This is a genomic window from Cupriavidus sp. Met-2 (assembly GCF_049843575.1).
GTDB classification, from domain to species: Bacteria; Pseudomonadota; Gammaproteobacteria; order Burkholderiales; family Burkholderiaceae; genus Cupriavidus; species Cupriavidus metallidurans.
In genome coordinates this window covers 114,515-171,167 of the sequence record NZ_JBBHZL010000007.1, presented here as the reverse complement: position 1 = coordinate 171,167, position 56,653 = coordinate 114,515, and the positions used below count along the sequence as shown (strand labels likewise).

Sequence of the window (56,653 nt, the reverse complement as noted above, 5' to 3'; positions counted from 1 at the left end):
CACTGGCTCGATTCCGTGAGGGATGGATGCGGTACCGCCCGGATGCAAGCCAGAATGTAAGGCGCGTGCGTCAAGCTGCATGCACCCATGGCGCAAGTTTCATGGCGGCCATGCATCGGCTGTATAGCCGCAGCCGCCCTGCGGAATTGCTGCCTTGAGTTGCCTTGAGTTGCCTTCTGCCGCCGCGCCTAGTCGCCTGCGATTCGCTGCGCTGCAGCGATAAAGCGCTGCACATGGCGATCGTCGGTGTCCTGCTGCGTGGCCAGGGCGATGCCGATACGTGCCGCCGGGCGTGGGCTGGACAGGCGCAGAAAGCGCACGCGCCGATTCGTGTAACGCGCCGCCACGCCAGGCACCAGCGCGACGCCCAATCCGCTTTCCACCAGACTGACGATGGTCTGCACCTGCACCGCTTCCTGCGCGATGCGCGGCACAAAACCGGCCTGCTGGCACAGCAGCATCGCCACGGCCTGCAGGTTCGGCACATCGGCACGGGGATGCATGATGAAGGGCTCGTCGGCCAGTGCCTTCAACGCGATGCTCTCCTGCTCGGCAAAGCGCCCGTCGGCCGGCACGGCCGCCACGAACGCGTCGGACTCGAGCGGGGTCAACGTGTAAGGGCCGCTGTTGAGGATGGGAAAGCGTACGAGTCCGGCGTCGAGCTGGCCGTGTTCGATGCGGTCCAGAATCGCGGCCGACGTGGATTCGTGAAGGATCAGGTCGATGCCAGGGTGTGCCGAGCGGAAGGCCGGGATGAGACGGGGAAGCAACGCATAGGTGGCGGAGCCGACAAAACCGATACGCAGCGCGCCGCGTTCCCCAAGCGCCGCAGACACCGCTGCGGCCCGCGCCTGGCCGGCATGGAACAGGGCCCGGCGCGCATCGTTGAGCGCCGCTTCGCCCGCCTGGGTGAGCCGCACGCCGCGCGTGGTGCGTACAAACAGCGGCGTGCCCAGTGATTCCTCCAGCTTGCGGATCGAAATCGACAACGGGGGTTGCGCCATGTGCAGGCGCTCGGCGGCGCGGTGGAAGTTGCCGGTTTCGGCCAGCACGACGAATTGCTGGAGCTGACGTAGATCCATAATGATATCCAGTGAATATCGGTTGCTAAAAATCTAATATTAGACGCAATGGGGCTGGCTGCCTTAATCTTGGCCGATCAATACATCGAATCAATACAACAGGAGACACGGTATGCTGCCTCTGTCCGGCATCCGCGTGGTGGATCTGTCGACCGTGGTGATGGGTCCTTACGCCAGCCAGTGGTTGGCCGATCTTGGCGCGGAAGTCATCAAGGTGGAGACACCCGAAGGTGACTCCACGCGCCGAACCGGCCCGGCGACCGAAGACGGCATGTCCGCGATCTTCCTGGGCGTGAACCGCAGCAAGAAGAGCGTGGTGCTGAACCTGAAGCGCCCGGAGGCGCAGGCGGCGCTGCACCGGCTGCTGGCGTCAGCCGATGTCTTCGTCCACAGCATGCGGCCGCAGAAGCTGGCGAAGCTGGACCTCGATCCTGCCAGCGTCATGGCGCGTCATCCGCAACTAATCTTCGTGAGCCTGCTCGGTTTCGCCGAGGACGGCCCGTACGGTGGCCGTCCCGCGTATGACGACATCATCCAGGGCCTGTGCGGCAATGCGGCGCTGATGGCCGCGCAGACCGGCACCGTGCGTTACTTCCCGACCATCTCGGCAGACAAGACCAGTGGTCTGGTGGCCGCGCTGTCGATCTCGGCCGCGATTGCGGGCCGTGAGCGGCAAGGCGGAAAGGGCTCGATGGTCGAAGTGCCGATGTTCGAATCGATGGTTGCCTTCAATATGGTCGAGCATCTGTACGGGCAGCACTTCGAACCGCCGCGTGGGCCGTCCGGCTATCCGCGCGTGCTGGCGCCGCTGCGCCGGCCATACCAGACCGCGGACGGCTACGTCTGCATGATGCCGTACACCGATGCGCACTGGCGCGACTTCTTCCAGGCGTCGGGGCGCGAGGACCTGGTTGCCGATGCGCGTTTCACCGATATCGCCGCCCGCACGCGCCATATCGAAACGCTCTATGAAATCACTGGCGAACTCGTGCGCGCGCGCAGCACCGCGGACTGGCTGGCTATCTGCGAGCGGCTGCAGATTCCGGTGGCCCGCGTGAACGACCTTCACGAACTCGTTGACGATCCGCACCTGCGCGCGACCGGCTTCTTCGACCAGATCGAAGATCCGTCGATGGGCACGCTGCGCTTTCCCGGCGCGCCAGTGCGCTTCGATGGCGAACGCGCGCGCGCGGCCGTGCCGCCCAGGCTTGGCGAGCATACGCGCGAGATCCTTGCCGCCGCCGGACTTGGCGACGACGAGATCGACCGGTTGCAATCGAATCAGTAGGCCTGCATCCATCACCGAATTCCCGAGGAGACACCATGACGACTTCACAACCGCAACGCCTGGGCCAGGGCTTCTACTGGCAGGACATCCGCGAAGGGCAGGTTTTCGAGACCTTCAGCCGTACCGTTACCGAGACTGATCTGGTCAACTTCATCTCGGTCACCGGGATGCTCGAAGCGATCTTTATCGAAGAAGGTTACGAGGCCGGCGCCATCAAGGGACGTCCGGTGCCCGCCGCGCTGACGTACTCGCTGATCGAGGGCTTCATCCTGCAGACGATGATCCAGGGTACCGGGCTGGCGATGCTCGAGCTGACGCAGAAGATCCTCGGTCCGGTGGTGGTGGGCGACACGATCCACGCCAGGATCACCGTGACTGGCATTCGTCCGACGTCGAAGAGCGGCCGCGCCGTGGTGGATTCGTCGATCGAGGTGCTCAACCAGCGTAACGAGCTGGTCATGACGTACACGGCGCGACGCCTGCTGGCGGGCCGCTGATCCGGTGGCGTAGCCGCTTTCGCCGTACTTGCCGTACTTTCTGGAGGAGACAACCATCATGCCGACACAGAGCAAAGAAGCCGGGCATTCCATTCGTTCGATTCTGCTTGCCGGCTGCGCCTTCGCGCTGACGGCTGCTGTCGCGCCGGCCATGGCGGGCGAGTTTCCGGATCATCCGATCCGGCTCGTCGTGCCGTTCCCGCCCGGCGGACCTACCGATCTGGTGTCGCGCGTGATTGCGCGGAAGATGTCCGAGGAGATCGGGCAACAGGTCATCGTCGACAACCGGCCTGGCGCCAACGGCAATATCGCCGGCGAGATGGTGGCCAAGTCGCCGGCCGACGGCTACACGGTGCTGTACAACACGTCGTCGATCGCGTTGAGCCCGGCGCTGTACAAGAAGCTGCCGTATGACGTGAAGCGTGACTTCGCGCCGGTGGCGATGACCGCGATGGTGCCGCTCGTGCTGGAAGTCAACGCGCAGGTGCCGGTGCGCACCGTGCCGGAGTTCGTTGCCTGGCTGAAGGCCAATCCGGGCAAGATGACCTATGGTTCGGCGGGCAACGGCAACGTCACGCATCTGGCGGCGTTCCTGTTCCTGCAGGCCAACGGGCTCGATGCCGCCCACGCGCCGTACAAAGGTAGCGCGCCGGCACTGACCGATCTGGCCAGCGGGCAGGTGCAGTTCATGACCGACACCATCAACTCGTCGCTGCCGTTTATCCGCGACAAGCGGATGCGCGCGCTAGCCGTCACCAGCAGCGCGCGCAGTTCGCAACTCCCGGACGTGCCGACGCTGGCCGAATCCGGCATGCATGGGTTCGAAGTGGGCGCGTGGCAGGGCATGATGGTGCCCGCGAAGACCTCGCCGGAGATCATCAAGAAGCTCAACAGCGCGGCGCTGAAGGCGCTTGCGGCGCCCGATGTGCGTGCCAGCCTGGCGCAGCAGGGCGCGGAGGTGCGGGCGTCGAGCCCGGAGGCCTATGCGAAGTATGTGGCGTCGGAAATCGACCGTTGGCACAAAGTGGTCAAGGACACCGGCGTGACGCTGGATTGAAGAGGCATCAGGCGCTCACCGGGCGCTTACGGAGGTACCGTTTTGAGTTCACTGTTTGGCGCGTTCTCGCTGACATCCCTGCCGCCTGAGGCGTTGGCGTTCCGGCGCGAGGTGAAGGCATTCCTGGCCGAGCATCTGCCGGATCTTCCCGCCGATGTTCGCGCGCGATCGTGGATGGGATTCGACGCCGCGTTCAGCCGCGCGCTTGCGCAGCGTGGGTGGGTCGGCGTCACGCTGCCGGCGCGGTTCGGTGGCGCGGGGCTCGATGCGTTCTCGCGTTTCGTGCTGGTGGAGGAACTGCTTGCCTGCGGCGCGCCGGTTTCCGCGCACTGGATTGCCGATCGCCAGAGTGGCCCGTTGATCCTGCGCTACGGCAGCGATGCGCAACGCGAGTTCTATCTGCCGCGTATCTGCCGGGGCGAGGCCTTCTTCTGCATTGGCATGAGCGAGCCCAATTCGGGGTCCGATCTGGCCAGCGTGGCCACGCGTGCGGTGCCACAGCCAGGTGGCGGCTGGCGCCTGAACGGCCGCAAGATCTGGACGACCAACGCGGATCGCTGCCACTACATGCTCGCGCTGGTGCGAACGTCTGGCGAGGCCGGAGACCGGCAGAAGGGGTTGTCGCAGGTGATTGTCGACCTGTCTCTGCCGGGCGTGACGGTTCGGCCGATTCATGATCTGGCCGGTGATGCCCATTTCTCGGAGGTCAGCTTCGAGGACGTGCTGCTGCCCGCCGATGCGCTGATCGGCAACGAAGGCGCGGGCTGGGAACAGGTCAACGCGGAACTGGCATTCGAGCGCAGCGGCCCCGAGCGGCTGTACTCCAGCGTGGTGTTGCTCGATGCCTGGGTGGCTGCGCTCCGTCGCCTGCCTGCGGTGCGCCGCGATGCAGTCACAATCGGCGGGATCGTCGGCCGGCTGGCCACGCTACGGGCGATGTCCGTGGCCGTGACCGCGCGGCTGGCTGCCGGAGAAAGCCCGTTGGTGGAGGCAGCATTGGTCAAGGATCTCGGCACCGGACTGGAGCAGTCGATCGGCGCGTTGGCCGAAGCGGCGCTGGGCGATGACCCGGAGCTGGCGATGGATGCGGAGCTCTATCGCACCGCTGCCTATGTCAGTCAGATTTCGCCGACCTATTCGCTGCGCGGTGGTACGCGAGAGATCCTCCGGGGCATGATCGCCCGCGGCCTGGGCCTTCGCTAAGAGGCGCTATCAAAAAGATTCTGGCGTCGTTGCGCGGCCTTGGGCAGTCCACTTGTACTGTCTGCGGCCGCGCGTCTAGCCAGAACCGCTTCGCTTCATTTTGATAGCGCCTCTAAGGGACACAGGGATGCAGGGACGCTAGTGATGCTGCGGGACGCTTAAGGGATTAAGGAAGCACCATGTACAACGAATACTCGGAAGCACTGGAAGCGCTACTGCGCGATCACTGCACGCCCGCTGTCGTGCGACAGATCGAGTCCGGCGGCAGTGGCGCGGATCTCTGGCGCTTGCTCGATGAAAGCGGCTTCGCGGACAGCTTGCTGCCGGAAGCCGGGTTGAGCCTGGCGGACGTCGCGCCGATGCTGTTCGTGATGGGCCGGCATGTGCTCCCGGTGCCGTTGGCGCAGACGATGTTTGCGCGTGCCGTGCTGCGGATGGCGGGCGTCGAGGTGCCGGAGGGGCGGGAGGGGTCGATTGCGCTGGCCGATCTCGATGGCGCGCAACGCACGCATGTGCCGTGCGGCGCCACGGCAACGTGGTTTCTGGTGCAGGACGGCGCCCAGGCGGCGCTCGTCCATCGCGAAGCCGCGGCGCTTTCGCCCACTGGCGTGCGGGATGACCTGACACTGTCGCTCGGGGAGATTGGCACGCAACGTTTCCCGCAGCGCTTCCCATTGCCGGCAGGGCTGTTGCGTTCGGTGGGCGCATGCCTGCACGCAGTGCAAATGGCAGGTGCGATGTCGAGCGTGTTCGACTTGACGCTGCAATACGCCAATGACCGGGTGCAGTTCGGTCGCAACATCGGCAAGTTCCAGGCGATCCAGCATCAGATCAGCGTGATGGCGGAGCAGGTGGCGGCGGTGCGCATGGCGGCACAGATCGCTTGCGCGGCCGATGGCTGGCAACCTGACCGGCTGCGCGCGGCCATCGGCAAGTTCAATGCGAGTGATGCAGTGACGGCCGTGACGTCGATCGCTCACGCGGTGCATGGCGCGATTGGTGTGACGGCGGATTACGACCTGCAGCTCTATACGCGCCGGCTGCACGCGTGGCGGCTGGCGGATGGGTCGGAGCGGTACTGGGCGCGCGAACTTGGCGAGGCGACCTGTGAGGCCGATGGCCTGACCGTGGACCTGATACGCGAGTGGAGCGGCGAGGCAGCGTAGTCGCAGGGACGGCCACGGCCCTCTCCACGCGGGAGCGGGCCGTCGTCGATCCTTGGTGTGCGTTACACGATCGTGTCGACCACGCCGCCGTCAACGCGCAGGGCCGCCCCGGTGGTGGCGGACGCCTGTGGCGAGCAGACGTAGACGATCATGTTGGCCACTTCCTCGACACTGGCGGCGCGCTGGATGATCGACGTGCTGCGGTGTGCCTTGACGAACTCGGCCGCCACTTCCTCGGCGCTCTTGCCGGATTTCGCGATTTCATCCTTGAGCATGGCCGTCACGCCTTCGGATAGCGTCGGGCCGGGCAGCACGGCGTTCACCGTGACGCCGGTGCCCGCCATCCGCTTGGCCAGACCGCGCGAGACCGCCAACTGCGCGGTCTTGGTGAAGCCGTAGTGGATCATCTCGACCGGAATGTTGATGCCAGACTCAGACGCGATAAACACGATGCGGCCCCATTTGCGCTCGGCCATGCCTTTGGCATAGGCGCGCGAGAGGCGTACGCCGGACAGCACGTTGACGTCGAAAAAGCGTGTCCAGTCGCTGTCCGGAATATCGAAGAAATCCTTCGGCTCGAAGATGCCGAGGTTGTTGACGAGGATGTCGACAGCCGGGTGGGTCTTGACGAGGGTGTCGCAGACGGCAGCGTCGGTCAGGTCGCCTGCGAATCCGGTGGCCTGGGCGGTGGGATAGGATTTCTTCAGCGACGCCAGCGCGTTATCGACCGAGGCCTGGCTACGGCCGTTGACGATCACGTGGGCGCCGGACTCGGCCAGACCGCGCGCCGTGGCAAAGCCGATGCCGGCGGTGGAACCGGTGACGAGGGCGGTCTTGCCCGACAGATCGATGTTCATGGCGACTCCATTTCGTTGGAAGGTGAGCCCTTGGCCGCTACGGCAGGGCAACCCGTCAAGTGTATGAAGCCGCCGGCGAACTGCAAGCCGGGCCTGTGGAATGCTGCGTTCCGCTCGTGAAAGGGGACGGAAGCCCCCCGGGGCCAGGCGAGCCACCGGCGGGTGACGTGGCCAGCCCTTGTCTGCCGGCTATTCCTTCACCGTCCCGGCCACGTGCAGAATCCGGTTCCGCACCACGGCGATAGCCTGCTTGAGGGCGTAGACATCCTGAAAATAGCGCTGCGGCATCCGTATCTGACTGGCGTGCGCATCGATCTGCTCGATTTCCTCGCGCCACTGCGCAATCTGGTGCCGCGTCGGCCGCTCGCTTTTCCAGATTTCATCTTCCAGCGCCTTGATCTCCCGATACCAGACCACGAGCCGGCCTTTGATCCGCGACTCCGCGAAACGCGGCAGGGCCTGCAACAGGCCCAATAGCAGGGCCATGAAGGGGAGCAGGATCAGCAGCCGTCTTTCGACAAAGCTGGCCAGCCAGAAGGGCAGGTATCGCTGCAGGAAAGGACGCCCCGACTTGAAGAAGCGCGTGCTTTCCTCCGAAACGGGAAATTCATTGGTGTTCAGGTTGGGAAACGTGCCAAGCGGCGTGAAGTAGTCTTCGCCGCCGTGGACGGTCTTGGCGGCTTCCAGCAGTAGATACACCAATGCAGGGTGCATGGTGTCCTTGGATACGAGCAGGGCCTTGGCGGCCAGCAGCGTGACGTCGGCCTGCGGCAGATCGTTGACGATGCTGGTCGAGGCACGCGGGAATACGATCTTGGAGAGCGACGGGAATTTCTGTACCAGCGCATCGGCCTGGGCGAAGCTCATCAGTTTCAGGTCGCTGTTCAATAGCGTCTGCTGCATCTCCGCATCCGGCCTGCCGATGAAGAACGCGGCGTCCAACTGCCCATCCTTGAGGCCCTGGTAGGCCGCGTTGGCGTCCATTTGCAGCAGCGTGGTATTGGAAGCGGTAATGCCGCTATGCGCGAGCAGGATTCGGGAGACCTCGAGTAGCCCGCTGCCCGGAACGCCAATGGAGACTTTCTTCCCTTGCAGTTCGGATAGCCGATCCATCTTGGCAGCGCCGCGATAGAACACCCAGATCGGTTCATAGGCGACGGCGGCAATGGTCTGCAGCCCGTCGGTATCGCTCGGGCTGACCGTGCCCGATTGGATGAACCCCACCTCGTACGCACTATCCGGATTCTTCAGCCGCTCGTAGTTCTCGATCGAACCGGACGAACTGCGAATCTCGAGCTTGATGCCATCGCGTTTCAGGATGGTCGCGTAGCGATCCGCGAAACCTTGATAGATGCCCTTGTCCGCACCGGTCGTGATGATGATCGTATGCTGGATGGCGGGCCGGATGACAGCTACCAGTGACCAGCCCAGTGCGACCAGCAGCAGGATGCCTCCAGCAATAAGGAGGCGCCGGCGGCCCGCCGACATGGGCGGATTCTGGCTGCGGCGAAGCGCCGGATCGCGCCTAGACATTGGTCACCCGATAACAGAAAGAAAGTACTCCCGCTGCAGCAACGCCGAGTATTGCTGATGACATGGCGAGTTTTGTAATTTTTGGATTTTCTACGATACCAGATTGTTGTATCGCGGCTCAAACGACCTCACTCGGCAGCTCGATCAGGGAGCAAGAAAAAAGGCCGCATGAATGCGGCCTTCTCTTCGTGCGATGCCGCTCAGTGGAAGAGCTTCATTGCCTGGGTGATCGTGTTGGATACGCCCCAGACCAGTGGGACCAGCACATACAGCCAGAAGATGGCCAGCAGGCCTTTGCTGGTGGGTTGGGCTTTCACTCGTGAGTTGTCCATGTGCATTTCTCCGTCGGGCGGTCAGTGGGCGGCGCTGGCATTGCCGGCAAGGCTGGATACATCGGCTTCGCTCATGTGGTGCCTGTCGCTGACGCGCGCCACCAGCAGATTGCAGATGAAGCCGACCACGAGCAGGGCCGCCATGATGTGCAGCGTCATCGTGTACGCGTCGGCGCCGGTCACGCCGTGCGCTACCTGGTACTCGCGGATGTAGTTCACGAGCACCGGGCCGGCAATACCCGCAGCGGCCCAGGCCGTCAGCAGGCGACCGTGGATGCCGCCCACGAAGGCGGTGCCGAACATGTCGGCCAGATAAGCCGGGATCGTGGCGAAGCCGCCGCCGTACATCGACATGATCACGCAGTAGGCCAGCACGAACAGCGCGATGTTGCCGCTTGCGCCAAGCTGTGGCACCAGCCAGTACAGGACAGCGCCCAGCGCGAAGAATACGAAGTAGGTGTTCTTGCGGCCGATCCAGTCAGAGGACGAAGCCCAGAAAAAGCGGCCACCCATATTGAACAGCGACAGCAGGCCCACGAAGCCGGCTGCGGCGGCGGCGGTCACGCTGCCCTTGAAGCTCTCCTGAATCATCAGCGACGCCTGACCCAGCACGCCGATGCCGGCCGTCACGTTCAGGAACAGCACCAGCCACAGCAGGTAGAACTGAGACGTCTTCAGAGCCTGGTCGATGTGCACGTGGTTACGCGTGATCATCTTGCTGGCGGTGGTGGGCGGGGTCCAGCCGGCCGGCTTCCAGCCCGGGGCGGGCACGCGGATGGCCAGCGAGCCGATCAGCATCGACACGAAGTAGCCGATGCCCATGACCACGAAAGTCTGGGCCACACCGACCGACGTAGCGCTCTTGAAGGTGTTCATCAGCGCCACGGACAGCGGCGCGGCGATCATCGCGCCGCCGCCGAAGCCCATGATCGCCATGCCGGTGGCCATGCCGCGACGGTCCGGGAACCAGCGAATCAGCGTGGACACGGGCGATACATAGCCCAGGCCCAGTCCGATGCCGCCCAGCACGCCGTAACCGAGATAGAGCAGGGCGATCTGGTGCGTGTAGATACCCAGCGCGGAGACCAGGAACCCGCTGCCAAAGCAGCAGGCGGCGGTGAACATCGTCAGGCGCGGACCCACGCGCTCGAGCCATTTACCGGCGAATGCAGCGGAAATGCCAAGGAAGAAGATCGCCAGCGAGAAAATCCAGCCAAGCGTGGTCAGTTTCCAGTCATCGGGCGCTGACTCGGTAATGCCGATTACCCTCGATAGCGGTACGTTGAATACCGAGAATGCATAGGCCTGGCCGATGCAAAGGTGAACCGCCAGCGCGGCGGGCGGGACCATCCAGCGGGAAAATCCCGGCTTGGCGTAGGTCGCTTCCTTGGAAAAGAACGGGGCCGGGCCATAGGCCGGGCTGCTGCCTTCATTCATCACACTGCTCATCGAGCGTTCTCCAGACGAGGGTCCTGGGCAACCGTTCCGCTTGCAGCATGGCGCGCCGGCGGGTCTGGGTGGCCCAGTCGGTTGACCCGTCACGCCGCGGTCGGATTACCCCCAGATGTGTCGACGCACCGGGCTTTGGACATGGTTATGGCCCGGACTGGTCGACGCTTGCTACCACACTACAAATCGGAAATGAGATTGGGCTGCGGGTAATGGCGCCGCAGCAACTGGCGCGAGCGAGTGCCGGCGGATCCGGCAGTCGGCGTGGCGAGAGACGCGAGGCGTCCCGGCATGAAATGGCTCATTATTTTTCCGTCGGGGGCGAGCAGTCATTGTTCTGACCAACAATGACTACCGTGGAAAATGTTATGTGCGCTGAACCTTAGCTGTGTCGATCGCTGACTTCAATAGGTTTTCGAGGACATATTCCCGCACCAACGGCGCTTTCGACGTGATGCATGAAAATCGTCGGTGCGACACGATATTTACCGTGTGATTTTTGCGACAGCGTTGAATAATGTGTGGACGGCACATGCCATCATAGATGCCCTATTGATAGGACAAATTGTCACGAATGCGTCATGCACGACGCCTACGATCTGTGCCGTGGCGGTTTTCCTCTGCCATGGAAGGACAAGCCGGTCACCAGCAATGGGTGCAAACGGGCGACAAGTGGGTGTCGCACGGACCGGCGAATTGACACGCCGCGGCCGCCCAATGGTCGCGGCATTTTTTTGCGCCCGAGAAGGTCAGTCAAACGTCAGAAGGCTTCGTTGATCTGGAAGTAGGCGCACTTCGTCTGGCGACCGACGCCGACATCGAACCGGACATTGACCCGCGGCTTGAACTCGAAGAGGTAGCCCACGCCGCCATTCGGCAGCCAGTGGGCCGACGTCAGCCCGCCGGGGTTGCCGACGATGGCGCCAGTGGCGAGCTAGAACACCATGCCTTGCCGGCCCACGATGTGCCAGCGGTATTTCACCTCTCCAGCAGTAAGCCGGCACTGCGGTTGATTGTCCAGATCGCGCCGACGGATCTGCTCCAGGCCCCCGTGACCTGCTCGTCCATCTGGTAGTTCAGGAAGGCAGTCTGGCCGCTGCCGCCGCCCGCGGTCCAACCGTGGGCGGCAAGCGGCAGGCAGCCGATTCGTCCGCCGCGTAGTCCCATCGCGTACGCATTCCCTTGGGCCGGTCAAGATGCACGATCTTTACCGAATGCCGCCCTGGATCGAAGTGAATGTTCTCGATAGGCGAGATGAGGAAATCCAGATCCCAATCCGAACCCGACGGCGCAGCGACCATGCACTCAGGCCGCAGCCTGAGGCGCGAAGCGGATTGGCGTTCGCATCGCCGCAGATGGGCGATGGACTAGGGCTGATCGCTGTAGGTCAGCTCGACTGCGCAGGAGTGGTAGCGGTGGCCGGAGTGGCCGAAACCTTCGGCGTGCTGGCCGCGGCCGAGTCGCAGGCCGGGCGGGTGACTTGCTGTCGCTGCCGGGCCTCGGCGCGACCGCGCTCGATCACGGCAAAGTCGGGGCCGGCAATGGCTGACAGCGAAGCAAGGAGGGAGGCTGCGCCACACAGGGCGAGCAGGGCGGACTTCATCAGAAAACTCCGACGGGTGGGAAAAACTATGCCCAGAATGATCCGCTCCTTCCGTCATAGTGTCCAAGACCGGATCGTTATTCGAGCGATAGGCTGGGCCAATAGTTGGCGATGAGGCCAGCTATTGCGCAGAGGGCCAGCCCAGGTACTGCCGCTACTTCTGGTACCTACGACCGGAACATGATTTGTGCGACGACCACAAGGACCATGAAGTACACGAATAGCAGTCCGCAGAGCGAAAACGCTACCGTGCAGAGCGTGTCCATCGCCCGATTGGGGTCTGAGAATCGTTCTTTCAGCCAGTTGTTCATATCAATCTCCAGAAGTCAGACGACGCAAGCGCGCCGAGATGAATCAATGCAAAGCCGATTGCAGACAGTGAGGTAATGCCGAGCGAGGCCAGCAGGACCCTGTTTTGCCCGCGCCGGGGTATTCCCGATGCATATCCGTCCGTGTGGGGTAGAACTGCGCCACACGCGGCGAACAGGCTTGCCAGCACAAGCAGGAGCGTCATGCCGCCGTTCAGATACCCCTGGAATATGGCATTCACCCTCGCACTTGGTGGACAGGGTTCTGCCAGCTCATACAGCGCGGAGGTGCAGAAGCCGATCGCAGCCCAGCAGAGCTGCCCGTTCCTGACAACACTAACTAAGGCCAGCTGGGCGGAGGGGATGGCAAGCGGGAAGGCCTTCATGCAGATCAGCGAGATCATCGGCGCCAGCACAGGCAGGGCGACGGTGACGAGAAACCATCCCACCTTGAACCTCCTTGTCCTCTGATTGGTTTCAGAGAGTCTAAGAAGGCATGCGCGTTACGGCGAGTAAACTTGTGTTTCCAATTTCGCCAAGCGCATTACATTTGTTGTCGCGATGCATCGGCGGCGGTGTTCGCCAACGATGACCGTGGCAAACACCGCCTCGGAGCACCGCGCGGCTCAGCGCATCTTGCCGAGGATGGCCTGCATCTCGGTGGCGTCGAATGCCCGAAGCGTCTGGGTGTGAACGTTGCCAAGCGCGCCGACGCTCAGCCCGAACGCCGTCACCACGGTGTCATCCTGCGCCTCCAGCGTCAGCACGACGTCGTATTTGCCCAGTGTCCAGAACACATCCTTCACTTGCACGCCAAGTTGCGCGCCCAATTCACGCACGGCGGCGGCGCGTTTGGTCGTTTCCTTGACAGTGCGGATGCCCTGATCGGTGAAGCTTGCCAGCACGATGTAGCGGGTCATGGTGAGTCTCCGGCAACAAGTGGATGGGCGCCGTCGGCGCCGTGCCGGGTGTGGGCGTGAACCCCATCCGGCCGGGAGAGCGTGTGGACGGTGGTTCAGGGATTCGGCGCGAGTTCGCGCGGCGCTTCGTCGTTCACCCGAAGACGATGGCGGTGACGACGCTCGCCGGGAAATTCGGCGAAACAGCCTGAGCAATGCCGAAAGCACGCAAATTGCGAACCACCGGCGACCGGATGCGGTTCGTAGTCATTCCGTGCCCATTTCGGCGAATGCGATCCCGTGGTGTGGCGCGAGGTGTTGCAGAAATGAAGCGCCTTCCGCGCCGCAACCCGGCCTGTTGCCATCGCCATGTAACGGATGCGCTGCAACATGGCTGCCATTCTGGGTCAGCCAAGAATGTCTTTCATAAGAATCAAGTAGTAATCTTCCTGCCACATTTCTCATGCATCCTCCAGTCCGTCTCAAACAGGGAGGACACCATAATGAGAAGGATTTCCGTACTCGCGGCAGCCGCCATGTCGGTCGCCCTCGCGGCCTGCGGCGGCGATGACAACAATGGCAACAACGCCGGCACGACGCCGCCGATCGAGCAGCCACAAGGCGGCACCACGCCGACCAAGAACGTCGTATTTTTCCTCGGCGACGGCATGGGCATGACGACGTTGACCGCCGCGCGTATCTACAAGGTGGGCGAGGAAGGCGATCTGACGATCGACACGATGCCGGAAAGCGGCTTCGTCCGTACGTATTCGAACGACGCCCAGGTCACGGACAGCGCCCCGTCGATGGCCGCCTACATGACCGGCGTGAAAATGAACAACGAAGTCATCTCGATGACTCCGGAAACGAGCGCCGTGGACGCCAACGGCAAGGCCTATGTGTCGGGCGCTGACAGCACCTGCCCGGCGACGGGCAACGGCAAGAGCGTGCCGACGCTGCTCGAGCAGATGAAGGCTGCCGGCTACGGCACGGGCGTGGTCACTACCACGCGCATCACGCACGCCACGCCGGCGGCCACCTACGCCCACATCTGCCACCGCGACGGCGAGAACGCCATCGCAGCGCAACTGGTACCGAAGGGCGCCGGCTTCAACGGCGCGCTGACCGATGGCGTCGACGTGATCTTCGGCGGCGGCCGCCAGCACTTCCTGGCCACGACCGCAGGCGGCAAGCGTACCGATGGCCGCGATCTGGTCGGCGAGTTCAAGACGGCCGGCTATAGCTACGCTGCCAGCAAGTCGGACTTCGACAAGATCACGGCCAGCTCTGCCAAGGTGGTGGGTCTGTTCAACGCGAGCCACATGGATTACGACCTCGATCGGGATCCGGCGAAGGAGCCGAGCCTGGCAGAAATGACCGGCAAGGCCATCGACGTGCTGGCTGCCAAGAAGAAGGGCTTCTTCCTGATGGTGGAAGGCGGTCGTATCGACCACGCGCTGCACGAGACCACCGCCCGCAAGGCACTGCAGGACACCGCCGCGTTCGACGACGCGATCAAGGCTGCCATCGACAAGCTCAACGTAATCGACCCGGGCCTGAAGAACACGCTGATCGTCGTCACCGCCGACCATGACCACACCCTGGTCCTGAACGGCTACGCCAAGCGCACGGGCAAGACCAGCGATGCCAACCCCGGCGTGCTGGGTCTGGTCAAGGACTACGTGACTGGCTCTGCCAAGCTCGATTCGACCGGCAACCCGTTCTCGATCATCGGCTTCGGCAATGGCGAGAACCGTCCGGCCACGCGTACCGCGCTGACCGATGTGCAGGTCTTCGACAAGACCTATCACCAGGAAGCGGTGATTCCGATGCCCGCGGGTGGTGAAACCCACGGTGGCACCGATGTGTTCATCGGCGCCATGGGCAACGGGGCCACCAGCTTCACCGGTGTGATGGACAACATCGAGGTGTTCGGCCTGATCAAGAAGGCAATCGGACTCTGAGCCAACCCGCCATCACCGCACAACGGAATATCGACATGAAAATCACTACCCGTATCGGAATGCTGGCGGCCGCGGCGGCCAGCGCTTGCCTGACGATGCCCGCGGCGCAAGCCGCTGGCGAGGCCAAGAACGTCATCTTCTTCCTGGGCGACGGCATGGGCCCCGCCACCGTTACCGCATCGCGTATCTACAAGTACGGCGAGTCGGGCAAGCTGACGATGGAATCGCTGAAGCGCACCGCGCGCATCAAGACGTTCTCCAACGACGCGCAAACCACCGACAGCGCACCGTCGATGGCTGCCTACATGACCGGCGTGAAGATGAACAACGAGGTCATCTCGATGTCTCCGGACACGAAGGCGACCGCGCCGGGCACAGACGTCAACGGCAACAAGACCATCAACAACTGCCTGCCGACCAACGGTACTTCGGTGCCGACGCTGCTGGAACTGGCCAAGGCGCGCGGCAAGGCAACCGGCGCTATCACCACGACCGAGCTGACGCACGCCACGCCGGCCGCCACGTACTCCCACATCTGCCATCGCGATGCGCAGTACGACATCGCCGCGCAAGCGGTGCCGGGTGGCGCGGGTTTCAATACGGCGCTGGGTGACGGTGTCGACGTGCTGATGGGCGGCGGACGCAACCACTGGACGCCGTTTGACGCCACGGCCAACAAGAAGGGTCGTGCCGATGGCCGCAATCTGCTGACGGAGTTTGCCGCCAAGGGCTACGCCGTGGCCGCCACGCGCGACCAGATGATGCAGGCCAGCGGCAACAAGCTGATTGGTCTGTTCAGCACGACGAGCCATCTCGAGTACGAGATCGACCGCGTGGCGGGCAAGGGCGAAGGCGCTACCCAGCCGAGCCTGGCCGACATGACCGCCAAGGCGATCGAGCTGCTGTCGAAGAATGGCAATGGCTACTTCCTGATGGTCGAGGGTGGCCGTATCGACCACGCGCTGCACGGCACCAACGCCAAGCGTGCGCTGGAAGACACCATCGCCTTCGACGACGCCATCAAGCGCGCGCTGTCGATGGTTGATCTGTCGAACACGATCATCGTGGTCACCGCCGACCACGATCACACGATGACGATCAACGGCTACTCGCACCGCGGCAACCCGATCCTGGCCACGGCCACCGACTACAAGACCAAGAAGACCGCCCTGGCGGCCGACGGTCTGCCCTACACGACGCTGGTGTTCGGCAACGGTGGCACCCCGCGCAAGGCTACCCGCGACAACCCGTCGCTGGTGGACACCACCGCCAATGACTATCTGCAGGAAGTTGGCGTGAACCTGGGTTCCCCGGGTGCCGAAACGCACGGTGGCGGCGATGTGATGCTGTTCTCCACCGGCCCCGGCAGCGCGCCGTTGAAGGGCACCCTCGACAACACCAAGGTGTTCGGTGTGGTCAAGTCGGCCCTGGGTCTCTGATCCTCGTCGTACCCGACACGGGCGCTTCGCGTGCCCGTGCCATGACGCACGCCGGTTCGCCGGCGTGCGCTTTCCACTTTCAGCACGGCAATGATCAACATGAAGCAAGCCAGCATGAAACAAGCCGGCGTGAAGCAGGCAATCGGCCAGTTCGTTCTGCTGGCTCTCGGCATATGCGCCTCGTCGACGGCCCTAGCGGCCACGGCTACGGCCACCGATTCGGGTAAGCCGCTCGCGCTGCGCGTGCAGCACGAGCTGTCGGCACTCGGCAAGGATGGCGTGAAGCGTGATGTGTCGTTCGGCGAACGTGTCTATCGCAATGGTGACTCGGTCTGGATCGAGCGCGAAGTGCCGGCGAGCGTGCGCCACGCGCATGACGAGGCAGAACACGCGGCGGGCGACAAGGGACACAAGCACATGGATGTTTCGACGGCAGCGCGCTGGATCGAACGCAAGCCCAACGGCGAACTCAATGTGCGGCTCGTCAGCGACCAGATGCGCAAGACATTCGAGGTGCGCCAGGGTGACTACGGTAATATCGGCTTCGATGGCTCCTGGGCTGCGGCGAGCCATCTGCTCGACCCCGCCTTGCTCAAGACGATGAAGGCTAACGGCCCCGTACGCGACGGCGTGCAGGAATACACGGCCCGCCGCGGCGACGAGCGCGTGACGGTGCAATGGGATGTGGCCGGGCAGTATCCGCGCCTGGTGCAGTCGCTCAACACAAGCGGCACACAGAAGAAGATCACGCGTGTCACGTCGGTCGCGACGCCGGCGAGCGCGCCCTGGTCTCGCACACGCGGCTACGCGCAGGGCGATTATTCCGATCTGCTGGATTGAATCGACGATTGACTCGGTTATCCGCTGACGCGCCGGACAGCGCTGGGCGCTCAGCGGCCCGACGGGGTGCGAATCGACGTGGCGATATCGCGGCTCACCGAGGCGAGGGCGCGGTTATGCGCTGCGATGATCGCGTCGAAGCCATCGCTGGCAACGGCCTCGCGCACCACCGAGCGCCCGGCAATCGCCGGCTGCTTCCCCGGCGGCTGGATGGTCCACAGCGCATCCATCGACACGGCGACGGCCGGCTCCGAATCCAGACTCAGGATATCCACGCAGACACGCCAGGCCGGCATTGCATTCGAACCAGTATCGAAGACAGTCACTTGATCGGACCCCAGCATGGTTCTCAGATCGGCAGCGATGACCTGGGAGATTTCGGACTTGAGCGGCTCGGCCCAGCGTGCGAATTCGTTGACCTTGACTTCATTGGCCGAGACACGTGTCACGATCTGAGGCCGGTCGACCAGATCCGGGATTGTCACCGGCCCGACGACGACACGGATTGGCGTCGCGGTGGAGGCACGTTCCACGGTGTTGTCCGGATCTAGCGTGTAGAACCGCGATTTCGGCGAGCTGCAGCCGGCCAGCAGCCCGATGAGCGCCACGGATGCCACGCTTGCGGTGGCGATCGACCTTGTCATGCGTTTCATGGCTTGTCCTCCGCTTTGCCGCGTATCAGCGCTTCGGGGTGCTGCTCCAGATAGTCGGCAAGCGAGCGGAGCGCGGCGGCCGTACGGGCGAGTTCCTTCATGGCGTCCGCCGTGTTCTGCTGCAGCGCCGAGTCGGGGCCGAGCGCGGTGTTGGCGGAGTCGAGCGTGGAGCGTGCCGATGCCAGCGTGTCGCGTGCTTGCGGCACGAGCTCCGAGTCCAGCCGCGTCAATAGCGAGGTCGCGTTGCGAAGCATGTCCTTGGTGTTCTGACCGATCTGCGCAAAGGGCACGCTGTTCAGTTGCGCGACAACGCGTGTCAGGGACTGCTGCAGCGACTGCAGATCGCCCTGGATGGACGGAAACTCCGGCGGGTTTTCGTTCCAGTTGATCTTGGCCTTGGGTGCGTTGGGGAAGAAATCCAGCGCGATATAAAGCTGCCCGGTCAGAAGGTTACCGTTCCGCAACTGCATTCGGAGCCCTTGGGAGACCAGGAAGTCGCCAAGCTCGCGGGGCGTTTCGGTCACCGGGCCCGCGCCCGCACCGGTGCGGTAACGCGACGTGAACCGTCCTGGGTAGAAGTTTATTTCCACCGGGATGCTGAATTTGCGCGTAACCGGATCGTAGCGCGTGTAGATGCCGGTGACCTCGCCGATCACGATGCCCCGGAACTCGATCGGAGCGCCAACGGCCAGTCCGCGCACCGTGTCCGTGAAATTGACCACGTAGTGATGTACGACGCTGTCCTGGCGCTTGAGTGCGGTGACACGGTCATGGAACAGTGCGAAGGTCGATCCTGCCGCTGCAACGGGTTGGTCCTGCGATTCGTACGGGGTCTCGAAGCCGATGCCACCGATCAGGATCGACACCACGGACTGGGTGTTCACGCGCAAGCCACCCGTATCGAGCGACACGTCAACGCCGCTGGCGTGCCAGAAGCGTGTGCCCTGCTGCACGAACCGGTCGTACGGGGCATTCACGAACACCTTGAGCGTGACGCCACGCCCGTCGGAGTCGAGGTCGAACGCGGTGATCTGTCCCACCTGAAGGCGGCGGAAGTAGACCGGGGAGCCGACATCGAGCGAGCCCACGTCCTCGCTCTTTAGCGTGAACTCGCGGCCCGGCACGTCGCTGGTGAATGCGGGCGGCGTCTCGAGCCCGACAAAGTCGTGGCGCGTCGCCGTCGCCGTGCCGGCATCGGTGGCGATGTACGAACCGGACAGCAGTGTGCCGAGGCCGGAAACGGACCCGCCCGAGATGCGCGGCCGCACCACCCAGAAACGCGTGTTGTCGACAAGCAGGCGTCCGGCGTCCTTGGCGATCTCGGCGGTCACCACCACGCGCTTGCTATCGGGCGAAAGCGCCACCGACTTGACCAAGCCGATGTCGACGTCCTTGAACTTGATCTTGGTCTTGCCGGCCTCCAGGCCCTCGCCGGTCTTGAAGCTGACGGTGATCGTCGGTCCCTGTTCGATCACGGCCTTCACCGCGAGCCAGCCGCCGATCAGCACGGCGATGATCGGCACGAGCCATATGAGCTGCAGGCGCCAGCGCGAGCGCGATGGCGACTTGGCGACGGCCTCGGGGAAGTCCGGGGTATCGGGGTCCTGGCCTGGACTGGTCATGGTTGATGCTCCGCTTCATCCCAGATCAGCCGCGGATCGAATGTCATCGCGGCGAACATGGTCAGTACCACCACCGCGCCGAAGGCGATGGCGGCGGGGCCGGCCTGGATCGTGGCCAGGGCCTTGAATTGCACCAGTGCGACGAGCACGGTGATTACGTAGATATCCAGCATCGACCAGCGGCCGACGAACTCCACCACGCGATAGATCTTCGTGCGGCGCTTCGGCGCGGAGGTGGAATGAAACTGCGTGGAGAAGGCCAGGTAGCCGAGCGCGAGGATCTTGAGCATCGGCACGGCAATGCTGGCAATGAACACCACGATCGCGAGCAGCCACGATCCTGACGTCCACAGGTATGCGACACCACTCAGGATCGTGTCGTTCTCCGCGCCGAACAGCGAGCTCGTGTACATGACGGGCAGCACGTTAGCGGGGATGTACAGCACGACGGCGGAAATCAGCAACGCCCAGGTGCGTGTCAGGCTCGCGGGTTTGCGGCTATGCAGCGTCGCGCCGCATCGCGGGCAGGCCAGCGCATGGTCGCGCGTGTGGGCGCTGGTCAGCAATCCGCAATCGTGGCACGAAAGCAGGCCACAATGCGCCGCCGTGATGGGGCCCGAAACGATTGGCGGTTCCAGGTGCGGGCGTGCGCCGCTGGTTGTGCGCACATCCGAGAATCGGACCCATAGCGAATGCGGGTCGAAGGCGGTATGGGCCCCGACCAGCACGAGCATTAGCGCGCCGAACGACCACAGCGCGACGCCGGGCACGACCGACGCGATGTGCGCGAGCTTGACCAGGGCCACCAGCAGGCCAAGGATCAGCACCTCGGTCATTCCCCAGGACTCGGCCTGATGGCAGAGCCTCAGCACCTGAGGCGCAAACCAGGGCTTGCGGCCCAGACGCAGCGGCAGCAGTACCCACAACATGCCCACCGTCTGCAGTACCGGCATCACGATGGTCGTGATCAGGACCAGGATTGCCAGCGGCCACATGCCGCCGTGAAACAGCACGCGCACTGCGCCAGCGAGTGTCGTTTGCACCAGCGTGCCGCTGACGGAGAGACCGACGATCGGATAGAGATTCGAAATGCCCAGCAGCACCAGCGCGCCGAGCGCGAGGGCCAGCGCCTGCTCCAGGCCGTCAGGGTGGTTGCGGGCAAGTTCGGCGTCGCAGCGGCAGCATCGCAGCGTGCCCTTGATGGGCACGGGCAATGCGCGCTGGAGCAGGTCGCATTCGGGGCAGGCGATCAGATCGGTGCGGGTCATGCGCCACCTCCGTGACGTGTTCGGCCTTGACGATCCTGCTTTGCCTGTTGACATCGCCGGTGCCGGAGTGGCTTCCTGGTCCTTTCCGCTTTGTACAGGCGTCAAGCCACCAGCGGCTCGTGGGAGCCACTGCAGCTAAGCCTATCAATCGACGCCTGGATCGGGTAGGGGACTTTGGTCCAGCATCGCCGGGCTACGCACGGGATATGCCCGGCGTAATCGGCGTAATCGGCGAGAGAAACAGCATGGATCAGCGCCCGGAGCGCTGATCCATCTGCCCCAGCACGTGCCGCGCGTGTCCCGAGCAGTCTTCGTCGTCGGCAAGGTTCTCGATGTCGTGGGCGAGCGCGAGCAGGTCGCGCCGGGTGCCAGCCAGCCGCTGTTCCAACAATTCGATCTCGCCGGCCTTGCGCCGCAATACCTCGATCAGTTTTTCGCGCGGCCAGTCATTGAGACGGGTCGGAAGGATGGCGCGGATTTCGTCGAGCGAGAAGCCGGCGTTCTGGGCCCGCAGGATGATTTCTAGCCGTGTCAGCGTTTCCGGGGCGTACTCACGGTAGCCATTGGCCTGCCGCTGTGCCGGCTGGAGCAGACCGCTTGCCTCGTAGAACCGAATGCGCGAGGCGGCCACGCCGCTCAGGCGTGCCAGTTCTCCAATCTTCATCTGCAGTGTTCCGGGGGACTTGACATTAAAGTTGACTTTAAGCTTAGGGTTACGCAGTCGTCAACGCAATGCGCAAATGCCTGCGAACCCCAGCCATGAAACTGTTCACGCCCCTTACCCTGCCCAACGGCGCAGTCATTCCCAACCGCCTGGCCAAGGCCGCCATGGAAGAGAACATGGCCGATGCGGACCATGCGCCATCTGACGCATTGCTACGCCTCTACGAAGCCTGGGCCGCGGGAGGCGCTGGCCTGATGCTTACGGGCAATGTCATGGTCGATCACCGGGCGATGACCGGACCGAATGGCGTCGTGCTGGAGAACGACGCCCATCTGGATCGCTTCCGGCAATGGGCGCGGATCGCGCGCGCCCACGGCGCCCACGTCTGGATGCAGATCAACCACCCCGGCCGCCAGATGCCCGCCGCGCTGGGGCAGACCACGCTGGCGCCGTCAGCGGTTCCGCTGGAACTGGGCGCGCTGTCCAAGCAGTTTCCTGTTCCCAGGGAGATGACCGCAGCCGACATCGACGATGTGCGCGAACGCTTCGTCCGCAGCGCGCAACTGGCCGAACAGAGCGGCTTCACTGGGGTGCAGATCCACGCGGCCCATGGCTATCTGCTCAGTCAGTTCCTGTCGCCGCTGGCTAACCGGCGACAGGACCAATGGGGTGGCCCGATCGAGAACCGCGCGCGTCTGCTGCTCGACATCGTACGTGCGGTGCGGCAGGCGGTGTCGCCGGCTTTTGTGGTGTCCGTCAAGCTGAACTCGGCCGATTTCCAGCGCGGGGGATTCAGCACCGATGACGCGAAGCGCGTGGTCGAACTGCTCAATCCGCTCGGCGTCGATCTGGTGGAACTGTCGGGCGGCAGCTACGAAGCCCCGGCCATGCAAGGGCAGGCGCGGGATGGGCGCACGCTCGAGCGCGAGGCGTACTTTCTGGCCTTTGCGCGTGATATCGCAGCCATCGCGCAGATGCCGCTGATGGTCACGGGTGGTATCCGCCGCCGCGCCGTGGCCGACCAGGTGGTCGATAGCGGCATTGCGATGGTTGGCATCGCCACCGCGCTGTCCATCGATCCCAATCTGCCGCGCGATTGGTTGGCGGGCAAGAACAACGCGCCCGCGCTCCGCCCGATCACATGGAAGAACAAGGTGCTGGGTTCGCTGGCCAACATGGCCGTGGTCAAGTTCCAGCTCAAGCGGCTTAGCCAAGGACGCGGCACGCATCCACGGGTCTCCCCGCTCAGGGCACTGGTCATGCAGCAAATGGCCAACGCCTGCCAGACAAGGCGTTACAAGCGCTGGATGATGGGGCGGGAGTTGGGCTGAGGGTAAGGGGCTGGCCCACTATCGCCCCTGATTCACGGCTTCGAATCCGGCGACGAGTGCATCGAGCAGATGGCGCACGGCGGGCACCATGCCGCGCCGCGTCGGAAAGATCGCGTGCACGAGCCCACTTGTCGAGGCCAGTTTGGGCAGCAGATGCAGCAGCCGGCCAGACTGCAGATCTTCTTCGATGAATTCCCTCGGCAGCATGGCCACGCCGACGCCGAGCATCGCGGCGATTCTCAGGCTTGCGATATCGTCCGTCGCGAGTCGGGGGCGATGGGCGAAAGCCTGCTCCTTTCCGCCGGCATCGACGAGATTCCAGACGTATCGCTCGTTATTGCTGGCCATGGCAATGGTCGGCCAGTCCTGTAGCGACTCGATCGAGGCCGGCGGGGCGTGCAGCCTTGCCAGTTCCAGACTTGCGACGAGGACGAACGTGGACAAGCCCAGTTGCCGGACCGCGAGGTCGGTGTCCTCCAGCGGCGCAGGCCTGACGCGGATCGCGAAGTCCAGCCCTTCCTCGATGACGTCGACGCGACGATTGGTGGCGTCGACAAGAACCTGCACCTGTGGGTTGTCGCGCACGTAACGGGATATGGTCTCGGCGACGCCCGAGCTGAGAAGCGCAACCGGGCAACTGATCCGCACGGTGCCCTGTGGCTGCGAGCGGGTCTGGTCGACGATCTCCTTGGCGGCCCTGGCTTCGGCCACCACCGCAAGGCAGTGCTGGTGAAAGCGTCGCCCGGTCTCCGTCAACGACAGGCTGCGGCTGGTGCGGTTCAGCAGGCGCACGCCAAGCGCCTCTTCCAGCGCGCGGATGCGCCGGCTCAGTTTCGATGTCTGCTGGCCAAGGCTACGGGCGGCGGCAGTGAAGCTGCCGCGATCCACCACTTCGGCGAACAGCCGAAGGTCATTGAGGTCCGGGATCTGATCCATGTGAGGAGGCGCTTCAGGATGATCAGATCATCCTACTGGTGGCAACGATGCTTTGCAAACTCGGACATTTCGCCGATGTCGTTGCTTGTCTAGCATTCATCCCAACCAGAGATCACGTTAGTTCATGCGGGTCGATGGGTGAGCCGGCCGATTGCGGACGGCCTGACCGAGGGGATGGAAATGCTCGTACACCGGCGTTGGGAATCACTGGATGCAGCCGATCATGGCTGGCTCCGCGCGAAGCACCACTTCCAGGTCGATGCCGCTGGCAACCCCGCGCATCACCCGCTTGGCTCGCTGATTGTCTGGAATGACGACGAGATTGCGGTCGGTGCCGGCTTTCCGCTTCATGGGCACCGCGACATGGAGATCGTCACGTATGTCCGCCAGGGGACGCTCGAACACCGCGACACGCTGGGCTCCATCGGCACGATCCGGGCGGGAGAGGTCCAGGTGATGAGTGCGGGCCGTGGCATTCGTCACGGCGAGTCCAACCGCGGCAGCGAGCCGCTCAGGCTCTATCAGATCTGGCTGCTGCCGCGCGAACGTGGCGGCGACCCGCGATGGGAGACCCGGCCTGTTCCCGAGGCAGGCCGATCCGGACGCTTCGCGGTACTGGCCAGTGGATTCCCCGGCGACGGCGACGCGCTGCCGATCCGTGCGAGTGCTCGACTTCTCGCCGCGACGCTCGGGCCCGGCGATCGCCTCACACATTCATTCGCTCCACACAGCAACGCTTACCTCGTGGTGGCTTCGGGACGTATCGCCGTGGATGGCGAGTTCGTCGGGCTACGCGATGGGGTGGCGATCACGAATGCTGCATCCATCGACGTCGCGGCGCTTGAACACTCTGAACTGGTGATGGTGGAAACCCGTTGAGAGTCACTTGATCCATCCACCTCGAAGCATTTTCGTCTGAAAGGACATGACCATGGAACACAACAAGTACTACCCGCTACTCGGCCGCATCATGCTCGGTGCGCCATTTCTCATGAGCGGTCTCGGAAAACTGGCCGCATATGGCGGCACCGTTGGCTATATTTCCGCAGTCGGCCTGCCTGTGGCACCGCTGGCGTACCTGATCGCGGTGGCGGTCGAGGTGGGCGGCGGCATGATGCTGTTGTCGGGCTATCAGGTGCGTGCGGCGTCGCTAGTGATGGCGGCATTCTGCGTGGCGACAGCCGTTTTCTTCCATCACAACTTCGCCGATCAGAATCAGATGATTCACTTCCTGAAGAACCTGATGATCGCGGGCGGCCTTTTGCAGATCGCCAGCTTTGGCGCGGGCGCATGGAGCCTGGACGCGCGTCTTGCGGGGCCGGCGTCGCACAAGACGGCGTTGCGGGCGAACTGATATCGGCGATTGCTTGGCAAGCATGACGAATTGCCTGCAGGAGGCAACCAATGCAGAACAGTATTCCAACGCTGTTGCGGCGCAATCTTGAAGAGGTCTTCGGCGAAATCGATCCGGCGCGCAGGCGCCGCGCCATCGACGACATCTTCACTGACGACAGCGTGTTCTACGATCCGAACAGCGGTATCCATCGTGGCCGCGACGCGATCGACAGGATTGCAGGTGTTATTAAGGCGTCGCATCCGGACTTCCGGTATCAGCCGATTGCCGAGCCCGAGGTGGCGGGGGACGGCGGGCGCATTCGATGGGTATCGGGGCGTCCTGGCGAAGCGCCTGCCTATGCGGGCACCGACTTCATCGTTACCAGGGACGGCCGCATTGTTGCCGTTTATCTCTTCTTCGACGAACTGCCTTGAGTCGTGGCGCGCCTGCCTCAAAAGGCTGATGCTGCCGAATCCCTCCGGCGTTGCCGGAACCATAGAAACCTCATGAAGGAGTCTGCAAATGTCCAAGGTCCTGGTGCTGTATTACTCCACCTACGGGCACGTGGAAGCCCTGGCGGAGGCGGTCGCTGAAGGCGCTCGCGCCACCGGCGCTACCGTCGACGTCAAGCGGGTACCGGAAACGGTGCCGGCGGCGGTAGCCGAGGCCTCCCACTTCAAGGTCGACCAGAAAGCGCCGGTAGCCACGGTAGAGGATCTGGCTAACTACGACGCCATCGTGGTCGGCACACCAACGCGCTTCGGGCGCATTTCCTCGCAGATGGCGGCGTTTCTCGATCAGGCCGGTGGCCTGTGGATGCGCGGCGTGCTGAACGGCAAGGTCGGTGGCGCTTTCACGTCAACTGCCACTCAGCACGGCGGGCAGGAAGCCACGCTGTTCTCGATCATTGCCAACCTGCTGCACTTCGGCATGACCATCGTCGGTTTGCCGTACAGCCATCAAGGGCAGATGACGCTGGATGAAATCGTCGGCGGGTCGCCGTATGGCGCGACGACCATTGCTGGCGGACAAGGGCAGCGTCAGCCGAGCGCCATCGAACTCGAGGGTGCGCGCCACCAGGGCGAACTGATCGCGAAGACCGCGAACAAGCTGTTCGGCTGAGGATGTGCATCGCTAGCTGAGCGGCCTGCCGGAGGCAGTCGGACAGGGGGCGCCTTGCCGTGCGTCGCTTCCTTTTCGCCCATGGCGGGAAGGAAGCGACATGCGTTCCCGGCGCGCTCGGGTGCTAGAAGTTATGCCGCATGGCCAGCGCGAAGGTCTGTGGATCGGCGCCGGCCTTCACGCCCAGGCCGTTGATGGCGAAGTCATAGAGGGCGTTCCGCTTGTTGTTGATCCGGCTGTAGTAGGTATAGATCGACGTGCGCTTGGAAAGCGGATAGTCGTAGCCAACAGTGATCTGCGTGGCGCCGGTTTCGGGGCCGGCATGGAATGAACCGATTGTCTCGGTCGCATTGCCCGTGCCGTTGCTGGCGAACGTGAAGCCGATCTTCACGCTGCCGGGGCCGAGCTTCTGGACCAGTGAGGTGTAGTAGCTGTTGCGCGTCAGGTCACCGGTGGCCGTGCGATAGTGCAATCGCTCGTACACCAGGGCGATCGTCGTCGTGGGGAACTGGTAGGAGACGCCGACCTTCATGCCATCGTCGTTACGGCCGGCGGTCTGATAGTGCTGATGGATCTCGTAGGCCATCGACACACTGAGCGGGCCGTGTTCGTACGCACCCGCGAACGAGTACAGCGCCGGATTGCGCGGCACGCTGATCTTCTCTTCCGGCAGGCCCCAGGTCATCGCGCCGCTTAACCCGTGCCATTGCGGCGACTGGTAATGCAGGGAGTTCTGCTGGCGCCGGTCGAACGAGTTGGTGTTCTGGACGTTGTCCGTGGTGGCGGCCGCGCCATTGCCCATGATCGACATATAGCCGGCGGTGGTCGGGTAGTAGGGGTCGAGGGTCTTGGTCGAAGTGGTATAGGCCGTATCCCAGTTGCCCATGAATACGGTGCCATACGGGCTGGCCATGCCGAGCCGCGTGTCGCGTGCGGCGATCTGCCCCGCGCCGGTGTCGATCGACAGCGTGCTCTCGACCTGCCAGATGGCCTTGAGCCCATACCCGAGCGCTTCCTCGCCGCGAATACCGAAGACGGACCGGTTGTTGGTCAGCCGCGCAGTGCCGCCCAGGTGGGTGCCGTCGGTCGCGGTGGAGGCTGACGCGTACTCGACGGCCGTATTGAGTCGCCCGTAAATCACAACGGATGACTGGGCGTTGGCCGTGCCGACCAGGCAGGTGGCCGAGGCCGATAGCGCCGCTATCGTCGCCAGGGGGCGCATCCAGTGCCACACGCCAACTCTTGTCATCTCGCGCTCCCCCGTTGGTTTGATTCCTATAGTAGTGAAGCGTCGCACGGACGGGAATCGACGCTGATCGATAGAGGGACCATTAGAAGGGAATCATGGCGCTCGAGAACCAGAAACCTATTCCGACCAGCATGCACGGCGGTGTGCTGTCGTTTGTCGCAGGCTTTGTCGATGTGGTTGGCTTCATCGCCCTGTTCGGGCTGTTCACGGCCCACGTGACCGGCAACTTCATCATGATCGGCGTGGAGTTGACCGGGAACTCGGACGGATTGGCGACCAAGCTGCTGGCACTGCCGGCCTTTGTCGTCGCAGTGGCCGCCACACGTGTGCTCGAGTCGAATTTCGCGAGACGCCAGCGTCCCGTGGTTGCGCTGCTGCTCGCCATCGAATGCTTGTTCCTGCTGCTGTTCATCGGCACCGGGCTTTGGGCGAAGGCTGGCGCTGGCCTGACTGCCAATGCATTGCCGTCCACGCTTGCGGGAATGCTGGCCGTGGTGGCCATGGGTATCCAGAACGCGTTGTCCCGTACCGCGCTGGCCGATCTGGGGCCAACCACCATCATGACTGGCAACACTACCCAGGTCGTGATCGATCTCGTCGATCTGACTTCCGCCAGCCCGGAACAGACCGGGGCGATCGTCACGCGGCTGCGCAAGATGCTGCCAGCCGTAGTGGGGTTTGCCGCCGGCGCGGTGCTCGGCGCGCTTGCCTATCAGGCGGTCAGTTTCTGGTGCGTCTTTCTGCCGGTGCTGCTGCTGGCGGCGGTGTGTCGCCAGCGTTGGCCCGGCAGGGTGGCGCTGGCCTGAATCGAGGTTCGCCTGCCGTCGAAATTTTGCCTTTTTAGTTTGAAATATTTTGGTGTACCATCCGCATACATTAACGTCGTCAACGTATGCAAAAAATGGAAGCCAATAAGTTTCGCCCGCTGGCTGGCGTAAAAGTGCTTGAGTTGTCACAGATTCTGGCCGGCCCCACCTGTGGGCTGATGCTTGGCGATCTCGGGGCCGACGTGGTCAAGATCGAGCGATTTCCCGCCGGGGACGACGCGCGGAAGTACCGCCGGCAGGGCGACAGCGGATTGCCGCCTTCCTTCCTGATTGTCAATCGTGGCAAGCGGTCGCTCGGACTCGACCTGCGCAAGGAAGAGGGCAAGGCGGTGCTCAAGCGGATGGTTGCCCAGGCCGATGTGCTGACTGAGAACTTTCGTCTGGGAGTGATGGAGAAACTGGGCCTTGGCTACGACGTGCTGCGCGAGGTGAATCCGGCCCTGATCTACTGCTCGATCACCGGATACGGACGGACGGGGCCGCTCGCCAGCAAAGGTGGTTTCGACCTGATTCTGCAGGCGTTCTCGGGGCTCATCAGCGTGACAGGAGAGCCCGGCCGCGACCCGGTCAAGCCGGGCATGTCGATCGCCGACGTCAATGCCGGCATCCTGGCCGCATTCGGTATCCTGGCGGCGTACATCAACCGGCTACGCACGGGCGAGGGCTCGCGCGTCGAGACCTCGCTGCTGCAGGCATCGATGCAGCAGCTTTACTGGTACGCGGCGGCCTACTTCTCGACCGGGGCGATTGCGAAGCCGGTCGGCACGGCGCATCCGCTCATCGCGCCTTACCAGGTGTATCAATGCGCTGATGGCGGTATCGCGCTCGGGGGCGCCAATCAGACCAACTGGGAGCGCATCGCCGATGTGCTGGGCCATCCGGAGTGGAAGGCCGATCCGCGTTTCGACAGCGCGGCGGAAAGACTCGCGCGCCGTGCCGAGCTCGAACTGCTGATCACCGATGTCCTGAAGGGCGCGCCGGTGGCGACGTGGGTGGAGCGATTCGATGCCGTGGGGGTGCCTGTCGGCCCGGTTCAGAACGTGGCGCAGGCACTGGAGCATCCGCAGGCGAAGGCAGTCGGGATGGTCGTGGAAGCCCGCAAGCCAGGCGGCGGCATGACGCGCGCGCTGGGGCTACCCGTCCTGTTCGACGGGGGCAACGCCAGTTCGACCGGCCCGGCCCCCGCGCTGGGCGAGCATTCCAGTTCAGTGCTGCGGGAGTTTGGATTTGCCGCGGGAGAGATCGAGGACCTGCTGCGCAACGCCGTGGTCCACGACTGCGCTCATCCGGTCGCGGCGTGATGCGCGTGAGGTGTTTACGGGCGACGTCCGCGGCCGACCGCCGCGCCATCGTCGGGCATCGCCGCGATCATGTCGGCATAGACATTGCCGCCCGCGGAGATGTGCCGGACCATCGCTTCGGCGGCGCCATCCTCGTCGCCAACCTTGATCGCGTCGAGCACGGCCTTGTGCTCGGCCAGCGATGCGCGAACGCGCGCGGGGTGCTCGAAGCGGTAGTCCCGCATGCCACGCATCCGCGCGCGCATGGTGCGGATCTGCTTGGCCAGGATGTCGTTGCGGCTGCCCTCGTAGAGCACGCCATGGAATTCGTCGTTGGCGGCGCGGTAGGCCTCGGCATCTCCCTGCGCGGCCGCGCACGCTTCGTACGCGGTCGCCAGCGCGTCACGCTCCGCCGGCGTCATGCGGCGCGAGGCGAGGCGGGCGGCAAGCGATTCCAGCTGGACCAGGATCTCACTCAGCGCGACGTAGTCGCGCAATGTAATCGACGACACGATCGCGCCCTGGCGCGGCACCAGGGTGACGAGTCCCGCCGAGGCGAGCTGGATCAGAGCCTCGCGCGCGGGCGTGCGGGACACGCCGAAACGGTCGATCAGTTGCTGTTCATCGATCTGGGTGCCGCTCGGCAGGTGCCCGGACAGGATTTCCTGCTCTATCTCGGACCTGATGGTCTCGGTGCGGCTCTTCTTTTCTTCCGACATGCCTGTGTTCATCGCTGTAGATGTGGCGATTCTACGCTGCTGCCGGCGCTTGCTGACCGTCTTCCGGCTCGGAATTCGATCTTTTTCGCCGTTTATGTACACATAACGTCAGCTTGTGCATGCATGGATTTGCTGCGTGAGCGCCCTTATGTCTCTACGCCTTTACACACCTTCATCCCCAAACCTTCCATGACCGACACATCCGGATTGCCCTCGCTCGCCATCGAAGGGCGAGTCGCCACCATCACATTCCAGCGCCCCGACGTCGCCAATCGCCTTGGGCCCGATGACCTTGACGAGATTCATCGCCATATCGAAACGGTGAACGCCAGCGAAGCGCTCGTCCTGCGGATTCGTGGCACTGGCAAGTACTTCTGCAGCGGCTTCGATATCGGCAAGCTCGCGGCGGGTCAGCGTGGCTCGGGCTTTGAAGAACTCGTCAACGCGGTCGAGGACTGCCGGCCCGTCACCATCGCCGCGCTAAACGGTGGTGTCTATGGCGGCGGCACTGATCTCGCTCTCGCGTGCGACTTCCGCGTAGGCGTACCGACAACGGACATGTTCATGCCCGCGGCGCGTCTCGGCCTGCATTTCTACAAGCGTGGCATGGAGCGATACGTGACCAGGCTCGGCCTGGACACGGCCAAGCGGCTCTTCCTGACCGCGGCCCGGCTCCAGTCGGACGAACTGCTGCACTGCGGTTTTCTGACATCGCTGGTCGACGCTGCCGACCTCGACGCGAACGTCGATGCGCTGAGCGAAACGGTCGCCAGCATGGCGCCGCTCGCGGTGCTTGGCATGAAAAAACATCTCAACCGGATTGCGCGGGGCGTGCTCGATGTCGAGGAACTGGCTGTCGACGTTGCACGCGCCGCGCAATCGGCTGACATCAAGGAGGGCGCGCTGGCCTGGAGGGAAAAGCGCAAACCAAGGTTCCAGGGCAACTAGTCCAGGGAGCCGGCTTTCATCAGTAGAACCGAAATGGAGACAGAAGCATGAAGATTGCGAAGGCATCGAGGGTATGCATCGCCGCCGCGTTGCTGGTGCCGATGACGCTGGCGTGGGCGCAGGGTCCTGCCGCGTATCCAACCAAACCGATCCGGCTGATCGTCGGTTTCCCGCCGGGCGGTGGTGCGGACGCTGTGGCGCGCATCGTCGCGGAAAGAATGTCCCGGGACCTGGGGCAGAGCATCATCATCGACAACAAGCCCGGCGCCGGCACGACCATCGCGGCGGAAGCGGCAGCCCGTGCCGAGCCCGATGGCTATACGGTCTTCATGGGTAGCGCGAACCTCTTCGGAGCGGACAAGGTCCTCTACAAGAAGATTCGCTACGACGGGCAGAAGGACTTCACGCCGATCTCGCGCTGGACCATCGCGCCGATGATCCTGGCGGTGAATAACGATATCGGTGTGAAGTCGGTGCAGGAACTGATCGCCAAGGCGAAGCAGAATCCCGGCAAGTACTTCTATGCGTCGTCCGGCAGCGGCGGGGCGCCGCATATGGCTGGCGTCTACTTCAACAAGCTCGGCGGCACGCGGATGGAGCACGTGCCGTTCAAGGGCGGCGCGCCGGCGGTGACGGCCGTGATTGCTGGCGATGCGCAGATGATCTTCGCCACACCGCCGTCGGTGCTGCCGATGGTGGAGACCGGCAAGCTCAAGGCGCTGGCTGTGACGTCGGAGAAGCGGTCGACGTTGCTGCCGAACCTGCCGACGGTGTCGGAGAGTGGCGTCAAGGGCTACGACTTCACGTTCTGGTTTGGGTTGTTTGGCCCGGCCAATCTGCCGCCCGATGTGGTGCGCAAGCTCTTCACCGCAAGCCAGAAGGCATTGAGCGATCCCGAGGTGGTGCAGAAGCTTGCGGTGCAAGGCAATGAGGCGCTGCCTTCTGCGTCGCCGGACGAATTCCGCAAATGGGCGTTGGCGGAAGGGGCCAAGTCCAAGCAATTGATTGAGCAGTCTGGCGCACATCTGGACTAGGCTGGGCGGAGCCGGGCCGCCAGGCCCATGGCCAATGGCGGAAATAGTGACGATTCAGGCGTTTGACTTTTTAAGACGACTGGTCATATTATTTCCGCCATGGCTCGTACTTCAGACAAGACCGACATTCCGAACCGCCTGACCAAGGCGGGTCGCGAACTGTTCTCCCACCACGGCTACAACGCCACCGGCATCCAGCAGATCACCGATCACGCTGGCGTGCCGAAGGGCTCGTTTTACAACCACTTCGAAAGCAAGGAAGCGTTCGCGGCAGCGATCATCGCGGAATACGCCGATTATCTGCACCGGTCATGGGAAGCCATGATGGAGGACGCCCCGCCCGAGCCGATGGCGGCGATCCGCTATGTCTTCACGCGGATGATTGCCTATCACGAATGCTGTCCCACGCAGGCGGGTTGCCTGATCGGCAACTTCGCTGCCGAGATCGCCTTGACGAGCGATACTTGTCGGGCCGTGCTGCAGGACGCCCAGTTCGCCTGGCGCGAACGGCTGGCCGGCATGATCAGCCTCGCCCAGGCGCATGGTGAAATCCGTGCCGATATCGCGTCAGCCGAGCTCTCGGGGCTCGTCTGGGATACGTGGGAGGGCGCCTTGCTACGTATGAAGATTGAACGCTCGGTTGCCCCGCTGCGCCGCAGCGTCGACCTGATGTTCGACCACCTGTTCCAGCCGGCCGCCGCGGCCGGCATCCACCACAGTCCAACCTTGGAGTAAGTCATTTATGGGTGCACAGACCGAAGCATTCCTCACCGAAGCCCTGTTTCAGCCGATCAAGCTGGGCCGTATCGAACTCGCCAACCGCATGGCCATGGCACCGCTCACGCGCAGCCGCGCCGATGACGATCTGGTGCCGACCGAGATGGTGGTCGAGTACTACCGCCAGCGCGCCAGCGTCGGCCTGATCATCGCCGAAGCCACGCAGGTTTCGGAGACTGCCCAGGGCTACACGAACACCCCCGGCGTCTATACGCCCGAGCAGATCGCGGCCTGGAAGACGGTGACCGACGCCGTGCACGCGCAAGGCGGCAAGATTTTCCTGCAGATCTGGCACACGGGTCGCATGTCGCACTCGCATTTCCAGCCGGACAATCAGGCACCGGTGGCGCCTTCGGCCATTGCGGCCAATGCCAAGACGTATATCAACGGCCAGGGCTATGTCGAATGCTCGCTGCCGCGCGCGCTGGAAGCTTCGGAGATTCCGGAGATCGTGAATGACTTCCGCGTCGCCGCGGCCAACGCGATCAAGGCTGGCTTCGATGGCGTCGAAGTGCATGGCGCGCACGGCTATCTGCTCGATGCCTTCCTGCGCGATGGCACGAACAAGCGTACCGACGCCTACGGCGGTAGCATCGAGAACCGCGCCCGCTTCCTGCTTGAAGTCATGGCGGCGGTGACTGCCGAAATCGGTGCCGATCGCGTGGGTGTCCGACTGGCGCCGGTGTCGCCGGTCAACGACGCGGTGGAAAGCAATCCGCAGCCGCTGTTCGAGTACGTCGTGCGTGAGCTGGAAAAACTCCATCCGGTGTACATCCACGTGGTCGAAGGCTACACGGGTGGCCCGCGCGACAATGTGCCGTTCGACTACGAGGCGCTGCACCGCCTGTACTCGGGCGTGTGGATGCTCAATAACGGCTACAGCAAGGAAATGGCCGAGGAAGCGATCCGCGCCGGCCGTGCCGACATGGTCTCGTTCGGCCGCAAGATGATCACCAACCCCGACCTGCCGCGCCGCTTCCGTGAGAACCAGCCGCTGAACAGTCCGTTCGAGGACGCGTCGCTCTACGGCGGTACTGGCCCGCACGGCTACGTCGACTATCCGGCATTGGCCTGATCTTCGGTCTCGCGCGCTCTACGGGCGGGTTTGCATCCGGACCTATGTCCGGATGTCCATAGGTCCTTACGTCCTTAGAGGCGCTATCACAATGAAGCGAAGCGGTTCTGGCTAGGGTGAAGCAGGGGTTTCGGCTCGTATGCGAGCCGCCTGCGGAACGGCATGTGCCTGCGAGCACATGCGCGCCCTGCAAGGGCGCGGCCGCAGACAGTACAAGTGGACCGGCCAAGGCCGCGCAACGACGCCAGAATCATTTTGATAGCGCCTCTTAGGTCCGGAGGGCCGCAAGCTTGACGTAGAGCGTGCTTCTTGAAATCCCCAGCGTTCTGGCGGCCTTTGAAAGGTTGCCGCGCGCATCGTTGATGGCGGCGCGTATCGCCTGCCGCTCCAGATCGTCGAGGCGGCCAGACGCTGCCGACATCGGCATCGGGGCCGGTGCCATCGCGTCTCCGGCCGGTCCGGATTCGACTAGGGAGGACAACATCGACACATCGATGCCATTGTTCTCGCCGAGCGCGAACATCACCTCGAATACGTTCTGCAGTTCACGAATATTCCCGGGCCAGCGATAGCGCACCAGTGTCTGATAGACCGACGGTTCGATCTGCTTCGGCGCGCACCCGTACTTGCGCGCGAGCTTGTGGTTGAGGTGATCGACGATGGACTCGATATCGCCAGGCCGGTCGCGTAGGGCCGGAAGCTGCAGACTGACCGCGCAGAGACGGTGGTACAGATCCTCGCGAAAGCGCCCGGCGGCAATCTCCTTCTGCAGATCGCGGTTGGTCGCGGCGACAAGTCGGACCGATACCTGCCGCTCCCTCGTATCCCCCAGGCGAACCACCACGCCATCCTGCAGCACACGCAATAGATGCGGCTGCATGTCGAGCGGCATCTCGCCGATCTCGTCGAGGAACAGCGTGCCGCCTGCGGCCTGTTCGAATTTTCCCGGATGGCCGCCGCGACGCGCCCCCGTGAAGGCGCCTTCCGCGTAGCCAAAGAGCTCGCTGGCCAGCAATTCGCGCGTCAGGGCGCCGCAATTCACGGCAACGAATGGACCGTCGGGCCGCTTGCCAGACCGATGCAACGCGCGCGCGAACAGCTCCTTGCCCGCGCCGGTCTCACCGACCAGCAGCACGGGCAGATCGAGCGACGCGATACGGCGGGCGCGTGCCTTGGTGGCGGCGAGAATTTCGCTCTCGCCGATGATCTCGGTGAACGCGTCATCCGTTGTCACCGCAGTCGGGGTGGCGGGGAGTGAAATGCTGGTCCGGCCCGGGCGTGCCGCGAGTGGAATCACGAGCATCGTGCCGAGCAGTCCTTCGCGATCCTTGACCGTGTGAAGCCATTCGGGCCGCAGCCAGCCCGGGCGCTGATGTATTTGATCGCCTTCCGGCAGTGTGAGATCGAGCCCTGGTATCGCGTTGCCGGTCTCCAGCGCGAAACATACGCCATGGGCATCCCGCGCCGCCTGCGCGCGGCCGTGGATACGAACGACACGGCCGCGGAAATCGGCAAGGACCACGCAGTCGCTGGCATAGCGCACGAAATCATCGATGGAGCGGGCTAGCAGGCGCTCGTGCATCGCCATGTCGCGCCGCGCCAGTTCGCTCTCGATCTGCCGGGCCGCCGCCACCACCAGACCGAGGGTGTGCCCGTGGAATGACTCCTTCACCCCCGATACATCAACGACGCCAAGCAGGTGACGTCCGAACGGATCGAGTATCGGCGCGGCGGCGCAGGTCCAGCGTTTGACGTCCCAGCAGAAATGCTCGCTGGCATGGATCTGCACCGGCGCGACGGTGGCGATTGCGGTGCCGATGGCATTGGTGCCGATCACTTCCTCGCTCCAGCATCCGCCCATGGCAAGGTTGACTTCCTCGCCGACGCTGCGCACGCGGGTCGAGCCATTGAGCTGAAGGATGGTGCCGTCGGTGTCGCTGAGCATGATCAGCGTGCCGCATTCGCGCAAGATGTCGCGCAGGCCTTCGAGCGCCGGACCCGCTGCGTCGCAGAGGTCGCGGTTTTGCGTGCGCAGTTGTCGAAGGCGATCGTCGGCGGCGCCCGGCGCCGAATGCAGGGTCGGGTCGACAGCTTCGGAACGACACCGCTGCCAGGAAGCGAGGACAACTCTGCGCACACCGTCCCCTTCATGTGGATGATGGGGATGGTCCCGCAGGAAGCGTTCCCAGGCCGAGGCCACGACAGGTTCGTCGCTGATGCGGGGGACCAGAGTGCCGTAGTGGGTGAACGGCATGGGACGATCACTCTCAGTTGATTCCGGCAACCGTAGCCCCACGCTTTTCGCAAGTCAACAATTCTCTTTGCAATCAAGGGTTTGTGCTGTGCAGCAGGGGCGCGAAAGTGTCCGGATTCCGGACACTTTCGCGTAGGCGTCCGGAAACTGCACAGCTTCGGGCGATGTTTGCCCCATGCCCGAACCCCCAAGTCGGCGCCGGCAAGGCATTGATTTCAATCACATGTGATCGGCTCCTGCAGGTGCCAATGCCGCCTGGCATGTCCCTTGCCATGAAGGGTGTGTGGGAACTCCCACGACGATGACACCAATGACAGGAGACAACATGCAACCCCACTCCACCGTACAGGTGATGGGCATCGATGCAGGCGGCACGATGACCGATACATTCTTCGTGCGCTCGGACGGCCGGTTCGTGGTCGGCAAGGCGCAGAGCAACCCCGGCGACGAATCGCTGGCCATCTACAACTCGTCGGAGGATGCGCTGGCGCACTGGGAGCGCACCGTGGACGACGTCTACCCGGAACTACTGACCTGCGTGTACTCCGGCACGGCCATGCTCAACCGCATTCTTATGCGCAAGGGCCTGGACGTCGGCCTTATCTGCAATCGCGGCTTCGAGCAGATCCATTCGATGGGGCGCGCGCTGCAGAGCTATCTGGGCTACGCGCTGGAGGACCGCATTCACCTGAACACGCATCGCTACGACGAACCGCTGGTGCCTGTCTCGCGCACGCGTGGCGTGACCGAGCGCACCGATGTGCAGGGCAAGGTCGTCATTCCGCTGCGGGAGGAAGAAGTCCGGCAGGCCACGCGGGAACTGGTGGAGGCCAAGTCGCAGGCGATCGTCATCTGCCTGCTGCAATCCCACAAGAACGAGTCCAGCGAACAACGTGCGCGCGACATCGTGCAGGATGAACTGGCGAAGCTGAAGGTCGATGTCCCGGTGTTTGCGTCGGTGGACTATTACCCGTCGCGCAAGGAAAGCCACCGGATGAACACCACCATCCTGGAGGCCTACGGCGCGGAGCCCTCGCGGCAGACGCTGAAGAAGGTCAGCGACCGCTTCAAGAAACACGGTGCCAAGTTCGATCTGCGTGTGATGGCCACCCATGGCGGCACGATCAGCTGGAAGGCGAAGGAGCTGGCGCGGACGATCGTGTCGGGGCCGATTGGTGGCGTGATCGGATCAAAGCTCCTGGGCGAGGCGTTGGGCGACGAGAACATCGCATGCTCGGACATCGGCGGCACCAGCTTCGACGTAGCGTTGATCACCAAGGGCAACTTCGCGATCAAGTCGGATCCCGACATGGCGCGCCTGGTGCTGTCGCTGCCGCTGGTGGCGATGGACTCCGTGGGCGCGGGCGCTGGCAGCTTCGTGCGGCTGGACCCGTACAGCAAGTCGATCAAGCTCGGGCCCGACAGCGCCGGCTACCGCGTGGGTACCTGCTGGCCGGAGAGCGGGCTGGATACGGTCACCGTTTCCGACTGCCACGTGGTGCTCGGCTATCTGAACCCGGAGAACTTTCTTGGCGGTGCGATCAAGCTCGATGTGGCACGCGCCCGCCAGCACATCAAGGCACAGATCGCGGACCCGCTCGGGCTGTCGGTCGAGGACGCGGCGGCGGGGGTCATCGAATTGCTGGACCTTACGCTGTCGGAGTACCTGCGCGCCAACATCAGCGCCAAGGGCTACAACCCGGCCGAGTTCACGTGCTTTTCTTACGGCGGCGCGGGCCCCGTGCATACCTACGGATACACCGGCGGCGTCGGTTTCAAGGACGTGGTGGTGCCGGCCTGGGCTGCCGGCTTCTCGGCCTTCGGCTGCGCCTGCGCGGACTTCGAGTATCGCTACGACAAATCGGTGGATCTCGGTGTCGCGCAGTTCGCGCCGGACGGCAGCAAGGAGACCGCGTGCCGGATCCTGCAGGAGGCGTGGTCGGAACTGGCCGTCAAGGTGATTGAGGAGTTCCGGGCCAATGGCTTCGATGCCAGGGACGTCGTGTTGATCCCGGGCTACAAGATGCAGTACATGGGGCAGCTCAATGATCTTGAGATCGTCTCGCCGGTAGCCACTGCGTCGTCCGCCGAGGACTGGGACCGCATCGTCGACGCGTTCGAGAACACCTACGGCCGCGTCTACGCCAGTTCGGCACGCTCGCCGGAACTGGGCTTCTCGATCACGGGGGCCATCCTGCGCGGCATGGTGGTCACGCAGAAGCCCGTGCTGCCAGAGGACCCGGACGCCGGTCCAACACCGCCCAGGGAGGCCTACCTGGGCGTACGGCCTTTCTACCGCCACAAGACATGGATGGATGCCGCGCTCTGGAAGATGGAGTCGCTCAAGGCCGGCAACCACATCGTGGGTCCAGCCATCATCGAATCCGACGCCACCACGTTCGTGGTGCCGGGCGGCTTCGAAACCACGATCGACAAGCACCGCCTGTTCCATCTCAAGGAAGTCAAATAAGGAGACACATCATGAACATGATGAGCAACAAGGAAGTCGGGTTCGCCGATCTGTTGAAGAACGGCCAGACCCTCAAGGAATTTCGCGACGACATCCTCGCCCGCACCCAGGAATCGGGCCACTACAACGGCCTTACCAGCCTGGACTTCCGGGACAGCGACCCGATCGGCTATGAGAAGCTGTTCTCCAAGCTGCGGGGTGGACTGGTCCATGCGCGTGAAACCGCCAAGAAGATTGCCGCCAGCCCGATCGTCGAGCAGGAGGGCGAGCTCTGCTTCACGCTGTATAACGCGGTCGGGGACTGCGTGCTGACCTCCACCGGTATCATCATCCACGTAGGAACGATGGGTGCGGCGATCAAGTACATGATCGAGAACAACTGGGAGGCCAACCCCGGCATCTATCCCGGCGACATGTTCACGAACAACGACTGCTCCATCGGCAACGTGCACCCGTGCGACATCGCCACGATCGTGCCGATCTTCTGGGAAGGCAGGCTGATCGGCTGGGTGGGCGGCGTGACCCATGTCATCGACACGGGCTCCGTAACGCCGGGCTCCATGTCCACGGGCCAGACGCAACGATTCGGCGACGGCTACATGATCACGTGCCGCAAGACGGGCGCGAACGATGTGCCGTTCCGCGACTGGCTGCATGAGTCGCAGCGCTCGGTACGCACGCCGAAGTACTGGATTCTCGACGAACGGACCCGCATCGCCGGCTGCCACATGATTCGCGAGCTGGTGGAGGAGGTGATCCGCGCCGACGGTATCGAGGCCTACGAGAAGTTCGCCTACGAAGTCATCGAGGAAGGCCGCCGCGGGCTCCAGAGCCGCATCAAGGCCATGACGCTGCCTGGCAAGTACCGCAAGGTCTCATTCGTCGACGTGCCGTACAAGCATCCGGACGTGCAGGTCTCCAACGCCTTTGCCAAGCTCGACTCCATCATGCATTCGCCGGTGGAAATGACGATCCGCCCCGACGGCAAGTGGCGCCTGGATTTCGAAGGCGCGAGCCGCTGGGGTTGGCACACGTTCAATGCGCACCAGGTGGCCTTCACCTCGGGCATCTGGGTGATGATGTGTCAGACCCTGGTGCCGACCCAGCGTATCAACGACGGCGCCTACTTCGCCACCGAGTTCCGGCTACCCAAGGGAACATGGTGCAATCCCGATGACCGGCGCACCGGCCATGCGTATGCCTGGCATTTCCTGGTGTCCGGCTGGGCGGCGCTGTGGCGTGGTCTCTCTCAGTCGTACTTCAGCCGTGGCTATCTGGAGGAAGTGAACGCGGGCAACGCCAATACTTCCAACTGGTTGCAGGGTGGCGGCATCAACCAGGATGGCGAGATTCACGCGGTCAACAGCTTCGAGGCCAGCTCTTGTGGCACAGGCGCGTGCGCGGTCAAGGACGGTCTCAATCACGCCGCTGCCATCTGGAACCCCGAAGGCGACATGGGCGACATCGAGATTTGGGAGATGGCCGAGCCATTGCTCTACCTGGGCCGGAACGTCAAGGCCAACTCCGGCGGCTACGGCAAATATCGCGGCGGTTGCGGCTTCGAGACCCTGCGAATGGTCTGGAACGCCCAGGACTGGACGATGTTCTTCATGGGCAACGGCTTCATGAACAGCGACTGGGGCATGATGGGTGGCTATCCATCGGCCACCGGGTATCGCTTCGAAGCGCACCGCACCGGGCTGGAACAGCGTATTGCCAGTGGCGATTCACTGCCGCTGGGCGGCGACATCGACCCGGCCAATCCGGACTACGAGCGCCATATCGACGCCACCGCCGAGGTCAAGCGCGACAAGCAGTGCATCACGACCGAGGACTGCTACGCCAACCACGATCTTTACCTGAACTACCTGCGCGGCGGCCCGGGCTTCGGCGATCCGCTCGATCGGGACCCGAAGGCGATCGAGGCGGACCTCAACCAGAAGTTCTTGCTGCCTGAGTATGCGCAGAAGGTCTATGGCGCGGTGTTCGCTCAGGACGCCAGGGGCGTGTTCGCGGTGGATGCCGCAAAGACCAAGAAGCGTCGCGCGGAGATCCGCAAGGAGCGCCTGGCGCGCGCGGTGCCGACGCGCGAGTGGATGAAGGAGGAGCGCGAACGCATCCTCAACAAGCACGCATCGGTCCAGGTGCAGCATATGTTCGCCACGAGCTTTGCCTTGTCGGAGAAGTTCACGCAGAGCTTCAAGGACTTCTGGAACCTGCCCGAGGCATGGCACGTGAGAGAGGAAGAACTGGGTGTGCCGTGCTATGGCGCCAAGCACCGTATGGACTTGTCGCTGATGCCGGACGTCACCACCGTTGTCCAGGTCGAAGAGTAACCACCGCACTCAGGAGTCGAACCATGTCTGTCTATACCAACGAACAAGTCGACCACCTCGTCGAGGGGAAGCTCGACTGGGAAACCACGTTCCGCATGCTGTCGATGCCCAAGGACGAAGGCCGCTTCGAGCAGTACCTGGCCGCCTTGCAGGCGAAGGTGAGTTTCCCGGACCGCATCGTGCTGCCGCTCGGCCCGCACATGTATATCGTGCAATCGGCCGCCAGCAAGAAGTGGGTGGTCAAGTGCGACTGCGGCCACGAGTTCTGCGACTACCGCGAGAACTGGAAGCTCCATGCCTCCATCTATGTGCGTGATACCGAGGAGGCCATGGCCGAGGTCTATCCGACGCTGATGGCGCCTGATACCAGTTGGCAGGTGTATCGCGAGTACTACTGTCCGTCTTGCGGCGCGATGCATGACGTGGAGGCGCCCACACCGTGGTATCCGGTGATCCACGACTTCGAGCCGGATATCGAGGCGTTCTACAAGGAGTGGGTGCACTTGCCGGTGCCCGAGCGGGCACCAGACTGACCGGGTAGGGCGGGTTTGCCGGACGGTGCGAAGCGGCGGGTGGTGCAGCCCGCCCGCTCCGTCCGGCGGTCCTGCACGAGCAGAGATACGCCGGCGACCGGCAGCATCGTCCACGACGCTGCCGCCTAGCCGCCTAGCCGCCTAGCCGCCTAATCCGCCTGGCCGGGCAGCGGCGTCACGGCAGTCGAGGGGACTACGCCAACCTTACTGCGCGTCGAGCTGGCGGCGCGCGCGGCGCGAATAGTAGGCGAAAGTCGCTTCGAATCGCTTCTGCGTGCTGACCCAGCGTTGCGCCTCGCGACCGAGTTCGGGCGGGATCGGCTGGATCTCCCCGGCGGCCATCGCCAGCAGTTGCAGGCGAGCGGCGCGCTCGAACATCACGCCCAGCACACAGGCTTCTTCCACCGACGCGCCCGCCACCAGCAGGCCGTGGTGCGACAGCAGAATCGCCTTCTTGTCGCCCAGGGCGCCCGCGATGAGTTCGCCCTCTTCATTGCCGACTGGAATGCCCGGCCATTTTTCCAGGAACGCGGTCTGGTCGTACAGCACGCACGTGTCCATGTGCGAGATCGTCAGCGGCACTTCCAGCATGGCAAGCGCGGAAGCGTGCGGCGCGTGAGAGTGAACGATGCAATTCAAATCGGGACGCGCGCGATAGAGCCATGAATGGAAGCGATTGGCGGGGTTTGGCATCCCGTTTCCGGAAATCACCTCAAGATCTTCGTTGACGAGGAGGAGGTTGTCCGCCGTGATTTCGTCGAAGCCAAGACCCAGGCGTTGCGTGTAGTACGTGCCCGGTTGTTCCGCCCGCGCCGTGATCTGGCCGGAGAGCACCGAATCGTGCCCGAACGTGAACAGGATCCGGCAGGTCTCGGCGACAGCTTCGCGCAGCGGCATCCTGTCCGCGCGGAGTTCGGTCTGCATTTTTTCGAGCGAAGACGCGACGATTTCGCTCTTGCTCAACTGCATGGTATTGGCCATGTTGTGTCCTTCAGGGATGTGCTGGAGTCGGGGTAGGAGGTGGCTTTACTTGTTGCCTGCGCCAAGGAGGGCAGACCATCGCTGATTCTCGTCGCTGATCAGCTTGCGGAATTGTTCGGGTGATGACGCGGCGGGCTCGGTCCCTTGCGCAATAAGCGTTGCCTTGAACTTCGGATCGGCGGCCACCTTCGCCACGGCGGCATTGAGTTTCTTCACGATGGCCGGATCAAGTCCCGCGGGTCCGATCAGGCCGGCAACGGAGCCGGATACCAGTGATGGAAAGCCAAGCTCTGCTGTGGAGGGTACCTGCGGCGCGGTGGAAAGCCGGTGCGGGCTTGCCACGGCCAGCGCGCGGAGCTTGCCGGACGTCACGAACGGCATCACCTGGGGCGTGGCTTCAAACGTCATGTTGACCTGGCCCGATACAACGTTGGTGACGGATTCCGCGCCGCTCTTGAATGGCACATGCAGGAACTCGACCTTCGCCACGTCCTGGAAAATGCGCATTCCCTGATAGGGCGCGCTCCCCACGCCGGCGGTGCCGACGCTGATGGCATCGGGCTTGCGCTGAGCGAGCTTGATCAGTGCGGGCAGTGTGTGAGCCGGAACATCCGCGCCAACCACGACAAGGAATGGCGTAGACCCCACGAGCGAGATGTAGGTGAAATCCTTCGCGCTATCGAAGTTGACCTTGACGTCCGTATGCGGATTGACGGCCAGCACGCCAACGGTGGCAAACATCAGCGTGTAGCCATCGGGGCGCGCGCGCCGCACGAAGTCGGCCGCGATGTTGCCGCCGGCGCCGGGCCGATTCTCTACCACCACCGACTGGCCAAGCTGCTCGGAGAGCGCCTTGCCCGTCGCTCGCGCGATAAGGTCGGTAATGCCACCGGCGCCAAACGGCACGACCAGGGTGATTGGCTTGTCGGGGTATCCGGTGGCATGGGCGGTGAACGGGATGCTCAGCAGCGTGGCCGCAGCCAGGCTGGCCATGGACGACAGGCTACGGCGGCGATGGGGACGGGTAGGGCGGGTGGGGCTCACTTGCATTCTCCTTCAGGGGGCGTATTGGAAACAAGTGTGTCTAGCATGACACCAAAGTGTCCTTGGTGCAACCGAGTTGCCGGGTGGGTCCATCGGGCCGTAAAATCGCGGACCGATGGATGCGCCGGTTCAGGCGCGCACAAACCTCGATTCCGGGATGAGCAAAAAGCAAAAAGTGGAACCCGTGGCGGCCGAGCCGAGCATTGCCGAGCGGCTGGCCGAGCTGCGCAAACTCAACGGCCTGACGCTCGAAGAACTGGCGCAACGCGCGTCACTGACCAAGAGCTATCTGTCCAAGCTGGAGCGGGGACTGTCGTCGCCGACCATTGGCACTGTGCTCAAGCTGGCCGATGCGCTGGGCGTGACGGTGGATCAGCTCATCACGCGGTCGTCGCGTGCCAACGAGATTCTTCACATCCGGGCGGCGGACCGGATTCCCTTCAGCCCGTCCACGGAGCGCCTTGGCTATACCTACGAGGCCATTGCGACCGAACGGCCCGACAAGGCGATGCAGCCCTTCATCATGGTGCCGCCGTTCACGCTCGAGGAAGACCAGCCCATGGCGAGCCATGCGGGAGAGGAACTGATCTTCGTCGTCTCGGGCGAAATGGAAGTCCTGTTCGACGACCGTACCGTGCGCATGAGCGCTGGCGATTCGCTGTATTTCAACGCTTCCATTCCGCACCGGTCACGTTCGCTGGGGCGGATTCAGGCACAGGCCCTGGTGGTCGTCAGCGATCGCAAGAAGGCGTGACGCGAGGGCGAACTCTCGCGGAGGCGGATTTTCGCTCCAGGCAACAACGGATCGCGTAGTTCGGCAATTCACTTGCCGCGCCGGACCTCTGGCCCTATGATTTCATGACACACTGTGTCATATAGGAAATTTTAAAGGCATGGAGGAAACCGTGAGTCAGACTTCAGACCGAAGCGTCGGAGCCACTGCGCCGTCGTGGCGTGGTGTTGTCCGCTTTCTTCACAAAACGCCAAGGGCTTTCCTGCCGATGCTGCCCTTTCCGGAGATCACCCTCGTCGCTGGCAAGGGCATCGAAGGGGATCGCTACATGATCGGCAACGAGGCGGGGTTCTACTCTCACAAGCCCGAAGAGGGCCGGCAGGTCACGCTGTTCGAACTGGAAACGCTCGAGGCGCTGGCCCGGGATGCCAAGGTCGTGTTGCATCCCGAGGAACACCGCCGGAACGTCACGGTAGAGGGCGTGCCCCTCAATCACCTCGTGGGGCGCCGGTTCTGGCTTGGCGAGACGTTGCTGGAGGCCACTCGCCTGTCCACACCGTGTCGTCACCTGGAGGAAATCCTCGGCAAGGCTGTCTTCGATCCGCTTGTTCATCGCTCGGGTCTCAACTGCAAGATACTCAGCGGCGGCGTGGTGCGTATCGGCGATGTAGTGAGGCCAGCCTGATGGCGGCCCGGCCCATCAAGACCGTTTCGGTGGTGGTGTCCGCCATCGACGAGCCACTGCCCGGCGTCAAGCGGTTCGTCCTCAGCGACCAGGACCACTGGCCGTTGCCGCCTTTCACCCCCGGCGCGCATATCGACCTGCATCTCGGAGGCGGCCTGGTGCGCACGTACTCGCTGTGCAACGAACCTTCGGACAGGAACCGGTATGTCATCGCCGTGAAGCACGAGGTGGCGGGGCGAGGGGGATCGGCCTTCGTGCACGAGCGGCTCGATGTCGGGGCGTCGATCGGGGTGTCGCTGCCCAGAGGTGGCATCCGCACCACGGACACGGGGATGAACGTCTTCATCGCAGGCGGGATAGGTGTGACGCCGTTTATCTCGACGATCCGCGATCTCGAACTGCGGGGCCAGACGAACTACGTGCTGCACTGGTCCAGCGCGGGGGTGCCATCGCTCGTCGACATGCTGGGCGATGCCATCGCGGCGGGCAGGGTCCGGCTTTACGACACACGCGTCGAATCCGCGCCCGATATGGATGCGATTCTGAATGCGTGCGGTGAGAATGCCAAAGCCTACTGCTGCGGTCCGATGAGGATGCTTGACGCCTTCGGGCGGATCGTCGAAGGCTGGCCGGACGCCCGCAAGCACATCGAGCGCTTCACGCCGCCCAAGCCTGTGGAAGATACCGACGCGGCGCCTTATACCGTGGTGCTGGCAAGGAGCGGGAAGGAGGCGATCGTCGAGCCACATGTCGGGCTGGTCGGAACGCTGGAGGCACTTGGGGCGGACGTGTCCGTGTCTTGCGGAGGCGGCGTTTGTGGCGCGTGCAGGACGACCTGGCTGGAAGGGCCGCCGATCCATCGGGACCGCGTTCTGTCGCCGGAAGAGCGCGCCCAGGACGTCATGGTCTGTGTGGCCGGATGCTCTGGCTCACGATTGGTGCTGGATCTGTAGGGGCTGCCGCTTCGCCCCTTGGCCTGGTTTCGGTTTTCGCCGGATCCCACTCAGACCTGTGTCGTGATAGCATTTGTCCTATGACAATGCTGCGACGGGAGCTGCATGTCCGCTCACCGCTGATATCCCGATATGCGCCGAGGCCCAGGCCATGCACACAGATCCCCCTGATTCCGTACATCCGACGCAGCCGCTCCACGACCTGCACAACCGCTGGCCACAGGCCGAGTCCGTGGAGGACTTCCGTCACAACCTCGCGGCCGTTCATGCGCGCATCGCGGCGGCCTGTCACCGCGTTGGCCGCGATCCTGCCGGTGTGCGGCTGTTGCCCGTCAGCAAGACCAAGCCGGAGGCGAGCATTCGTCTGGCCCATGCGGCCGGTTGTCGTCTGCTCGGCGAAAACAAGCCGCAGGAGGCCTACCGAAAGTGGGAGGCACTGGCGGATCTGGAGGACCTGCAGTGGTCGGTGATTGGCCACCTGCAAACCAACAAGGCCAAGCTCGCGGCGCGTTTCGCCACCGAATTCCAGGCGCTGGACAGCCTGCGCGTGGCCGAGGCACTGGACCGCCGTCTGCAGATCGAGGGCAGGGCGCTCGATGTGTTCGTGCAGGTCAACACGTCCGGCGAGGCGAGCAAATTTGGTCTGCATCCCGATGAGGTGCCGGGCTTCCTGCGCGCGCTGCCTGCATTCTCCGGCTTGCGCGTGCGCGGGCTCATGACGCTGGCGCTGCTGTCGGCGGAAGCCGAGCGGGTACGCCAGTGCTTCGTGCTGCTGCGCGAGCTTCGCGAGCGGCTACGGCAGGATGCGCCCGTCGGCATCGGGCTCGATGAGCTTTCGATGGGTATGTCCGGGGATTTCGAGATTGCCATCGAGCAAGGCGCCACGGTCGTGCGCGTCGGTCAGGCGATCTTTGGCGCCAGATCAACGCCCGATAGCTTTTACTGGCCAGAGGCGGAAGGGGGTGACTCTACATTGAGCGCTGCTCACTCCGGCCGTCAAGGCGAACGTTGATGGGACACGCTGCATTGCATCGCAAGGAAATGAGCCATGTTTGGTGAGACAGATACCGGGGACGCGCTGCGCCCCATCTTCATGGACGTTGTGTCCGTACAGTCGCAGGTGGTCTATGGCCATGTTGGTAACAACGTGGCCTTGCCAACGTTGCGCGCGCATGGCCTGAACGTGGCCGCCGTGCCGACGGTCATGTTCAGCAACACCCCTCACTACCCGACGCTGCACGGTGGAGCGCTACCCATCGACTGGTTCGGGGGATACCTGAGCGACCTGTCGGCCCGTGGCGCGCTCCAGCGCCTGAAAGCCATCCTGGTCGGCTATCTCGGCAATCCGGAGCAGGTGGCCGTGCTATCCCGCTGGATCAATCAGGTGCTGGCCGAGCACCCGGATGTGCAGGTGATCGTCGACCCGGTGATCGGTGACCATGACACCGGGATCTATGTCGCGGATGGCATGGTCGAGGCCGTGCGTGAGCTGCTTCTGCCGCTGGCACATGGACTCACGCCGAACGATTTCGAACTCGGGCATCTGAGTGGCCGTTCCGCCGACAGCGTCAACAGCATCGAGCAGGTCGCCGCCGCCGCGCGCAGCCTGCTGACCGATCGCGTGCAATGGATGGTGGTCACCAGCGCGGCCCCCGGCACATGGGGACACGACGACATGAAACTGCTCATCGTCACCCGGGACGATGCGCAGGTGCTGAGCCATCCCCGCATCGCGGTTTCGCCCAAGGGCACCGGAGACCTGTTCAGCGCGAAGTTGACCGCGCGGCTATTGGAAGGAATGTCGCTGGCCGAGGCCGCTGCAAGCGCCAGCGACCACGTGGTGACCGCTCTGGAAGCCACCCGTCGCGCGCAAAGCCTGGAGCTTCAATTGCCATCGAACCCCTGTATCACGCATCGAGAGTGATCCGATGAAAACCTATCGACTCAACATCTGGCGCCATGACAGGCTGCTGGGTCATTTCGATTCCGGCACGCCGTGGGCCGCCGAGGCCGTCAAGGACGTTGCGGGCCGCCTGGGTGCCGCGGATGGCTATCGACTCGAGTTGCTTGTGGCAACGGATGAGCGTCGTGTGTTGGAAAGCGGCCCCGGTGGCGTGCGGGTGCTCGGCATCGAGCCGCTGTTCGTCAAGATCTCCCTGGACGAGCACATCCAGGGCTGAAATCGGTCAGGTGCGTGGGGCGGTTGTGGGGCGATTGAGGGGCGATTGCGGGGTGATTCAGCCTCGGCTGGCAATTGCCTGACCCAGCCGCACTGGCTGTCCGACCTGCCAGTCAGGATGGTATTGCCATGCCGATCCCGGCATCAGCAGCACAATCGTCGAGCCGAGCTGGAAGTGCCCCATCTCCACACCCTGAAGCAGATCCTTCAGTTGAGGTGCGGAAGCGCCGTCGGCGTAGTGCCACTCCGAGACTTGCCCGGATCGCTTGGGCTCCACCAGGCCATGCCAGACCGTGGCGATGCGCCCGACGATGGCAGCACCCACGAGCACCAGCGCAAAGACGCCGTGCTGCGGATGCTCGAACCAGCAAACCAGACGCTCATTGATGGCGAGCAGTCCGTCGATGCCTTCAACGATATCGGGCCTGACGGAGTACAGCTTGCCGGGCACATGACGCATGCCCAGCAGGCGCCCCTCGCACGGCATGTGAATCCGGTGGTAGTTACGGGGGCTCAGGTACACCGTGGAAAAGCACCCGCCCTCCAGCTGTTTCGCGAGGGCGGCATCCCCCAGCAACGCGGTGGCGCTATAGGCATGTTGCTTGGCATGGATCATCTGGCCAGCTTCGACGCGCCCAATCTGGCTGATCGTGCCGTCCACCGGGCTGGTCCAGTCTGCTGCGGCGATCGGGCGCGCGCCGGGGCGCAGCGCGCGGATAAAGAACGCGTTGAACGTCGGATAGGTGGCGAGGTCGCTGACCAATGCCTCATCGAGGTCGATCTTGTGCCGGCGCACGAACGTGCGGATCAGGTACTGGGCGAGCCAGGGCTGGCGGCAATCCGCCAGTTGACCTGCGATACGGGTCAGCAGGTGTAGCGGGGCGAGGCGTTGCAGCAGGACCGAAAAGGACATGGAGGCGGGCGTTGGGGCGACCCGGTGCAATGCATCGGGCCGCTGATTGTTTCATGGGGCAGAATTCTAATGTGGAACGATCCCGTTTGTACCGTTTCTGCCCGGTATCGTCGCGAGGTATCGTTGTTACGGCAGGGAATCACTGTATTGCCTCCGTGGCGGCGGCGATCTACCCAAGGCTGCGCCTGATGTCCTGCGCCAGCCGTTCGCATTGTGCCGGTTCGATGGCGGAAATCGTGATGCGCAGGCCCCGCACGCCATCCTGCACGGAGAAAACGCTCCCTTGCCGGACCAGCCAGCCTTGCCGGGCCAGTGCCAGGGCGATGGCCTGATCGTCGCACTGCAAGGGCACCCAGAGGTTGAAGCCATCGCCCTGCGCCATGTGCCCGATGCCCTGAGCATCCAGCGCCTGCTCCATCGCCTGCCGGCGTCGGGCGTAGTCGTTCCGGGCCTTGTCGATCAGCCTGATGGTCTCGGGGCGGGTGACGGTGACCTCGACGATGTCCTGCAGAAGGTGGCTGACCCAGCTTGTTCCGGGCGCCAGGCACAAGCGTAGCTGCCGGGATGTGGCCACATCGCTGGCAACCGCGGCGACCCGAAGATCGGGGCCCAGTGCCTTGGTGAAGGACCGCACCACGGCCCAGCGATAGGTGCTGCGCGGTATCACTGGGTGATAGGCGGCGCCAGAGAGCAGGGCGAAATGGTCGTCCACGATCACCGGCACATTGGGATGCTTTGCCAGTAATCGCGAGATTGCCCGCGCCCGCTTCTCGCTCAGGCAGCAGCCCGTCGGGTTGTGCGCGCGCGGCGTCAGGATGACAGCCTGAGCCCCCTTGGCAAGGGCGTTTGCCAGACCTTCTGCCTGAATGCCTTCCGCATCCACGGGCACGCCGATCGGCTGCAGTCCGATGGCGCGCAGCATGTTGATGCTGCTCAGGAAGCAGGGATTTTCGACCGCTACCTTGTCCCCAGCCACCAGATACGCGTTGAGCAGCCGCTCGATGGCATCGACGGCGCCATGCGCCAGATTGACTTCGAAAGGCGCGGGGCAGTCGGGCTCGAACCATTTCCGCGCATACGCTTCCAGCCCGGCATTGACAGTGGGTTCGCCATAGAGCCGCGGCTTGTAGGGGCGGCTCTGCAGAGCGCCCGAGATATCCGGCAGCCACTCGATATTCGGATTGCCGCTGGCAAGATCGGTCAGGGGGCTGCCCGCCAGCGTGCCTTCCTGCTCACCCGGCTCGTACTGGTCGCGGATGATCGTGCCAAGCCGCCCCTGCGTCACGGCAATGCCCGCCATGGCGAGGCGCTTGTAGGCCGCGGCCACCGTGTTCCGATTGATGCCCAGTTCCAGGGCCAGGTCGCGTACGGGGGGAAGAGACGTTCCGGGGAGCAGTTGCCGGGACTGCGTCAGGGTGCGTACACAGTCGAAGATCTCCGCGGCGGTCTTGCCGTGTATTTTCATTGGGTGCCAGGACAGTCGATGTGTGCGGGAAAGCCAGGATTCATCCAGTCCGATCTGGCCCGATCTTGCCCGAGGGCGTCATTCTGACATGCCCGGACATTTGGCAGGTATGCCAATCCAGCGATTGGCATAGGGCAAAAAACGGTGATGCAGCGGAATCGGGGATACCGGATTGAAGTGGGCTTCGAGCCGCATTCGCGGCGGTGGCTCCCCGGGGGCGCGCCGCGCCGGTGCTCCACGCCGATCGGCCGTTGGAGCCGCCAAAGGAACTTGCCGCCCTCCACCGGGTCAATTGTTGCGGTCGGTTACAATGCTGTGCCGCAATATCACAATTCTCAGGCTGACGCTGCAGTTGTATCGCATTCGTCACAATAAATGTGATTTTTACCGGCTTTTCACGCCCCCAATTTGATGCGTTTCGTCCTCTTCCTGCTGACTGCCTTGTGCCTGTCCGCGCTGTCGTTCTCGGCAGCGGCGAACGTGCGCTCGGCCGTGCCGAAGGTGGTAGCGGCGAAAGCGGAAGCGGCGAAGGTCGAGGTGGCCATACCCGACTACGATGCGAGGCTCGCCACCGGCGACGATCTCGCGCAGCTTGCCCTGCCGGGAGATCCCGACTTCGGTGACGACGCGGAATTCGATGACGGTCCGCCGCCGGGGTACTGCAATATCTGGTCGGCTGATCTGCTCGATCCGCCCGATCTTTTCGACGCGGTCGACGAGACCAGCGCGTTATTCATCCTTCCCACATTCCAGCTTGCGCAATCCGTCGATGTCGTGCTGCCCACGCTCACGGAACGCGGCAAGTTCCAGTCCGAAGGCCAGTTCCGGCCGCCCAGACCCTTCGTCTGATCGCTCAGGCCGCCGTCCGTGCTGACTGCACGCGCGGTGCGCCTTCATTGCCCCTGAGTCCACACACGTCCGTGACGGTTGCCGTCGCGGTCTGACGCCATGCGTGCCCGCCTGCCGAACGATGTCCGGTGGTGGGGCGTGTGACGGGAAGCGTGTGTGTAGTCGCCGGGGCAGTCGTGCCGTTCGACCGATCCTGACATGAAGACCAAGAAAACGTTGACTTGGGCCGCCGCGCTGTCGTTGATGAGCGCGCCGGCCTGGGCCGCGCAGCCCGTGCCGGCCGGCGTTACCGCCGCCCCCGGGGCTGCCTCGCCACAAGCGGCGAAGCTCGCCGCCAAGGCCATGCCGCGCGCTACCACGCCAGCCCCCGATACGTTCGATCTGCCGCAGTTGCTGCAACTGGCGCAGTCGACCAACAAGGGCGTGGAAGCCGCGCAGGCCAATGTGGATGCCGCCACGGCTGCTATTACCAGCGCCCGTGCGTATCCGAACCCGCAGGTGGAAGTGATGTATGGACGCCTGTCCGGCAAGCAGCCGGGCGTGACCAGCGGCAATGCGCCGTCCTACGCAATCGTCCAGAAACTCGATTACCCGAACCAGCGCAATCTGCGCGAGCAGATGGCGGGCCGCGGCCTGGAGGCTTCCGAGGCAATGCGGCAAGGCTTCCGCAGTGACCTGGCCGCACGCGTGAAGACGTCGTACTACCAGGTGCTTCGCCGCGAGACCGAACTGGCCGCTGCGCGCGAGGACCTGAACATGATGCGGCAGATCCAGGAGCGCGCGAAGGTGCGCGTGAACGTCGGCGAGGCCCCGCGCTATGAATTGATCAAGGCCGACACGGAACTGCTGGCTGCGCAAAAGACGCTGCAGACGGCGGAGCTGCGCGTCGACCAGGCCAAGGCCACGCTGCGCCAGCAGGTGGGAGGCGTAATGCCCGCGCGCTTTGCGCTGGACGGCAGCCTCGGGCACGCGCCCGACATGCCTCCGCTGGCAACGTTGCGCGACACGCTTCAGGCCAGCAATGCGGAACTGACCCAGCGCCGCAGCGAGCTGGAACGCGCGAAGCTGGGCGTGGACTACCAGCGCGCGCTGCGCTGGCCCGAGGTGGCGGTGCGTGCCAGCACCGACCGGCAGCCCGACAACAATGTTTCGCAGATCGGCCTGGTGATGACGATTCCGATCTGGGATCGCCGCAGCGGCCCGGTGGGCGAGGCGACGGCGCAGGCCACGCAGGCCCGCACGGCGCTCGAAGCGCGTGAATTCGAGTTGATGCAGGAACTCGACACCGCCTATCGCCAATACGAGATCGCGCAGGCCCAGGTGACGGCGCTGGAATCGGGCATCGTGCGCGAGGCCGAGTCGGCCTTGGGCGTGGCCGAATCCGCCTATCGCTTTGGCGAGCGCGGCATTCTCGACTACCTCGACGCCCAGCGCGTGCTGCGTAGCGCGCGCAGCGAGTTGATTGCCGCGCAATACGAACTGCAAGTCGCCGCCATCCAGATTGACAAGCTCATGTCGGCCTCGCCGGGCGTCAATACCGCCCCTGCGTCGTCCATGCCCGACCTCCCGAATCTGAACTGATCATGCGTCCCCAATTCCTGCTTTCCTTTGCAGCCGCCGCCGTGATGATGCTGTCGCTGGCCGGCTGTTCCGATGACCCCGCCCCGGCCGCCGAGGCGCCAAAGTTGCCACCTGGCATTGTCAAGCCCGAGGAGAACCTCAAGCGCACGCTCAAGGTGGCGCCGGTTGCCGCGTCCCCATTCAGCGAGATGTTGCGCGTGGCGGGCCGTATCGACTTCGACGAGCAGCGCGTCTCGCGCATTGGCGCCAGCGTGACTGGCCGCGTGACCGATCTCTATGCCGTGCTCGGCCAGGAAGTCAAGGCCGGCCAGGTGCTGGCCCGCCTGCACAGTAGTGAACTGGGCGCTGCCCAGATGGCCTTCCTGAAGGCCGAAGCGCAGAACACGCTGCAGGCCCGCAATGCTGAGCGCGCGCGGCAACTGTTCGCCGCCGACGTGATCGGCCGTGCCGAACTGCAGCGCCGCGAAAGCGAATACGCGATTGCCGCGGCGGAGGCTCGTGCTTACCGCGATCAACTGCGCGTGCTCGGCATGTCCGCCGCGTCGATCGCCACGCTGGCGAAGAGCGGCAGCATCGAGTCGTATTCGCCGGTGTTCTCGAGCATCAACGGCACGGTGGTCGAGCGCAATGTGGCGCAGGGCCAGGTGGTGCAGCCGGCTGACGCGCTGTACACGGTGGCCGATCTGTCGCGCGTGTGGGTCGTCGCCGAGGTGCCCGAGCAGCAGGCTGCGCAGGTGGCCGAAGGGCAGAGCGTCGATATCGAGGTGCCGTCACTGGCCAACAGCAATGGTCGCATCACGGGCAAGCTGATCTACGTGGGTCGGACCGTGAATCCGCAGTCGCGCACGGTGCTGGTTCGTACCGAACTCCAGAACAAGGATGGCCGTCTCAAGCCCGCCATGCTTGCCACCATGCTGATCGCCGCCAAGCCGGTGGAACTGCTGGTGGTGCCGGGTTCAGCCGTGGTCCGTGAAGGCAACGATGAACAGGTCTATGTGGAAGTTGGCGACGGCCAGTACCGCCTGACCAAGGTGAAGCTGGGCCCGGAGAGCGACGGCATGCGTGTGGTCCAGAGCGGCATCAAGCCTGGCGACCGCGTGGTCGTGGAAGGCGCGTTCCATCTGGACAACGAGCGCAAGCAGCAGGAGCAGGGGTAACCGGCCATGATGACATCGCTTGTTGAAGCCGCGATCAAGCAGCGGCTGGTGGTGTGCGTGATCGCCGTGGTGCTGTTCTTCTTTGGCCTGCGTGCGGCCGGGAAGCTCTCCGTCGATGCGTTCCCGGACGTGACCAACGTCCAGGTGCAGATCGCCACGGAAGCCACGGGACGCTCGCCTGAGGAAGTGGAGCGCTTTGTCACGGTGCCGATCGAGATGTCGATGACGGGCCTGCCCGGACTCGAGGAGATGCGCTCGCTGAACAAGGCGGGCCTGTCGCTGATCACGCTTGTGTTCACGGACAAGACCGACGTCTACTTCGCGCGGCAGCTCGTCATGGAGCGGCTGATCGAGGTTTCCGGCCGAATGCCCGAGGGCGTGACGCCGGTGCTCGGGCCGGTTTCTACCGGGTTGGGCGAGGTCTACCAGTACACGCTGGACCGCGCCGACGACGGCGACCGCGAACTGACGCAGGAGGAACTGTCGGAGCGCCGCATCGCGCAGGACTGGGTGGTGAGGCCGCTGCTGCGCTCGATCCCGGGCGTGGCGGAAATCAACTCGCAGGGCGGCTTCGTGCGGCAGTACCAGGCACTGGTCAATCCGGAGCGGATGCGCCACTACGGGATCAACATCCAGCAGGTCTACCAGGCGCTGGCGCGTAACAACGCCAACTCCGGCGGTGGCGTGCTGCCGCATTACGCCGAGCAGTACCTGATTCGCGGCGTGGGCCTGGCCAAGGGTGTCGACGATATCGGCAGCATCGTGCTCAAGGAGATCAACGGCACGCCGGTCTACCTGCGCGATGTGGCACAGGTGACGATCGGCCACGAGGTCCGCCAGGGCGCGCTGGTCAAGAACGGCCAGACCGAGGCCGTTGGCGGCATCGTGATGATGATGCGCGGTGGCAACGCCAAGGAAGTGGTGAGCCGCGTCAAGGCTCGCGTGGCGGATATCAACGAGCGTGGCATGTTGCCGGGCAAGCTGCAGATCGTGCCGTACTACGACCGTAGCGAACTGGTGGACTCCGCGCTGTGGACCGTCACCAAGGTGCTGCTCGAAGGCGTGGTGCTGGTGGTGATCGTGCTGTTCCTGTTCCTGGGCGACGTGCGTTCCTCGGTGATCGTGCTGGCCACGCTGGTGCTGACACCATTGCTGACGTTCATCGTGATGAACCAGGTGGGGCTGTCGGCCAACCTGATGTCGCTGGGGGGGCTGGCCATCGCCATCGGCCTGATGGTCGACGGCTCGGTCGTGGTGGTCGAGAACGCGTTCGAGCGGCTCGGCCACGCGGAGAAAACCGGGCTGACGCGCACGCAGGTGCTGGTCAAGGCGGTGCAGGAAGTGGCCACACCGGTGATCGTGGGCGTGGGCATCATCATCCTGGTGTTCCTGCCGCTGATGACGCTGTCCGGCATGGAAGGCAAGATGTTCGCGCCGCTGGCCTTCACGATCTCGATCGCGCTGGCGATCTCGCTGTTCCTGTCGCTGACGCTGTCGCCGGTGCTGTCGTCGTACCTGCTCAAGGGCGGCGCCGAACACGACACGCGCGTCATCGCGTTCATGAAGCGCTACTACCTGCGCATGCTTCACTGGTCGCTGGCAAACAGCAAGAAGACCGTGCTGTCGGCGGTGGGGCTGTTCATCGCCACGCTGATGATCGTGCCGCTGCTTGGTACATCGTTCATTCCGGAGATGAAGGAAGGCTCGATCGTGCCGGCTATCGACCGCGTGCCGAACATCTCGCTGGAAGAGTCGATCAAGTTGGAGAAACAGGCCAACAAGCTGGTGCTCGAAGTGCCGGGCGTGAAGTCGGTGGTCTCGGGCGTGGGTCGTGGTGAAAGCCCGGCCGACCCGCAGGGTCAGAACGAATCGACGCCGATCGCCAGCCTCAAGGACCGCGACGAGTGGCCCGATGGCTGGACGCAGGACGACATCGCCAACGCGATCCGCGAGAAGCTCAAGGCCATTCCCGGCGTGCAGATTGTGATGGCGCAGCCGATCTCGGACCGCGTGGACGAGATGGTCAGTGGTGTGCGTTCCGATATCGCCGTGAAGATCTTCGGCGACGATCTGGAAACGCTGCGTGACCTGGCCGGCCAGATCGCCCGCGTGGCAGGTGGCATCCAGGGGTCGCAAGACATCCGTATCGAACGGATCTCGGG

54 protein-coding genes (2 of these 54 cut by a window edge) are annotated in these 56,653 nt (G+C 63.9%); 32 read left to right on the top strand and 22 right to left on the bottom strand.

The window, feature by feature from the left end; all coding sequences use genetic code 11:
- On the bottom strand, positions 1-3 hold the 5' portion of the coding sequence (locus tag WD006_RS16890; protein ID WP_029309346.1) for an acetyl-CoA carboxylase family protein. The gene continues 3,300 nt to the left of window position 1, outside the view; the window shows 3 of its 3,303 coding nt (coding positions 1-3); it begins with the start codon at positions 1-3; its stop codon lies off the left edge, out of view.
- A 185-nt stretch (positions 4-188) separates the two neighbouring features.
- Positions 189-1,082 carry a LysR family transcriptional regulator gene (locus tag WD006_RS16885; protein ID WP_008644346.1) on the bottom strand — a complete coding sequence of 298 codons (894 nt, stop codon included), beginning with the start codon at positions 1,080-1,082 and terminating at the stop codon, positions 189-191.
- Positions 1,083-1,194: 112 nt separating this feature from the next.
- Between WD006_RS16885 and WD006_RS16880 the strand changes: the two genes are divergently transcribed.
- The 5 genes from WD006_RS16880 to WD006_RS16860 all read left to right on the top strand — a co-directional run bounded on the left by WD006_RS16880 (position 1,195) and on the right by WD006_RS16860 (position 6,293).
- Positions 1,195-2,370 (top strand): CaiB/BaiF CoA transferase family protein, encoded by a 1,176-nt coding sequence (locus WD006_RS16880; RefSeq protein WP_011518565.1) that lies wholly within the window; start codon positions 1,195-1,197, stop codon positions 2,368-2,370.
- Between the two features lie 35 nt (positions 2,371-2,405).
- A complete protein-coding gene (locus tag WD006_RS16875; RefSeq protein ID WP_029309347.1) occupies positions 2,406-2,867 on the top strand; it encodes a MaoC family dehydratase in 462 nt (153 codons plus the stop codon).
- A gap of 58 nt (positions 2,868-2,925) precedes the next feature.
- Positions 2,926-3,924: a Bug family tripartite tricarboxylate transporter substrate binding protein gene (locus WD006_RS16870; RefSeq protein WP_029309348.1), complete on the top strand. Its 999-nt coding sequence runs from the start codon at positions 2,926-2,928 to the stop codon at positions 3,922-3,924.
- Between the two features lie 42 nt (positions 3,925-3,966).
- On the top strand, positions 3,967-5,127 hold the full coding sequence (locus WD006_RS16865; protein ID WP_011518567.1) for an acyl-CoA dehydrogenase family protein: 1,161 nt from the start codon (positions 3,967-3,969) through the stop codon (positions 5,125-5,127).
- 179 nt (positions 5,128-5,306) lie between these two features.
- Positions 5,307-6,293 carry an acyl-CoA dehydrogenase family protein gene (locus WD006_RS16860; RefSeq protein WP_029309349.1) on the top strand — a complete coding sequence of 329 codons (987 nt, stop codon included), beginning with the start codon at positions 5,307-5,309 and terminating at the stop codon, positions 6,291-6,293.
- A 62-nt stretch (positions 6,294-6,355) separates the two neighbouring features.
- Here WD006_RS16860 and WD006_RS16855 read toward each other — a convergent pair whose 3' ends face one another.
- From WD006_RS16855 to WD006_RS16820, 8 genes are all read right to left on the bottom strand, one after another.
- A complete protein-coding gene (locus WD006_RS16855) occupies positions 6,356-7,150 on the bottom strand; it encodes an SDR family NAD(P)-dependent oxidoreductase (protein ID WP_008644332.1) in 795 nt (264 codons plus the stop codon).
- A 189-nt stretch (positions 7,151-7,339) separates the two neighbouring features.
- Positions 7,340-8,638 carry a TAXI family TRAP transporter solute-binding subunit gene (locus tag WD006_RS16850; protein WP_029309350.1) on the bottom strand — a complete coding sequence of 433 codons (1,299 nt, stop codon included), beginning with the start codon at positions 8,636-8,638 and terminating at the stop codon, positions 7,340-7,342.
- A gap of 245 nt (positions 8,639-8,883) precedes the next feature.
- Complete coding sequence (locus WD006_RS16845) at positions 8,884-9,015, bottom strand: MFS transporter small subunit (protein WP_029309351.1); 132 nt, start codon at positions 9,013-9,015, stop codon at positions 8,884-8,886.
- Positions 9,016-9,036: 21 nt separating this feature from the next.
- Complete coding sequence (locus tag WD006_RS16840) at positions 9,037-10,464, bottom strand: L-lactate MFS transporter (RefSeq protein ID WP_011518571.1); 1,428 nt, start codon at positions 10,462-10,464, stop codon at positions 9,037-9,039.
- A gap of 1,387 nt (positions 10,465-11,851) precedes the next feature.
- Positions 11,852-12,067 (bottom strand): hypothetical protein, encoded by a 216-nt coding sequence (locus tag WD006_RS16835; RefSeq protein ID WP_029309352.1) that lies wholly within the window; start codon positions 12,065-12,067, stop codon positions 11,852-11,854.
- Between the two features lie 307 nt (positions 12,068-12,374).
- Positions 12,375-12,824, bottom strand: a complete 450-nt coding sequence (locus tag WD006_RS16830; RefSeq protein WP_029309353.1) for a hypothetical protein — start codon at positions 12,822-12,824, stop codon at positions 12,375-12,377.
- Between the two features lie 177 nt (positions 12,825-13,001).
- Positions 13,002-13,295: a GYD domain-containing protein gene (locus WD006_RS16825; protein WP_008644323.1), complete on the bottom strand. Its 294-nt coding sequence runs from the start codon at positions 13,293-13,295 to the stop codon at positions 13,002-13,004.
- 95 nt (positions 13,296-13,390) lie between these two features.
- The gene (locus tag WD006_RS16820) at positions 13,391-13,666 is read right to left on the bottom strand and encodes a hypothetical protein (protein ID WP_141192919.1); all 276 of its coding nucleotides are present in this window, start codon (positions 13,664-13,666) and stop codon (positions 13,391-13,393) included.
- A gap of 111 nt (positions 13,667-13,777) precedes the next feature.
- Here WD006_RS16820 and WD006_RS16815 point away from each other — a divergent pair, with 111 nt between their 5' ends.
- From WD006_RS16815 to WD006_RS16805, 3 genes are all read left to right on the top strand, one after another.
- Entirely contained in the window at positions 13,778-15,238 is a 1,461-nt protein-coding gene (locus WD006_RS16815) for an alkaline phosphatase (protein WP_011518578.1), read from the top strand.
- A 35-nt stretch (positions 15,239-15,273) separates the two neighbouring features.
- Positions 15,274-16,677 (top strand): alkaline phosphatase, encoded by a 1,404-nt coding sequence (locus WD006_RS16810; RefSeq protein WP_011518579.1) that lies wholly within the window; start codon positions 15,274-15,276, stop codon positions 16,675-16,677.
- A gap of 99 nt (positions 16,678-16,776) precedes the next feature.
- Positions 16,777-17,517 (top strand): hypothetical protein, encoded by a 741-nt coding sequence (locus WD006_RS16805; protein ID WP_080710375.1) that lies wholly within the window; start codon positions 16,777-16,779, stop codon positions 17,515-17,517.
- 50 nt (positions 17,518-17,567) lie between these two features.
- On the opposite strand, the gene WD006_RS16800 is transcribed toward WD006_RS16805, so the two are convergent.
- From WD006_RS16800 to WD006_RS16785, 4 genes are all read right to left on the bottom strand, one after another.
- On the bottom strand, positions 17,568-18,170 hold the full coding sequence (locus tag WD006_RS16800; protein WP_029309355.1) for a PqiC family protein: 603 nt from the start codon (positions 18,168-18,170) through the stop codon (positions 17,568-17,570).
- Positions 18,167-19,792, bottom strand: a complete 1,626-nt coding sequence (locus WD006_RS16795) for an intermembrane transport protein PqiB (RefSeq protein WP_029309356.1) — start codon at positions 19,790-19,792, stop codon at positions 18,167-18,169. Before WD006_RS16795 ends, WD006_RS16800 begins: the two co-directional genes overlap by 4 nt.
- Positions 19,789-21,060 carry a paraquat-inducible protein A gene (locus WD006_RS16790; RefSeq protein WP_011518583.1) on the bottom strand — a complete coding sequence of 424 codons (1,272 nt, stop codon included), beginning with the start codon at positions 21,058-21,060 and terminating at the stop codon, positions 19,789-19,791. The genes WD006_RS16795 and WD006_RS16790 overlap by 4 nt, the downstream gene beginning before the upstream one ends.
- 250 nt (positions 21,061-21,310) lie before the next feature.
- A complete protein-coding gene (locus WD006_RS16785; protein WP_011518584.1) occupies positions 21,311-21,724 on the bottom strand; it encodes a MerR family transcriptional regulator in 414 nt (137 codons plus the stop codon).
- Positions 21,725-21,819: 95 nt separating this feature from the next.
- On the opposite strand from WD006_RS16785, the gene WD006_RS16780 reads away from it, so the two are divergent.
- Positions 21,820-23,055, top strand: coding sequence for an NADH:flavin oxidoreductase/NADH oxidase family protein (locus WD006_RS16780; RefSeq protein WP_029309357.1), 1,236 nt, complete (start codon positions 21,820-21,822; stop codon positions 23,053-23,055).
- Between the two features lie 18 nt (positions 23,056-23,073).
- Here the strand turns inward: WD006_RS16780 and WD006_RS16775 are convergent, their stop codons facing one another.
- On the bottom strand, positions 23,074-23,991 hold the full coding sequence (locus WD006_RS16775) for a LysR substrate-binding domain-containing protein (RefSeq protein WP_029309358.1): 918 nt from the start codon (positions 23,989-23,991) through the stop codon (positions 23,074-23,076).
- Positions 23,992-24,171: 180 nt separating this feature from the next.
- On the opposite strand from WD006_RS16775, the gene WD006_RS16770 reads away from it, so the two are divergent.
- The 4 genes from WD006_RS16770 to wrbA all read left to right on the top strand — a co-directional run bounded on the left by WD006_RS16770 (position 24,172) and on the right by wrbA (position 26,449).
- Complete coding sequence (locus WD006_RS16770; RefSeq protein WP_029309359.1) at positions 24,172-24,870, top strand: pirin family protein; 699 nt, start codon at positions 24,172-24,174, stop codon at positions 24,868-24,870.
- Positions 24,871-24,922: 52 nt separating this feature from the next.
- Complete coding sequence (locus tag WD006_RS16765) at positions 24,923-25,345, top strand: DoxX family protein (protein ID WP_011518588.1); 423 nt, start codon at positions 24,923-24,925, stop codon at positions 25,343-25,345.
- A 50-nt stretch (positions 25,346-25,395) separates the two neighbouring features.
- Complete coding sequence (locus WD006_RS16760) at positions 25,396-25,761, top strand: nuclear transport factor 2 family protein (RefSeq protein WP_011518589.1); 366 nt, start codon at positions 25,396-25,398, stop codon at positions 25,759-25,761.
- Between the two features lie 88 nt (positions 25,762-25,849).
- Complete coding sequence (gene wrbA / locus WD006_RS16755; RefSeq protein ID WP_011518590.1) at positions 25,850-26,449, top strand: NAD(P)H:quinone oxidoreductase; 600 nt, start codon at positions 25,850-25,852, stop codon at positions 26,447-26,449.
- A gap of 124 nt (positions 26,450-26,573) precedes the next feature.
- Here wrbA and WD006_RS16750 read toward each other — a convergent pair whose 3' ends face one another.
- Complete coding sequence (locus WD006_RS16750; RefSeq protein ID WP_029309360.1) at positions 26,574-27,698, bottom strand: porin; 1,125 nt, start codon at positions 27,696-27,698, stop codon at positions 26,574-26,576.
- 95 nt (positions 27,699-27,793) lie between these two features.
- Between WD006_RS16750 and WD006_RS16745 the strand changes: the two genes are divergently transcribed.
- Positions 27,794-28,504 carry a YoaK family protein gene (locus tag WD006_RS16745; protein WP_011518592.1) on the top strand — a complete coding sequence of 237 codons (711 nt, stop codon included), beginning with the start codon at positions 27,794-27,796 and terminating at the stop codon, positions 28,502-28,504.
- A gap of 95 nt (positions 28,505-28,599) precedes the next feature.
- Positions 28,600-29,826 (top strand): CaiB/BaiF CoA transferase family protein, encoded by a 1,227-nt coding sequence (locus WD006_RS16740; protein ID WP_104669924.1) that lies wholly within the window; start codon positions 28,600-28,602, stop codon positions 29,824-29,826.
- 14 nt (positions 29,827-29,840) lie between these two features.
- On the opposite strand, the gene WD006_RS16735 is transcribed toward WD006_RS16740, so the two are convergent.
- On the bottom strand, positions 29,841-30,524 hold the full coding sequence (locus tag WD006_RS16735) for a GntR family transcriptional regulator (RefSeq protein ID WP_011518594.1): 684 nt from the start codon (positions 30,522-30,524) through the stop codon (positions 29,841-29,843).
- Between the two features lie 189 nt (positions 30,525-30,713).
- On the opposite strand from WD006_RS16735, the gene WD006_RS16730 reads away from it, so the two are divergent.
- The 4 genes from WD006_RS16730 to WD006_RS16715 all read left to right on the top strand — a co-directional run bounded on the left by WD006_RS16730 (position 30,714) and on the right by WD006_RS16715 (position 34,358).
- Positions 30,714-31,472 (top strand): enoyl-CoA hydratase/isomerase family protein, encoded by a 759-nt coding sequence (locus WD006_RS16730; RefSeq protein ID WP_011518595.1) that lies wholly within the window; start codon positions 30,714-30,716, stop codon positions 31,470-31,472.
- Positions 31,473-31,519: 47 nt separating this feature from the next.
- Positions 31,520-32,506, top strand: a complete 987-nt coding sequence (locus tag WD006_RS16725; RefSeq protein ID WP_029309361.1) for a Bug family tripartite tricarboxylate transporter substrate binding protein — start codon at positions 31,520-31,522, stop codon at positions 32,504-32,506.
- A gap of 99 nt (positions 32,507-32,605) precedes the next feature.
- Positions 32,606-33,241, top strand: coding sequence for a TetR/AcrR family transcriptional regulator (locus WD006_RS16720; protein WP_011518597.1), 636 nt, complete (start codon positions 32,606-32,608; stop codon positions 33,239-33,241).
- Between the two features lie 7 nt (positions 33,242-33,248).
- Positions 33,249-34,358, top strand: coding sequence for an alkene reductase (locus tag WD006_RS16715; RefSeq protein ID WP_008644290.1), 1,110 nt, complete (start codon positions 33,249-33,251; stop codon positions 34,356-34,358).
- Between the two features lie 268 nt (positions 34,359-34,626).
- Here the strand turns inward: WD006_RS16715 and WD006_RS16710 are convergent, their stop codons facing one another.
- Positions 34,627-36,612 (bottom strand): sigma-54-dependent Fis family transcriptional regulator, encoded by a 1,986-nt coding sequence (locus WD006_RS16710; protein WP_029309362.1) that lies wholly within the window; start codon positions 36,610-36,612, stop codon positions 34,627-34,629.
- Between the two features lie 325 nt (positions 36,613-36,937).
- Between WD006_RS16710 and WD006_RS16705 the strand changes: the two genes are divergently transcribed.
- Genes WD006_RS16705 through WD006_RS16695 form a run of 3 tightly spaced genes read left to right on the top strand, consistent with a single transcriptional unit; the run spans position 36,938 to position 41,951 of the window.
- A complete protein-coding gene (locus WD006_RS16705) occupies positions 36,938-39,082 on the top strand; it encodes a hydantoinase/oxoprolinase family protein (RefSeq protein ID WP_029309363.1) in 2,145 nt (714 codons plus the stop codon).
- Between the two features lie 11 nt (positions 39,083-39,093).
- Positions 39,094-41,418 carry a hydantoinase B/oxoprolinase family protein gene (locus tag WD006_RS16700; protein WP_011518601.1) on the top strand — a complete coding sequence of 775 codons (2,325 nt, stop codon included), beginning with the start codon at positions 39,094-39,096 and terminating at the stop codon, positions 41,416-41,418.
- A gap of 23 nt (positions 41,419-41,441) precedes the next feature.
- Entirely contained in the window at positions 41,442-41,951 is a 510-nt protein-coding gene (locus WD006_RS16695; RefSeq protein ID WP_011518602.1) for an acetone carboxylase subunit gamma, read from the top strand.
- A gap of 204 nt (positions 41,952-42,155) precedes the next feature.
- Here WD006_RS16695 and WD006_RS16690 read toward each other — a convergent pair whose 3' ends face one another.
- Positions 42,156-42,932 carry an aldolase gene (locus WD006_RS16690; RefSeq protein WP_011518603.1) on the bottom strand — a complete coding sequence of 259 codons (777 nt, stop codon included), beginning with the start codon at positions 42,930-42,932 and terminating at the stop codon, positions 42,156-42,158.
- Positions 42,933-42,977: 45 nt separating this feature from the next.
- Entirely contained in the window at positions 42,978-43,982 is a 1,005-nt protein-coding gene (locus WD006_RS16685) for a Bug family tripartite tricarboxylate transporter substrate binding protein (protein WP_029309364.1), read from the bottom strand.
- 109 nt (positions 43,983-44,091) lie between these two features.
- Here WD006_RS16685 and WD006_RS16680 point away from each other — a divergent pair, with 109 nt between their 5' ends.
- The 6 genes from WD006_RS16680 (at position 44,092) to WD006_RS16655 (ending at position 48,527) form a co-directional block, all read left to right on the top strand.
- Complete coding sequence (locus tag WD006_RS16680) at positions 44,092-44,730, top strand: helix-turn-helix domain-containing protein (RefSeq protein WP_011518605.1); 639 nt, start codon at positions 44,092-44,094, stop codon at positions 44,728-44,730.
- A gap of 247 nt (positions 44,731-44,977) precedes the next feature.
- Positions 44,978-45,394, top strand: coding sequence for an MOSC domain-containing protein (locus tag WD006_RS16675; RefSeq protein ID WP_227874134.1), 417 nt, complete (start codon positions 44,978-44,980; stop codon positions 45,392-45,394).
- Complete coding sequence (locus tag WD006_RS16670; RefSeq protein WP_029309365.1) at positions 45,394-46,347, top strand: PDR/VanB family oxidoreductase; 954 nt, start codon at positions 45,394-45,396, stop codon at positions 46,345-46,347. The genes WD006_RS16675 and WD006_RS16670 overlap by 1 nt, the downstream gene beginning before the upstream one ends.
- 151 nt (positions 46,348-46,498) lie before the next feature.
- Positions 46,499-47,359, top strand: coding sequence for a YggS family pyridoxal phosphate-dependent enzyme (locus WD006_RS16665; protein ID WP_029309366.1), 861 nt, complete (start codon positions 46,499-46,501; stop codon positions 47,357-47,359).
- 36 nt (positions 47,360-47,395) lie between these two features.
- Complete coding sequence (gene pdxK / locus WD006_RS16660) at positions 47,396-48,271, top strand: pyridoxine/pyridoxal/pyridoxamine kinase (protein WP_029309367.1); 876 nt, start codon at positions 47,396-47,398, stop codon at positions 48,269-48,271.
- Positions 48,272-48,275: 4 nt separating this feature from the next.
- Positions 48,276-48,527, top strand: coding sequence for a hypothetical protein (locus WD006_RS16655; RefSeq protein WP_029309368.1), 252 nt, complete (start codon positions 48,276-48,278; stop codon positions 48,525-48,527).
- A 57-nt stretch (positions 48,528-48,584) separates the two neighbouring features.
- Here WD006_RS16655 and asd read toward each other — a convergent pair whose 3' ends face one another.
- On the bottom strand, positions 48,585-49,439 hold the full coding sequence (gene asd / locus WD006_RS16650) for an archaetidylserine decarboxylase (RefSeq protein ID WP_029309369.1): 855 nt from the start codon (positions 49,437-49,439) through the stop codon (positions 48,585-48,587).
- 169 nt (positions 49,440-49,608) lie between these two features.
- On the bottom strand, positions 49,609-50,904 hold the full coding sequence (gene ptsJ, locus WD006_RS16645; protein WP_029309370.1) for a transcriptional regulator PtsJ: 1,296 nt from the start codon (positions 50,902-50,904) through the stop codon (positions 49,609-49,611).
- Positions 50,905-51,315: 411 nt separating this feature from the next.
- Here ptsJ and WD006_RS16640 point away from each other — a divergent pair, with 411 nt between their 5' ends.
- From WD006_RS16640 to WD006_RS16625, 4 genes are all read left to right on the top strand, one after another.
- Positions 51,316-51,753, top strand: coding sequence for a hypothetical protein (locus WD006_RS16640; RefSeq protein ID WP_011518614.1), 438 nt, complete (start codon positions 51,316-51,318; stop codon positions 51,751-51,753).
- A 198-nt stretch (positions 51,754-51,951) separates the two neighbouring features.
- Positions 51,952-53,334 (top strand): TolC family protein, encoded by a 1,383-nt coding sequence (locus WD006_RS16635; RefSeq protein ID WP_035833738.1) that lies wholly within the window; start codon positions 51,952-51,954, stop codon positions 53,332-53,334.
- A gap of 2 nt (positions 53,335-53,336) precedes the next feature.
- Positions 53,337-54,491 carry an efflux RND transporter periplasmic adaptor subunit gene (locus WD006_RS16630; RefSeq protein ID WP_011518616.1) on the top strand — a complete coding sequence of 385 codons (1,155 nt, stop codon included), beginning with the start codon at positions 53,337-53,339 and terminating at the stop codon, positions 54,489-54,491.
- 6 nt (positions 54,492-54,497) lie between these two features.
- Positions 54,498-56,653: the 5' portion of an efflux RND transporter permease subunit gene (locus WD006_RS16625; protein WP_029309372.1), read on the top strand. The gene runs 961 nt beyond the window's last position; 2,156 of the gene's 3,117 nt are visible here — the first part of the coding sequence; it begins with the start codon at positions 54,498-54,500; its stop codon lies off the right edge, out of view.

Bases quoted from the DNA above. Each gene is read 5' to 3' on its own strand.
- WD006_RS16700 (WP_011518601.1), top strand. From the start codon at position 39,094: ATGAACATGATGAGCAACAAGGAAGTCGGGTTCGCCGATCTGTTGAAG.
- WD006_RS16850 (WP_029309350.1), bottom strand. From the start codon at position 8,638: ATGTCGGCGGGCCGCCGGCGCCTCCTTATTGCTGGAGGCATCCTGCTG.
- WD006_RS16860 (WP_029309349.1), top strand. From the start codon at position 5,307: ATGTACAACGAATACTCGGAAGCACTGGAAGCGCTACTGCGCGATCAC.
- WD006_RS16680 (WP_011518605.1), top strand. From the start codon at position 44,092: ATGGATGCGCCGGTTCAGGCGCGCACAAACCTCGATTCCGGGATGAGC.
- WD006_RS16745 (WP_011518592.1), top strand. From the start codon at position 27,794: ATGGCGCTCGAGAACCAGAAACCTATTCCGACCAGCATGCACGGCGGT.
- WD006_RS16630 (WP_011518616.1), top strand. From the start codon at position 53,337: ATGCGTCCCCAATTCCTGCTTTCCTTTGCAGCCGCCGCCGTGATGATG.
- WD006_RS16785 (WP_011518584.1), bottom strand. From the start codon at position 21,724: ATGAAGATTGGAGAACTGGCACGCCTGAGCGGCGTGGCCGCCTCGCGC.
- WD006_RS16640 (WP_011518614.1), top strand. From the start codon at position 51,316: ATGCGTTTCGTCCTCTTCCTGCTGACTGCCTTGTGCCTGTCCGCGCTG.
- WD006_RS16820 (WP_141192919.1), bottom strand. From the start codon at position 13,666: ATGTTGCAGCGCATCCGTTACATGGCGATGGCAACAGGCCGGGTTGCG.
- WD006_RS16655 (WP_029309368.1), top strand. From the start codon at position 48,276: ATGAAAACCTATCGACTCAACATCTGGCGCCATGACAGGCTGCTGGGT.
- WD006_RS16875 (WP_029309347.1), top strand. From the start codon at position 2,406: ATGACGACTTCACAACCGCAACGCCTGGGCCAGGGCTTCTACTGGCAG.
- WD006_RS16800 (WP_029309355.1), bottom strand. From the start codon at position 18,170: ATGAAACGCATGACAAGGTCGATCGCCACCGCAAGCGTGGCATCCGTG.
- WD006_RS16845 (WP_029309351.1), bottom strand. From the start codon at position 9,015: ATGGACAACTCACGAGTGAAAGCCCAACCCACCAGCAAAGGCCTGCTG.
- WD006_RS16690 (WP_011518603.1), bottom strand. From the start codon at position 42,932: ATGGCCAATACCATGCAGTTGAGCAAGAGCGAAATCGTCGCGTCTTCG.
- WD006_RS16815 (WP_011518578.1), top strand. From the start codon at position 13,778: ATGAGAAGGATTTCCGTACTCGCGGCAGCCGCCATGTCGGTCGCCCTC.
- WD006_RS16675 (WP_227874134.1), top strand. From the start codon at position 44,978: ATGCTGCCCTTTCCGGAGATCACCCTCGTCGCTGGCAAGGGCATCGAA.
- WD006_RS16775 (WP_029309358.1), bottom strand. From the start codon at position 23,991: ATGGATCAGATCCCGGACCTCAATGACCTTCGGCTGTTCGCCGAAGTG.
- wrbA (WP_011518590.1), top strand. From the start codon at position 25,850: ATGTCCAAGGTCCTGGTGCTGTATTACTCCACCTACGGGCACGTGGAA.
- WD006_RS16730 (WP_011518595.1), top strand. From the start codon at position 30,714: ATGACCGACACATCCGGATTGCCCTCGCTCGCCATCGAAGGGCGAGTC.
- asd (WP_029309369.1), bottom strand. From the start codon at position 49,439: ATGTCCTTTTCGGTCCTGCTGCAACGCCTCGCCCCGCTACACCTGCTG.
- WD006_RS16710 (WP_029309362.1), bottom strand. From the start codon at position 36,612: ATGCCGTTCACCCACTACGGCACTCTGGTCCCCCGCATCAGCGACGAA.
- WD006_RS16670 (WP_029309365.1), top strand. From the start codon at position 45,394: ATGGCGGCCCGGCCCATCAAGACCGTTTCGGTGGTGGTGTCCGCCATC.
- WD006_RS16705 (WP_029309363.1), top strand. From the start codon at position 36,938: ATGCAACCCCACTCCACCGTACAGGTGATGGGCATCGATGCAGGCGGC.
- WD006_RS16770 (WP_029309359.1), top strand. From the start codon at position 24,172: ATGCTCGTACACCGGCGTTGGGAATCACTGGATGCAGCCGATCATGGC.
- WD006_RS16685 (WP_029309364.1), bottom strand. From the start codon at position 43,982: ATGCAAGTGAGCCCCACCCGCCCTACCCGTCCCCATCGCCGCCGTAGC.
- WD006_RS16810 (WP_011518579.1), top strand. From the start codon at position 15,274: ATGAAAATCACTACCCGTATCGGAATGCTGGCGGCCGCGGCGGCCAGC.
- WD006_RS16725 (WP_029309361.1), top strand. From the start codon at position 31,520: ATGAAGATTGCGAAGGCATCGAGGGTATGCATCGCCGCCGCGTTGCTG.
- WD006_RS16760 (WP_011518589.1), top strand. From the start codon at position 25,396: ATGCAGAACAGTATTCCAACGCTGTTGCGGCGCAATCTTGAAGAGGTC.
- WD006_RS16795 (WP_029309356.1), bottom strand. From the start codon at position 19,792: ATGACCAGTCCAGGCCAGGACCCCGATACCCCGGACTTCCCCGAGGCC.
- WD006_RS16870 (WP_029309348.1), top strand. From the start codon at position 2,926: ATGCCGACACAGAGCAAAGAAGCCGGGCATTCCATTCGTTCGATTCTG.
- WD006_RS16750 (WP_029309360.1), bottom strand. From the start codon at position 27,698: ATGACAAGAGTTGGCGTGTGGCACTGGATGCGCCCCCTGGCGACGATA.
- WD006_RS16825 (WP_008644323.1), bottom strand. From the start codon at position 13,295: ATGACCCGCTACATCGTGCTGGCAAGCTTCACCGATCAGGGCATCCGC.
- WD006_RS16780 (WP_029309357.1), top strand. From the start codon at position 21,820: ATGAAACTGTTCACGCCCCTTACCCTGCCCAACGGCGCAGTCATTCCC.
- WD006_RS16855 (WP_008644332.1), bottom strand. From the start codon at position 7,150: ATGAACATCGATCTGTCGGGCAAGACCGCCCTCGTCACCGGTTCCACC.
- WD006_RS16805 (WP_080710375.1), top strand. From the start codon at position 16,777: ATGAAGCAAGCCAGCATGAAACAAGCCGGCGTGAAGCAGGCAATCGGC.
- pdxK (WP_029309367.1), top strand. From the start codon at position 47,396: ATGTTTGGTGAGACAGATACCGGGGACGCGCTGCGCCCCATCTTCATG.
- WD006_RS16765 (WP_011518588.1), top strand. From the start codon at position 24,923: ATGGAACACAACAAGTACTACCCGCTACTCGGCCGCATCATGCTCGGT.
- WD006_RS16740 (WP_104669924.1), top strand. From the start codon at position 28,600: ATGGAAGCCAATAAGTTTCGCCCGCTGGCTGGCGTAAAAGTGCTTGAG.
- ptsJ (WP_029309370.1), bottom strand. From the start codon at position 50,904: ATGAAAATACACGGCAAGACCGCCGCGGAGATCTTCGACTGTGTACGC.
- WD006_RS16790 (WP_011518583.1), bottom strand. From the start codon at position 21,060: ATGACCCGCACCGATCTGATCGCCTGCCCCGAATGCGACCTGCTCCAG.
- WD006_RS16885 (WP_008644346.1), bottom strand. From the start codon at position 1,082: ATGGATCTACGTCAGCTCCAGCAATTCGTCGTGCTGGCCGAAACCGGC.
- WD006_RS16720 (WP_011518597.1), top strand. From the start codon at position 32,606: ATGGCTCGTACTTCAGACAAGACCGACATTCCGAACCGCCTGACCAAG.
- WD006_RS16665 (WP_029309366.1), top strand. From the start codon at position 46,499: ATGCACACAGATCCCCCTGATTCCGTACATCCGACGCAGCCGCTCCAC.
- WD006_RS16715 (WP_008644290.1), top strand. From the start codon at position 33,249: ATGGGTGCACAGACCGAAGCATTCCTCACCGAAGCCCTGTTTCAGCCG.
- WD006_RS16835 (WP_029309352.1), bottom strand. From the start codon at position 12,067: ATGAAGTCCGCCCTGCTCGCCCTGTGTGGCGCAGCCTCCCTCCTTGCT.
- WD006_RS16880 (WP_011518565.1), top strand. From the start codon at position 1,195: ATGCTGCCTCTGTCCGGCATCCGCGTGGTGGATCTGTCGACCGTGGTG.
- WD006_RS16695 (WP_011518602.1), top strand. From the start codon at position 41,442: ATGTCTGTCTATACCAACGAACAAGTCGACCACCTCGTCGAGGGGAAG.
- WD006_RS16735 (WP_011518594.1), bottom strand. From the start codon at position 30,524: ATGTCGGAAGAAAAGAAGAGCCGCACCGAGACCATCAGGTCCGAGATA.
- WD006_RS16840 (WP_011518571.1), bottom strand. From the start codon at position 10,464: ATGAGCAGTGTGATGAATGAAGGCAGCAGCCCGGCCTATGGCCCGGCC.
- WD006_RS16635 (WP_035833738.1), top strand. From the start codon at position 51,952: ATGAAGACCAAGAAAACGTTGACTTGGGCCGCCGCGCTGTCGTTGATG.